This is a genomic window from Citrobacter sp. Cpo103, assembly GCF_030332605.1.
In the GTDB taxonomy this organism is placed as follows: Bacteria; Pseudomonadota; Gammaproteobacteria; order Enterobacterales; family Enterobacteriaceae; genus Citrobacter; species Citrobacter portucalensis.
Genome location: NZ_JAOWHO010000029.1, coordinates 745,354 through 799,021, shown reverse-complemented (window position 1 = coordinate 799,021; position 53,668 = coordinate 745,354). Strand labels below are relative to the sequence as shown.

The following is a 53,668-nucleotide window of genomic DNA, read 5'->3' as shown; positions in this document are numbered from 1 at the left end:
CTTGTCCCATGCCCAGCGACCGCCAGTGTCTGACAGGAACTCCTTCATCACATTCAACGAGGTTGTATCGTCGTAAGGGTTGATGATGAAATCGAATGTCCGATCCTGCAGGTTTGCCAGCTCGCCGGTAATATCCGGAGCCCCGACTCCGTTAGACATAGCAGTAATCGTCAGTTCCAGGCCTGCAGGTGTGGACTCGCCTCCAGGTAAGCCGAGGAAGTTCAGGCGAATGTCGATCCCATTACCCGTAGCACCAAGATTCTTCGCGGTCAGGGTTACGGTATCCGTAGTCGCACTGGCGGTTACAGGTAGCGTGGTTTTTGCGTTAATCGCCGCGGCCAGAGAGGTGGCGATCGCTGCCACCGTATCTGTTGCTACAACGGTCAACTGAATGCGCTCACCAGCAATATAAAGGGAGATCACTCCGGTTGCCGTCGGTGCGCTGCTCACTTTAATGGTGCCGGTTGCAGCCACCATGGAATCGGAGTCTTCCTCCAGCGGCAGGATCCAGACTTCGGCTGCGGTATCATTTTTCTGATACGCCGCCATCATGGCCTGCAGAATTCCCCCTTTTCCTGTCAGCTCACCGACGGTATCCGAAGAGGAAACTCGCTGCGGAATACCAGGGGGGGTTGAGCCGGTACTGAGCATCCCACCGATAAGCAGGGTGCGCTGCGTGGCAGTGGCGTTATTCGCCATTGAGTTATCAAACTCAACGAAGAAAAGCCCTACCCGCAGGTTATCGGGAACACGAGCGAAAGGTACGGTCATTCATTTTCTCCCGCTTTTTTAGGTAATGATTGTTTCTCTGGCGCGCCCTCATCCTTTTTAGAGAGGATCACGTCCCCATCGCTCAGACGGCGACGCCAGAAAATATTGTCAGGTACTTCAGCACCCTCTTTAGGCAATGGGATGCCCTTGACGGGGCAGCGAACGCTGAGCCCGTTGTTCGGCTTAACAAACATGGATTACTCCTGAAGATTGAGGCTGATACCCGGTTTAACTGTGCCGTCTGGCATGTCGACCGCAATATCCATGCCCTCAAGGGGAACCGACTGGACAGGATAAAAATCTTCCGGCCCCTGGTAATGCTCTATGTCGATCTCGAAAAGAAGCTGCCCCATATGGGCCTCTCCTTCTGAATCAACATTGATGGTTGAACGAACTTCCGCGTATTTCTGAATATTCCGCGTCAGTTCGTAGCTGTTGATCACCGCGCGCTCCACCTGCTCGCGAAGGCTTTCAAGCGCCAGCTCTGCCCGCATGGCTCCATCATCCACTGTATTGCCGTCATACTCCTGAACGCGCCCAGTGATCCTGACAGTGGTGAGGGTGGTAAAAGCAGGGGTATTACGCCCCTGTGATTTTTTCTGTTCAAAAGGCGTCTGAACCAACAACACAGGATACATATCTGGTGAAGTTGACCAGTCGCGTGGAGAGAATACGCGGTCGCCCGCGCTGGTTGCCCCGGTTAGTGCAGTGACAACCATTTGCCGTATCGCTGCTGAATTCATCGCGGTTTTACCACATTGAGGACAAGACGAGATCCGCCATGACTGTCGGGTTCGACGTTTGACACAACAAATAACTGATTGATGATGTGACCACCGACCGTCTTTATAAATACCCGGTCAGATACAGCAGGTTGCGATTTACCCAGCTTGCGAAATTCAGCATCGCGCACACCCAACATCGGGCTGGAGGTGTTAATTTCTGAATCGCCATCAAGGTTTTCAGCAACCTGCGCATAACCACGGTCAAAAATCCCGTTAATTGTAAAAGGAGTACCGTTACGTGGACGGTACTCGTGCTCATCGCCAAAGACATCATGCAGCGGACTCAGAAGATGAGAATCCCAGTCCACGCCCATGTCATTACCCTGTCGTAACTGAAACTGATGGCTGAGAAGCAAGAACTCGCTTACGAAGCACATCAACATCAGCAATAACGCCGGACTGCAGAAGACGCTCAGCATCTTTGCCGGTTACAGGGATGCGCATATTTTCGCGGTACATCTCCCCGTCATGACGAATGCAATTCCCTTTCAACACCACATACTCCTGCGATTCAGTGTCTCCGGATTTTTCGTCACCACCATCGTCATCAACAGACAATTCGGCATCATCTGTTTTGCTCAAAGGCTGTTTTTCCTGGGTGTTATCGCCAGCATTCAGGTCGTCAACGCTCAGGCCGTCTTTGGCAGATCCTTCTGCATTCAGATCATCAGCCAACCCGGTATTAGGTTGTTTTGCCATATCAGACCACCGTTGCGCAGAGGGATGCATTTACCCGGCTCGGAATAACCAGCGGGGAGGATTGCATCAGGATAAGACGCTGGGCTGGATCTTCTTTCACCCAGGATTTTGGCGCATAAGCCAGCGGACCGTAGTTGAAAGCCGGGTCCAGGATAACGCCAAAGGCGCGGGTACCCATCAGATCGGCACCACTCATAATGACAGCGCCATCGGGGATCATAGGCTTCTCGACGTTATCCAGCGGGTCAATAAACCAGTCGTTATATAACCAGAGGTCAAAGTTACCCCAGCGCCCTTTATAAATTGCGCCCTTCATTACCTGTGGGCCGGCGTTAATCTGGTTACCAAACGGGCTCAGCGCCGGGAATGTAATGGCGTTATCCTTGATGGTGGTATCCAGTCGGAATGCACGCCATGACTTATTCGTAAAGACCAGATCCGTGGCGACAGAGCCGGACTCTTTCAGGAAAGTAGTCTGCCAGATTTCAATGTCATCTGATGGCTGGGTATTGGTAGCGCCAGCTGCAACGGTCAGTGGCCATTTATCCGAGCCGCTAAGAGTGATGGTCAGATCCGAAGCACGCCCGAAATCCACCACCTTAGTTTCATAGCCCTCCCCGGCGACGGTTACGGTCCCAGACACCAGCGCACTCGCCGCCATCCATTCCAGACGACGGTTGATCATGTCAATCTGGTCAGTCATTTCAAACTGAAGGTTCAGCATTTCGCGCTCGGCAGCGGTATATTCCCCGCCAATACGCTCACCAATCTGGCGGCGGATAGGTTTGCGCAGGTCCGGCGCGCGCTTATCTTTGATGTATGCCGGTTTGAAGGTATTGGTCTGGTATTTACGGGATTCGACCAGCTTACCTTCCACCAGCGGGGAGACGAACGGCGCCATACGACGCAGGCCGACATCAACATCAATCGCCACTTCTTCAGTCTCGTAAGTCACTACATTCGGGAAGAAGCGATCGAGCAGCCAGTTCTGACTGGTTTTCAGGTTAGGAACAACCTGCACCAGCACGCTGGTATCAAAAATATTTTCCATATTCAGTCTCTTGATAGTGCCAGCCGCAGCTGGCAAAAAATTTAAACGAGCCAGCCCCTGCCGGTTAAAGCATTCGTCAGGAGAGCCGTGGGGGAAATCAGGAGGTGGTTACAGGTGCCTGGTCACTGTCTTTCAGGAAGATAGCCAGCGGTCGGAGCGCTTTTTTCAGGTCAGCGGTCGTCCAGGAGTTATCAAAAATAATTCGGTGCTGGTTGAATTCCCCCATCAGATACAGGCCGCCGTTCTGATCGGAAGACGATGCATCAACATCATCAACCAGAATAGCAACGGGTAACTGACTGCCATCTTCAGCCGTTTTCACACATTGCGTGTATTTCCCGCTGGCAGCCACCAGGCCCAGGACAGTACCACGCTTAAAGGCACCGCCCGTAATGATCCCGGTGTCAGTCACCAGCTGGAGCGTGCCAGCGACAAGCTGATCCGGAACAAACAGCGCGCTCTTCATGCCAGGCGCAAACGCATTCTGACCAAACTGATCCATTATTTCTCTCCTCTTGTGGAGTTGTAGAGGCCGGTCATTTTACTTACCAGCGCAGACTTTCCGGTCTCTTTCTGTCCGCTATCCGGATTAAGCCGGACCTGGTGGCTTTCCTGCATACGCTGATCGAGAGAGCGTTTACGGGATGGCTGAGATGCGGCTGCGGCCGGAGCCGAAGAGGCTAGGACATTAATTGCTGCCGCAGAACTCATCCCGGTATTGAAAGCCAGTGACGCGGCCAGTGAAGGATTCGCAGCTGCATGCTTACTGCCGAAAATACGGGCGCAGCGTTTACGCTCAGCAGCGCGTGCATTTTTTACCGCCTTACTCTCTTTGCGATCGTCGTCGCCGTCGTCTTCAGAATCATCATCTTCTGACGCATCCGGATCATCGCCGTCATCTTCAGCATCATCGTCGCGTTCGTCTTCTTCCGCGTCGTCGTCGCGCTCATCATCATCGGCATCATCTTCGCGCTCGTCCTCTTCCGCGCGACGGGCTTTCGCTTTTTTGGCTTTTTTATCCTCTTCTTCCTCAGAAGCGGAAGGGCCAAGACCAATGAGGTGAGCAAAACTAAACGTCTTTTTCTTTGCCATTTCAGGCTCCTGTTTTTTCAAGTAAGTTTTTGAACGCAGCGTCAGGAGGACACACCTCATCAGCCAGTCCAATTTCAACGCCATCAGCAGCCATAAAACAGGCGGCCTGGGTACTTTTTATAACCTTTGCGCTAATCCCCCGGTTTCTGGCAACAGTGTTCACAAACAATTCGCCCATGGTGTTAATGTCCTGCTGGATGGCGGCCAGCGCTTCATCTGACAACTCTCTCAGCGGCGAACCTTCAGCCTTGCGGGATCCATAGGTGATGATCGTAACTTTAAGACCGTCATCTTTAATCCGCTGCGTCCAGTCAAGGTGCATGGTGATCACACCCACAGAACCCACTCCGCCGGTGCGCGGAACAGAAATCCGGTCCGCTGCACTGGCAATGGCATACGCAGCGGAATAAGCGCTTTCCGTCAGAATGGCATGGATAGGCTTTTTCCCCCGGGAGCCGTAAATGACATCAACCAGATCGAAGCATCCAGCGACCTCGCCGCCGGGTGAGTCGATATCCAGGCAAATGCCCGAAATGTCGGGATCTTCCATCGCAGTAAGAAACGCCTGACGAATGCCGTCATACCCAGTCATTCCACTGTACGGACGCAGACTGCCCAGTTTTTGCACCAGCGTTCCGCATATCGGGATGACGGCGACACCCAGCACATTGTCATAACCCGGATCACTACGGGATTCACGTCCCCGGTTATCGTCATATCCGTACCAGTCATCCTCCATGGCAAGAGAAGATTCGATTTTACTGATACCAAATCGGTCCATTACGGATGCCATGATGACTTCGGCTTTACTCGGGTGCAGCGCCAGCGGGGTGTTAAATAATCGCTGGGCCAGATGGGGTAGATTCACTTTTCCTCCGGATCGGTAATGGTCTGGCTCGCAAACTGGTCAGCCTGTGCCCAGCTCGGAAGCGGTAATCCGCGTTTAAGACATGACTCAATTTCTCTCTGGCGCTGATCAAGCACTTCTTCCCAGTCTTCACCGACGTTTTCACCCACCTCAATCTCGAGGGTGGAAAGTCCGGCATCCAGACCAAGAATGGCGCCTTTTTTCTCTGCAACCGGATCCACCCAGCCGCGCCCTGGCCCCATCCAGCGCGCGCGAGAATACGCGGCTCTGGCGTCAACAAAATCAGGTGCGCCTGCGGGCAGGGGTAAATCCTCATTGTCGTGAACTTCTTCAACAAAGGCGGTGAGAATGGGCTGAGCGAAGCCGGTAGAAAAATCGTCCCGGCGGCGAGTCAGTGTTTTCCATGCCTCCAGCAACGAGGAGCGTGCAGAGCTGTAGTTAACGTCAGACCAGTCCTGGGTGACCTGCTGTGGGGACAACCCTGTTCCTGAAGAAAAATTACGGAGAACAGCAGATTCGAAGACTTCAAAATTGCTGTAGGGCCGCGCCGCGTTAACCGTCGTGATTTTCTCACCAGGATAAAGAATGGGCATTCGGGCACCATTCTGAAGTGTCAGACGCCGATCGTTATGGAACTCAACACGCCCGTCCTGATAAGTGCCTAACTCCGACTCGTCATAGGTCTCGCCCAGGGCAGACTGAACCATCGCAGGGTCATAGGGTGACTCAATGTAAGCGGCGAATATGGCATTAAGAATTGCTGCCTCAAGCTCACTCTGGTCATACTTCACCAGCATTTTCAGACGCTGAATAACCGGAGTCAGGATGCCGTTACCGCGGTGCTGCGCGCCACGCTCATGATCAAAATCGTGAACCACATGCGGGCGGCCCCAGTCAGTTTCACGCGGGATACGCTGCCACGTCATGGTTTTAGCCCCGCTCCACCAGTCACCGATATGGGCCTCCCTGATGTGGTAAGCAACCGGCGCACCGTCCGCATCAATTTCAACGCCACCACGGACATTTGGCATATCGAAATTCTGCTGAGGATTACTGAGGCGGTCAGGATCGACAATCTGTACCGTGGTGGCGTAACGCCCTCTTCCGGGACCAAGCCTGTCAGTTCTGTACTGGAGAATGGCCAGAGCATCCCCGTCAATAAGCTTGTGACGAAATCCCAGGCGTAACATCTGCGACACGGTGAGTTTTCGTTCAACATCACAATACCGGCCAGGATCGTTACTCCAGGTCCGCCAGTGCCCGTCCAGTGCTTTTCCGTACTCTTCCGCCCAGGACGCATCAAACGCCTTGTTTCCGGTGATCATTCTGAGAACACGGTAATCGGGTTTCATGATGGGGCGGAAGTTGGCACCAACCGCATTATCCAGCAGACGTGTGACCGCACCGTTTGCCCAGCCGTCATTACGGACCAGATCGCGTGCGCGGGACACGATGCGATCCCGGTAAATGTTAATTTCATTGTCCGGGGACCACAGCGCGGGTTGCCAGTTCGCCAGTTGATCGCTGAAAGAGTCAGCTGCGTCATAAGGTACGCGGCTCCCCCCCACCAGCATAGAGGGACGCTGCTGTCGCAACGGCTGCCCATCAGAGCCCAGTATCTGTACTTTATTCATCAGAATCTAAACCTCGCTGGTTTCCGGGGACGAGAGATAATCCCCAGTTGCGCCTGCAGAAGTTGAATCAGGGCCAGCAGATCAGCCAGGGTGCTTTGCTGATAGGACACTGATCGCGTCCCGTCTCCCTGCGTATAGGAAAACGAAACACCGTGGCTCCCGGTTGCTAAATCAATGTACGCCTGCTGAGCTTTCGCAAGCGCATCCCTGAGCTGATCGTCAGTCATTGCGCCGGCAAGCAGGCTGGTGTTCCGGTTGAACATGATTTTCCTTATTTCGGCAGGAGTTGCGATATTCGCTTACGTTTGACCGGCGCTGGTTCTTCAATAACCGCACCCGGCAGCTCGTAATTGATTTTTTCTTCCTGTCCAACTAGCGCTGGCAGGAACTTATCCGGATCGGCTTCGAGGTTGGCGGCCCGGACGTTGAGTTTTAACCCCATATGTTTGAGACCGCACAGCGCGGCATAGCTGTAAACGAGGCAGTCAAGCGCTTCGTTAGCTCGTCCTGGTATTGCTTCCCAGATACTGTACCGCTGCCCGGAAATGACTTTGTAAACCAGTCGCTCCGCCAGCAGCTGATTGAAGTACCCGAGATCGCGATCGTCAGGAAAATGCATATAACCCGCAGCGGCGGCGCCAGGTTTGGGTGGCTCAAGATGCAGGCGACCGCGTATCACGTCTTTCGCTGAGTTAACCCCCAGAATGACAGGGCGGAAACTGGCTTTGCTTTTCGATGATGGTCGTTTGGTCGGCCAGACAGGATTGCGTTTGCCTCCCTGTGCAGACTCCCCCTTAATTGCCCAGACACGACGGCCAAGACGCTCTTTGGCGAATTCGTATACCTTCTGCGTATGGTGGCCGCCGGAGTCCATGCACGTTGCCATGATATTCAGGCCGCGCCCGTCACCACGTCGCCAGATCTGTTTCAGGTATGCATCCAGTCGCTTCCAGGGTTCTTCCGTCTCAAGGTCACCATAAATAACGTCATGCGCGACCGACCACGATTCTTCATCTCTCCCCCAGCCGGTGATCGTAATTTCGAAGCGATCGTCCTGGGTATCAACTCCAGCTGTTAACAATGCCACCCCGTCCGGAACGACGGCCGGAAATATTTCCCGGCGCGCCAGCAGAACATCAACAGGGAGCTGTTTCCCATGATTAGGTCGGTGCGGAAGCCCCATCTGGGTATTCCACCACGCCTGTTCCTTATCCGGATCGCCCTTCGCATCGATATATTTTTTCGCAATATCCGACGGCTTATCTTTTTGCCAGGGGCTGAAAAGCTTGGATGCCTGGTACCCCGCGTGGTGGTTATCGACTGCCTCCTTTCCACAGGAGGGGCAGATTGCGCGATAGACCGCATGCCGTTCCGACTCTGACCATTGCCAGACCTTTTCAACGCTGCCCTCGTCTGCCGCCCGCCAGGCAAGGTCATAATCCATCAGCGGTGAGTGCCGCTCCCCGCAGCACTCAAATGGGCGCGTCTGATGCCATCGAATAGTTTGCAGAGCTCTGAGGCGCTGTCCTTCGGACCAGCCACTACCACAGCATTCGCAATAGAGCATCGCCGATTTAGTCAGGTGTTTATCTCCCTCTTTCGGCCACTGAACGTGTTTGAAAAAGTCGGGGAACTGGCGGTGGCCACAGTGCGGGCAAACCACAGATGCCCGGCGCTGATCGGAGTCGGCGTAGCTGTCAGCAATGCGGCTCTCATCCTCCACCGTCGGCGAACAGGCGCGTACAGACAGCCAGGTCAGGCCAAATGTCGCTGTACGCTCTTCGGCCAGCGCAATTGGATCGCCTTCGCGGGTTATCGGGTACTTGTCCACTTCATCCGCCAGCAGGACACGAATCGGACGACGCGCAAGGTTATCAGGGCTACCAGCACCCGCCAGCGCCAGAAATCCGCCAGTGAACGCCTTGTAAAGAATGGTTTCTTTCGAGCTTTTCTGTTTCGAATCACCGATGATTTTACGCAGTACCGGCGTCACCCTTACCAGCGGGCTAATACGCTCTTTCGAAAACTGTTCAGCGGCTTCTTCTTTCGGCTGCAGCAGCAGTATCGGACAAGGATCGAGGTGGGCAAAATAGCCAAAAAGGTTTTCCAGCAGTGCTGTCTTCATCAACTGGGTACAGCACATTACAGTGATGATATGAACCCCGGACTCCGTCGCGGCAAGCATCGGTCCGCGGGCAATTTCTACCGTCGATGTTTCCCAGTTTCCCGAAGTGCTCCCAGCCTCTTTTGCCAGCTTACGATAGTCATCTGCCCACTGCGGCACACTGATACGCGGCGGGGGTGTCCAGCCTTTGCGGACGCTTAATTCAAGACGCTCAATCTTCTGCCGGGTTAAACTCTGGCTCTCCGAGGACTGAGATGTGTTTGTGGACATGTTCAATCAGCACCTCTGTCATCCTGTCCGCCGGTACATCCAGATCAGCAGCCATTAGCGGCGCCACCCTGGACGGCCAGTTAAGCCAGGCATCACGCTGTTGGCGAAAGGCGTTGAATAAAACCTCCTCGGCTGCTGTCAGCTCAATAAGCTGGCCGCTGTCTTTTTCATACTGCAGCTTTGCCTGCAGGGCCATGTAATTCTCGCGGATACGTCCCGCTTCCTCTCTCGAAAGATCTGCCCCTTCAGTGAGCATTATCTGGCGGACAGTTTTATTGATTTCATCACCGTCATCATCGTTATCGCTAACGACGGGAGTTTTCTTTTTCTTCGCGTTCGAGGCGCGCGGGTCTTTGCCATCGCGGTTTTTCTTCAATGCCGCATCGCTGGCCTCTACGTCAATCAGGTCTCCGTCCATCACAATGAAGCGCCCGGCTTTAATCCACCGACCAATTGTTTTGCGATCCACACCTGAATGTTGTGCGTACTGACTCTGGTTCATCGTGGTCATGGGACATCACCTGGGACATTTTCTGGGGTGGGACATTCGCCTGGGACATTTTTGCCATGTCCCACCAGAATGTCCCACTGGAATAAACTGGAATAGCCAGAGCTGGCGAGGTGTCCGTAATGATCGCCAGAGGTGGGACATGGGACACAAATCTGAAAGTTGTAGCTAGGAAAACACCGCGGCGCGCAATGCCCGTGCCTTACAAAAGTCTCAGGAAGGACCCATTTTTTTAATGGCTTCGACCATTCGCTCCGACTATGATTATTCCTATTCAATACAAGGAGAATGTAATGGGTAACAATATAATCAAAATAACTTTCGTAGCCGCAGTGCTGGCATCACCAATTGCTCATGCCCAGTGGGTAACTAATACTGAAGATGACCTTTTCTCTGGTGGTAAGAAAGCAATGATGCTTGGCGAGGTTTCATCCGACAATGGCGCCATTGTGTTTGACTGCACTAAAGAAAAGCTATCGGCGGCATACGTTGAAATGGATAAAAGCACCGAATCACTATCAGAGGTACCAATGGACCTGATAATGAAGGTCGACGGGAATACCGCAGTGAAGCTCGATGCTACCCTTTCAAGACGTAATGTTCAGAGCCTCCAGATTCAATCGGATGACACGGACCAACTGAAAACAGTGCTTAAGCAGCTTCAGGGGGCGAAATCCAAAGTGTTAGTTGGTGTGCAAACAAAGGATGGCGGAAACCAGCATTCCATGTCAGCCAATGTTTCTGGATCGACAACTGCAGTAAACAGCTTCATAAAAGCTTGCGAAATTAACTTATAAGTTACTGCTTTTATTTTGCCGTCCTGATGGCTTCTGCTATCGCCTGATTTAAAGCAGACGGTAGCAGTGCGTTCGCCATGGTACGGGCCCTATCCATATACCCCAGCACTGGAGTCACAGGTAGCGCATCACCAAACCGGATCAAAAGCTTTGGAGAACGCTGTTTGCGTTTCGGTCTTCGCGTCCCGTTAGCGGAACGTTTGGCCCGTCGCTTCTTAGCTTTCATCGGCTTCTTACGCTGCCAGACAGCGTTAACGCCATCAACCTCACCTACGAATACATTTTCCTTTGCTTTAAGCTGTGAGAGCTTATTACGCGGCATGTTGCCGTATTTGTTTAGCTTAACGTTCTTGGGATTTAATAGAGCCTGGCTATTGAGCTTGTGCTCTCCGCCAAACTCGAATGGTTCCAGATAACCAGCAGCGGTATCACGGACAAAAACCTTTGCGGTCAGATTGTTCTTTCTTGCCGCCACCGAACCAACTGATTTAACGGTAAACGGCGTGGGGCTCTCCAGATGTCGTTCGAATGCCGTCTTCTGAGCCAACTCAATCTGGCGTACAACTTTTGTCATCGCCTGAGCTGTGGCAAACGGGATTTGCTTTTGCAGTTGCTTTAACTGGTTTGATAAATCCTTCAGTGTTGCCATATCAGTCACCTGTATTTACTGCCTATTCTTCAGCATTATCGATTACAGTTACTGTCTGAATATCAGGATGTTACTTATCGTTGAGTCTGGGTAAGGTAATGGCTCAGCCCGTCAGCGGTGGGACGTTGGCGTACCAGCCTTGAGAGGAGTGCTGATTGCCTCTTGATAAGGAGACTTATGCAATTTCTTCACAAACGAATGCACCTGAATGCAGGTGATGTCGTTGTTGTTGACTGCTCGCACCAGTGCAACATCCTTCTCACTACCGACAGTAACTTCAATAGTTATAAAAATAACCGGGGTTTTCATCATCATGGTGGTGGTGGTTTCTTCGAGAGACTTCCGACCCGGTTGGTTGCGCCTCAGCCTGCAGGGCCAAGAGATATCTCAGATGAGATTAGGGACATGCTTCATTAATTATTTTAGTAATATCTGCGGCTAACTTATTCAGCCAACCTGAATTAATCCGAATGCCAGCCATCACATTTGCAGATGTGGTGGCTTTTTTATTTCGCTTATGTCTTTTCATTTTTTCCCTTTTTTGTATCGCCCCTTTCAGGCCGGCCTTCGGTGTGCGCGGTGGCATATTCACTCCGATAAAAATATTGAGCATTATCGCAGGCACTCAGTAATTCCTGCTGTAATACCCGTCGTGATGACCATTAAAAAAGCCACTCGAAAGTGGCCTTTGTGATGGCAATAAAAAACCGCCCGTAGGCGGTTATATTCAGCAGGTCGCATGTTATCTGTGAATGACAAACAGCGATTTACATTTAGGGCAAAGTAACGCCTGTTGTTGGCGTACTTTCGTGGTCGAGTGTGTGGATTTATGTCCGCATATCGGGCACATGACAGTCGTATTGGCTGCAAGCCCAACACGCTGCATTGCATAATCGAAAAATGACATGGTGGTTAACCTTTCAATGAATGGGGCTTATTATACCATGCATAGCTCAATTATTAATCAATCATCATCGCATGCTTGATGCCATTTAACTTTGTCGCAGGCACTCAGTGAATGTCTGCTGTAATGCCTGCTCAGCCAAGTTGAAGCACACCGTGTTCTTTTGAATCAGAGAATGCAACAAACCCAGTGTATTCGGGGATAGTGTTCCGTCATCAGCATCAAATGCTGAAATGGTTGCGTGAAGAATCAAAAATGCTCCAAATCCCGCGCCGCTGCTGCCCCTCGATGGTCAGAATCGTCAAGGAGGACCCGTTAAAAGGTAAGCAGAAAATCTGTGGTTAGAAGTGAAGGCTTTGACAACGTTCTAAATTTTATGACAGAAATAAAAAAGCATTACCTTTCAAGATAATGCTTTTTCACTCGAACTGAGTCTTATAACAATTAGATTAATGTGATTTTAATATCATAGCTTTCAAGCCCAGTCATTTTTTCACGAGCATTAAACTGGATATCGGAAACTTCTTTTCCTGTCTTTTTTTTGAGTTCAATAATTTTTTTTGTGATGAATTCAGAAATATCCGCTTCAGTTTTTCTTTTTAAATCTTCGACGTTCATTGTTTACCTCTCTTGATCTCTAACGTATCAACGCCAGGCATGTTACATTCCCCGTAGAGCACTTGTATAAGCGCTGATATGTTTAAAAGATAGAATAGAAAGACTCAATTATCAATAGTTTGCAGTACAATCTTCATGCAAAAGAGCTCGCGACCACACAAACCACTGTACTAAAATCCGGGTCGGTCACGAAACAACCAGATCTCATTTCAAAAGCTTCGAGGCTGCCTCGAGGATCTCTTCTGAACTGACATCACGATCAGAGGCTACATAAACTATTTTATGGTCTCCTGTCAGAGATGGAAATCCCGCTGACATCACGGGTAGGTGTGCTTTTTCCCCATTGGGAAACTCACGCATTATCGTAGTAATACCTTTCATTACGGTTACAACAACTGCTGGTTCTGCATTAAAAAAAACGATGACTTTTTTCATAATTTTACCGTGATGTCTCTTACAGAGATTGTCGGTTCAGCATACAAAAAAGGCTCCATAAGGAGCCTGAAATTTATTTTCTGAATTCTAACGAAGACTGACCAGAACGAATGTACAGTGCAATATTATCAAATGTAATCATTGTTGATTTGCAAAAAATACATTTTGCTCCGAAAGGATTTTTTTCAGTAACATCAAAGTTTGACGTTCGGTACTGAGATCCGTGGCAACACGGACATCTGAAGTGAATATTATTAGTAATAACAGTTACCTTATACAGCCACGACATTAACTGCCGTGGGGCCTTTAGGTCCCTGTTCAACACTAAATTCAACTTCCTGATTCTCATTCAACGTCTTGAAATCATTACTCTGGATAGCAGAGAAGTGAACAAACACATCTTTACTACCATCTTTTGGAGTGATAAAACCAAAACCTTTTTCAGGATTAAACCATTTAACTAAACCAGTCATTTTATTAGACATAAACATTACCTTTATTGAGTAAGCCCTTGGGCAGAATGGTCCGAAAAAAAATTATCAGAGAGAAAAGCTAACAAGGAAATCTCAACAGGAACAAGGAATAAAATTATTACAGCGACTGCTTCAGATAAATTCGTTACAAACCAGACATTCATTAACGCATGATTAACCAGACATAGCAAGGTTTAGTTTTGTAAGTAAATCTCAGTGGGTTTTGATCTTAAAAATTAATTTAAATAGCTTAAATCGAAAATTATGTCATGCTGCGTAAGACCTTTATCTATCACCCTAAGTTGTCAGGGATTTTGACTCAAGGAAGAGTCGTATTTCCTTCATAGTAAAAATTCACAAATTTATCCACGAAAACCGTCAACATCTTAATTTATAGAGCTATTATTTTTCCTCTACGGTTCATTGTTAGTATTTTTACGGACTCATAAATCCGCTCACATGTCATTCCTGCTCGGTAGTTTTCATCAGCGCGTTCAGCATGGTATCGAGCTTCTTCTGCCAGGCTTCCTGGCATGTCTACGAGCATTGTGGTGTCATGGCGGATGGAAAGTTATGTTGATTCGTTAGTTATCGAGCTGTAGAACGCTATGCTCTAGCGACTCGGAATAGGCAATCAGCCCGGTGTACTCAGGGATAACCTCGCCATCATCCGCTTCGAACTCAGGGATTGTTCCGGTAGTGATGGTATATTGTGGCTGGCCATCTTCTTTTGCGAAGGCAGCCAGGTCTTCAATCTGCTTAGCTGTAAGAACTACTGTAATGCTCATTCCTCAGTTGTTAAAAAGCCCCGCTATTGCGAGGCTTGATTGATTATGGCTAACGACTACATCGTAACGGTTATAAAAGAAGCTATTAGCCAACATGTGGTGTATGGTTGTTAACCGCCCACCAGGACAATCAACATGTCGATACTCAAAGATATCAAGATGCGTACTTTACGCCATGTGAAAAGTACTTGTCCTCATTGCTCCCGCCAGTCAAAGCACAGTCTGTCGAGAATAAAAAACAATATAACGTTAATTTGCCCCTTCTGTGGAAACATCTATCTTCCATCGGAAAGCAAACCAATAAAGTAACTGATTGACTACCAAATAAAACTCATACTCTCAGAATGTGGCAAAGCAGACATAACCTTTTATTGTTGTTCTCATTTAAGAGAATGTAACACCCAGAGTGGAGAGGTTTTTTTTCTTCTCCACAATACGGCGATCAAGTTCAGCCACTGCATGCGGGCGTATGGCATCAAGAAAGGCGTTATCCTGATAGGTAGACTGGATTGTCACACCAAGTCCGGCACCACTTTCCAGTATGCTTTTCTGAAGTTGTAGTTCTTTTATATCGTTATTGAGGTAATACGCTTCACTTAGGTTTTCTGCGTTCATCTTCTAACCCTGTTGTTGTTTGACTGCCTCACTGAGTCGTAAATGCGCTCACACGTCATTCCTGCCCGGTAGCTTTCGTCAGATCGCTCAGCATAATATCGAGCTTCTTCTGCAAGGCGTCCGAGCATGTCGGCGAGCACTGCGGCGTCGGCTCCGGCTGTTTTGCTTCTGACGGCAGTGGCAAGATCTGCGGTGTGCTTTGCGGCGTCCAGGCGAGTGGCAAGCTTTGTTGCTTCGGTACGCAGCTGGTTAACAGTGGCAGACAGGCCAGCAGCAGTGGCAGCGGATTTAGCGGCTTGTGCTTGTGCATCTTTTACAGCCTCATCACGGGCAATAATACGCCCTTGTTCAATCATGCGAGCGGCGGTCTGTGCGTTCGCTGTTTGCGATGATTCTACGCTGTCACGCTCGGCCCACTTCTTTTCCCAACCGCGGCTGCTCCATACACTACCCGCGAAGAATGCAACGGCCACCAGCAACAAAATAACAATGAACTGATAGCGCAGGCTCACTGGTCTATCCCCCAGCACGTCAACGCGCTTTCCTGGTCTCGCCGTTCAACCTGACCATAGCAACCGTTCTTCTGCCCTTTGGTCAGACGACAATCGCGACCACCGTCTTTTATCCACCAGCGGATCGCTTCACAGGCACCTTCACGGTCGCCAGCATTTATTCGCTTATAGAACGTAGATGGGAAACATTTTCCGGGACCGATGTTATATGGGCAGAAAGACGCGATCCCGGCTTTCTGTGGTTCGGTCAGTGGTACTTTGATATTTCGGTCAACCCACGCCAGTGCCTTATCACGCTCAATGGCGTTTACCTGATCGCATTTCTCAGCAGACAGCTTCATGCCCTGAACTACTGGCTTACCATCAACCATCGTGGCGCCACGGCAAATAGTCCAGATGCCGGAGCCATCCTTGTATGCGGTCAGACTGTTGCCTTCTTTCTCATCCAGAAACTGATCGAGAATCACGGGCGCGGAAGCCCCCGCAAGAATTAAACCAACGACCGCTGCACTCAGTTTATTCTTCAGCTTTGGTGGCATAGCCATTGCGCCGATCCTCCCGTTCTTTCCAGCGGAAATACCAGTTCACTGCACAGGTGATAACGGTGCATGCGATACCGACAATAATTGCCCAGTCGCTCAGGCTTAACCCTGCAATTCTGTCGGCCAACATCCAGGACACCTCTTTTGCTGTTTTAGCTGTTTCGGCATATGCCTTCGCTGATACACCGCAGCCGGCAAGCGTGGTTCCTGATCCATATGAAAGTCTGCTGTAAATGGTGCTCATTCTGGTCATAGCCTCACCTCCGATTTTTCGGATGGCGCTGTGTGTGATGAAAAGGTCAGGCTTCACGGGCTGGATTTATCAACAAAGCACGTAGCGGATGATTCCCGTGAGCCTGAAATAGAAAAGGCCACGCAAATGCGCAGCCTGTAACCAGAAATCAATATTGTCTTTACATCAATTTTTCTTAAGGTTAAATTCTTCTGACAAGTTGATGAAAGACAACTTGAATATTAGCTATTTGTTCTCTGTTATGCCCGCAACCCAATGCGGGCTTTTTTTCGCCCTGCTAAAAGTTCCACCGTTGTGAGCCTTTTTGCTATGCAATAATGGATGCGTGGTGCCGGGTGTCTCCCGGTGATCCTTTGGCTGACAACCCATGCCTCACGAACATTTCACAACGGGATATAGAAAAGGCCGTGCATTTGCATAGCCCTGAAAGATGTTTATGCTTTATTAATTCGCTGGAATATCTGGCATGGCGCGATCCATAGAAGAGCTAATTAACGCCTTAATAGCGTTGCATACCTGATAAAATCCACCCAGCTGAGATGAGACAGAAAAACGGGAGACGTCGTCTCCTGAGCCTACTTCAGCATAAAATGATGAGTTCTCATACCAGAGTGAGATGCTTACGCCCTGCCTGTAGCCACCTGTTAGCGGAGAATCATCAAGAGTGGTTGCAATCACGAAATTCAAGTGGTAACGGCTGTCCATATTGAGTTGGGGGATTAAGACAGGAAAGAACTTCCCCTCCTCCTCCCAAATACCAATGTCCACATAAGGCCATCTTGTTCCGTCAGAACCAGTCCACTCACGAGATGTAAGATCAAGAGAACCTGAATACTCTCGTAGTAGTTCGCTCGCCTTCTCCTGAAGTTTATCCTGTAACTTCCATTGCGCCTCGACCAGTTTAGTGCGTTTTTCTTTCAGATCCTTAAATGTTAATTCCATGCCACTCTCCAGACAACTTTTGAAAGGAATCTGCATAGTAACTCACCCTGAAAGCACATGGTTATATTTCACTTACACTGAGTGCGAAAAACAAAAACCCCACCATTTCTGGCAGGGCTTCGATTGTTAAGCTGTGTGTCGAAGTGACCACTCTTAACACGTTACATCACTTTTTGCGGACCGCGCTAATGATCTTCTCAATTATTTATAGTATTTTTCGTCCGTTTATCAGAAATTCTCATCGGATTGATAATGACTACAGAAGATAAGAAGAAAACTCGTCGCGTAAGAGTTGGCTTTTTCACTGGAAATGGAAGTAAAAAAGACGGTCTGTCTACAGCGAAACTTGCATTCGAGCAAATGACAAACACGACTCCGATTACATTCCCTTTAGTGGTGACAGCAGAAACCCAAAACCGCGGTTTAAAACTTGTCATTCTTGAAAAGGATGATAAGCAGCAGAGTTATTTTGGGTATGTCTCGTGGAGGCGTGATTGTCTCTTACCTTTTATCGAGGATGGCACCACAGGAAGCGAGCGAACGATACCGCTTAGCGATAAAGATTCAGTAGTAGAACGGACATATTTTATTTACTACTTTGAAACAGATTTACTAGCAATGACTCTCAACCATTTAGGCCCCAAAGTGAATGATTTATCTTTCATTTTGTACAACAAGACACAAATGAAAAATGTTACATTCGAGGCTATCTGGAAGCACGAGAGCATGAAGGAACTTCTTGAAGATGGGAACATCCTTCGCAGTTTTGACCTCACTGTCGCAGCGCCAAGAAATTTCAATAAAGCTAATTATCAGATTAAGAATGACCTTACTAATGACATCATTGATATGGTGGTTGGTATGGGCGGTTCACACCTGAGACTTAACATGCGCGGTCGCATTCGTCCCAAAAGAGCAGGCTTCAACTATCTTAAATCATCAGTTACTGATGCTATTAAAGAACTGCTTGAACTATTCCCCAAAGGCTCTGGCGGGCTAAACATCAAGAAAATTGATGTAACAGAACCATCAGATACAGCGCCAAAAAGCCTACTTGATCAAGTGCTCATAGGCTCGAAAACTATAGTAGTAAAAAGCGGCTATCCTTCTGATTCTGATATCAGGACGGCGATGATATCTGCTAAAATTGATAATGCAAATTACCTTGCACAGTATGAGCTTGCAAAAAAAAACCAGTAACGCAAAAGGGAGGACAAAATGAGAGAATTTCTAACTCTTTTTTGGAAAGTGGTCCTCTTAGTTCTGATTACTTATGCAGCGACAAAACTGTTTAAGCCTATGAAACATGCTGATGTGTTAACTACAGCAGGTGTGCTTTCGACAATTTCAGGAATTCTTTTTGGGTTTGTTCTCGCCGCTATATCTATATTCAGTAGCGCAGATAGTGACAAAGATGGGGCCATTAACGCCCTCAAAAGGAATAATATATTACCAACATTGATAAATCGCTTGCTATCAACAGGGTTGACGCTGATTTTGGCCTGCTTGTTTCCACTGATCGCTATGTTCTTACCAGAGGATGTTAAGGTCTTTGCTCAACCAATTGATTTTTTATTTCTCCTGTTAGGATTGTCTTCGCTGCTCCTTTCACTTTGCACATTTGGTAGGTGTTGGTTAGTGCTGCGTAGAATTTTCCCTCACTTGTAACATTAGGCCCCTACACGGGGCATAATGTTAACAATTAGTTATTCATCCATATCAAGCCTTACATCCAACATTGAAAGGCAGCCATCAATAAACCCCTCAGCCATCTGTATCTCGATCCGTATCAATTTCTCATCTTTTTTACGCACTTTTGCGATCTTCCTCTTGGATATTCCATACAGATAGTGAGCTACAAGCAGTGAATGCTCATATGGTTTCCGGCTTTTCAATCGCGCCAGGCAACCTTCGATGATCAGCGCATCATCGTCAGTACATGACGGTCGGGATCTACCTGTTTGCGGCAACAGCCCCTTAAATCCTGCAGCTATAGGAGAATAGTCCACGCCAGAACTATCACTGGCAGCCCACCCGCCCCATCTTTCAAGTAACATTTGAATATCACGCATCACTTTTCTCCATACACTTAAGCTTTCGCAATTACACCGATCGCCAGCGCCCGATCCATAAAACGCAGTAGCAGCTCAAGCTGCGTACCATGCTTCTGCTCGAATGCCGGTACATCGGCGTGTAACTCGTCGTGGCACTCTCTGCACAGAGGGATCACGAAGAGGTCATGGGCTTTTGTTGCTGTACCACCCATACCGTGCCCTACGATATGGTGCGGATCATCTGCTGGCCGTCGGCAACACTCACAGGGTTGTGTTTTAACCCAGCGGGTGTACGTCTCATTTATCCAGCGGCGACGTTTTGGCCTGAGCATAAAAGACTCTGGAGACTCCGGATCAACAGAGAGCGTGAGGATCTTCTTCGCCTTCTCCTGCACGAGTCTGGTTGCTGACGAGGAAGGCACTATGTCGCTTTCCCTCATGACAGAACGGATCTTCTCATCCGGAAGGCGCAGCCCTTTGTGCGCAACGCTTTCCGGAATAACATCAGCTAGGTCGTTTCTGACCATCCACCAGCACAGTTCCGGAAGCGTCAGGATATGCGACTCGGGAAAACCAGAATCACGCCGAATGACTTCCAGAATCCAGGATACCAGGTTTCCTGCCGCTATACCTGCAAGCTGTTCGGTATGCTGCCCCGACAAAGTGTGATCGCAATGCCAGCACAGGCGAATGCTTCCTGGTGGGTGCCGCATTGTTGTGAAGTTCTTGTCGTGCCATGATGAATGTGGCCACTGGCATTCAAACCGGGTACTCAACCATTGCTCAAGGGAAGGAAGCCCACCGGCACGCTGAATAACCCGCTCATTCCCGAAGACCTGCCGCATTACCGGATCATCAGCCAGCGGCTGAATGGCTGCCGGAACAGCCCCAGTACTGAATGACGACATTTCTTCTGGTTCAGGCTCGAGCAGAACGCGACCACGCATGAAGAGGTGCATCAGTTCCGCACCAGGACGGAACAGCACAATCCCCATACGATGGGCGATCTCGGGGGTAAGCAGAGCTCTCACGCGACCTGCCCCCTGGCAATGTGTTCTGCCCACAGTCCACCAATCCAGCGCACGCCTTTCGGCGTGAAACGTGCCTGGCTGAATGCATGGTTTGAGGTTACGGATGTGCCGGTTTTCACTTCAAAACGGCCCGCATCAATATGCTGATGCCGTGGGGTCATCGTTCCGCCAAGGCGATACATGATGTCGTTCTCAAGGAGGAATAACCGCAGATCGGGCTCTTTGGCCTTAAGCAGTTTTGCCACCTGGCGGAATGACATTGACCCACTGGCTGTACAGTACCGATCAACAAACGCTACCTTCGGCGCCGCGGCAGCCAGTTCGTTAGTCAACTGCTGTTTTTGTTCTGCAAGGTCAGCTGCAAGACGTAGGGCTTCAGAGAATGATTGAGGAATCGTCTGCTGCTGTGCCTGCTCAAGCTCCTGCCAGCGATCAACCAGACGCGCGGTAAACTCCGGCGACAGCTGCGCGACAACGATATAACTGTCCCGCTTCCCTATCAGATAAACCGATACCGACTGATTGAGGTGATTTTTAACTTCCCCCATTGGGGGGAGTTCAATAACACCGCGCTCTGCCAGGCGTTCAATGGACCGTTTAACATGGTCATGTCGTGATTCCACCAGCTCAGCAATATCGCTGCTGGACATGGTTAATGCTGTTGTTGCTAATTGGCTCATACTTTTCTCCATATCAGGCGGCTGCACCCGCCGGTTCATATCTGCTGATCGTTATCTCTACCCGACCTTTCGGCACTACGGGTCCCCATTCCACCAGCATGCGCTTAATCTGGCTGTCGTCTTCCCAGACACCCGCATGCGTCAGCGCGTCAAACAGGGCTTTGTTGTAATTATCGATATCCCGGCGGCGCGCATCCGGCGGGTACAGAGTGATTTCTACCGCTGCCAGTTCAGTCGATGGCTTCGGGAGACGTCGTAATTGCTCAATGATCGCCACGCAGGCAGCGCTCTGGTATTTACGGCCATCAGCGCTAATGAGGTGACGACCGGCCAGCGGCCCCTTGTTAGGGGCGCGCCAGTAAGTGTTCACGCTCGGAGGAAAAGGCAGGACCAGTTTCACGCAGCCTCTCCCCGCATAATGCGAACAAGTTCAGAAGCAGCAGTAATGATTTCGCTGGTGGCAGTCCGCTCCAGCCAGAGTTGATTGATATTGGCTTTCAGCTTGTGTTGCAGTGACTCATCCAGCATGTCAGCACCATCCACCTGGTCGAATACAATTCTAACCTCCAGCGGCCAGATACGGGACTCGGGAAGCGGATCCGATACTGGTTTAGCTTTCTCACGAATGTGCATGCGGATCTGGCGAATATTGGACCAACTGGAAACATCCAGGCTTCCCATGGCTGCAATGAAGTCAGTGCTGTTCATGCCATATTCACCGGATGCTTCAAGGGCAACAGTGCGAATACGTTCCGACATATCCAGGCGCACAGCAGCGTCATCGAATTCAATCGACAACAGCCACTCATCCACACCGAACAAAATACTCTCACGAATAAGCAGCTTCGCTTTGTCGATCGTTAAAGGTGATACCTGAGTGAATTCCGGTGCTTCGACAGAATCCGCCGCCCAGGTATGCCCAAACTTCGATTCACTGAATGTGTATTCTTCTTTATCGCCAAACGCAGCTCTAACGCATGCCCACGCCTCGACACCGCTGATAGCAAAAATATCTTTCTGGGTGAGTGGCAACTCTGCTTCTGGCTTATCAGCTGCAGGAGGTCTGGCAGTTACAGGTTGAGACTTGCTGGCAGCAAATTGTGCCAAAGCCATAAACGCCCGCCCTTTTGCCTCCAGTTCTGTGCGGTTGATATAGCTGAACCGCTCGCCACGCCATGACTTATCGAATACAGCTATGGCACCGGCAAAAAACGCGCTGGTGGGTTTCTGTTTTTCGTCAGCAGGTACAAACCACACAGGCAGATCGAACCCAATGCGCCCGCGAATGAATACAATGTGATCGGCATCTTCCGGCCACCACGTTTCACTCGGCGCGGCTTTTATCAGGAATACATAGCGACCGCCCTTCTCGCGCTGGGCTGCTGCGTAGTTCATGATGTGCGTCATGCCGGTGATCGCCTGCTTCTCGTGGTACTGCGAACGGCTATACGGTGGGTTGCCATAGCCAGCGCCACCCAGTTCAGCCAGACGTTCAGACCAGTCCTGCGTCAGCGCGTTATCTTCGGCGGTGTACCATGCCGGGCATTTCGCGTTGTCGTCGTCAGCAAACAAATCCAGAACTAATGGACCAAATAGCGCGTTGATCCCCCAAAAAAGCAGATCCGGTGTCCGCCACTGATCGCCAACTTCTTTCAATTCGTGGGCTGGTTGGCTACGCAGTGCCGACAGCGCTAGGCAATATTTATTTGTCATCATGAACGGAACCCCGAATTTTCTGGCAGTGAGTAATCAACACTCTGGAAGTTTGCGCGGCTGGCTGAGTTAGTCTCCCATTTGCCGTTAACTCGTTCAGGCCGCCCAGCACTGGACCATTTGGTCGCGCTTTGCAGGTAACCAGGGAAGTTTTTTGGAATAAACAGAGTTGCCGGGCGGAGATATTGCGCCTGCTCGCTATCACGCCAATCGGCATTTTTGTAATCCACCACAAGGCACAGATCATCAACCGTGAATTGTTCCCGAAGACGGGCGCGAATATTCTCCAGCGACGTGCTGCATACCTGGTAGCGTGAGCCAGTAGTCTGATTCAGGTAAGACAAAACCTGTCTGGCCTGATCAGTAATCACAACCTCAGGGTCGGGTTGCGCCGCAACCGGACAAGAGGGTTTTGAAGTTACTTGTGGATCTTGTTTTGATTTTACTGACGGATCCCCGCCAGATTCTGACGGGTCAAAACCTCCGTTTTTGCCAGATTTCGACGGGTCAGTTTTTGAGGCGTCAAATTTTGATGCGTCAGATTTTGACGTGTCAGAATCTGACAGTTGAGAAAATGCGGCAGCCTGAAGTTTCGCCACATTCAGTCGGTACACGTTCGAAGCATTACGGTTACCATTACGGCGCTGTGTACGCGTGAGCCAGCCATCTTTTTCAAGCTTTGCGATTGCAGTTCTGATCGTGCTCGGCCCTGCGCCAAGCTGGCGAGCAATAGTTTCAATGGACGGCCAGCACACGCCCTCATCGCTGCTGAAATCAGCGAGACGGGCCATGATCGCAACACTTGACAACTTCATGCCCGACGCCGCGCAACCATCCCATACGTAGCCGGTTAATTTAGTGCTCATGATCGTCCGTTATCTCCCTGAACTTTTGCCTGAAATGCTCAAGTGGGCTGAAGCATTCGTGTGGGTAGCCATCACGCAGATAGATAACGCGCTGTGTTTCTGGCTCCCAGCGGATAACACGGACTGGCACTCCGCGGTGGTCTTTGAACCTTCGGTTAAGTTCGCGCACAGGCTTTTTGTCCTCCGGTTGTAGACCCCCACAATTGAAACCGCCCTACTGTGGTTACACGGAACCCAGCGGTTTGATAATCTGCGTTCATACCGAAACAACGGAGTACCCGAAACCGGGATCATCCAGGGTTGCGGTAGACGGTTAAAAGCCGTTAAACTGCTCATGCGGATTATTTCTCCATACTCGAAGAGTTGTTCGCCAAGGCGCCCGGAGCTGCACACTCGCGGGCGTCACTCTTTTCAGCGACACAAAAAACTCGATAAAGAAGCGTTATGTGCTCCTGGAACTTCGCGATAACCTGATAGCTGTTTTCCTCAATCTGAGCACGCTCATCTGCGTCAATTACCCCATCAGCCGTGGCTTTACGTACAAAATTCGAATGACGGCCTATCCATTCGATGGACTCCATCAGGCGCTGATTTATATCGGCGTTATCCAGATCATCGACATCTGCCAGCGGTACAAATACGCCCTGAGAATGGCGCGCAACGGCATCAGCGATATGGGTTGAACCACCAGCACGTTGTAAAACCATTGCCCAGCCCAGCGGGAAGATCTGGTCGCCATCAATACGAAGGCGGTTAAACAATGCGTTCTCTGTCACGCCCAACCATTCCGCCGCCTCGGCATAACCGCCATGTAGATCGGTGATCGTTTTTTTTATCGCCGCAACCAGCCAGGCTGGCTGGCGTTCGACTTTCCAAATAGGTTCGTTACCCACAGCTACCCCCTTATTCCTGTGGTTTGAGTTTTACTGAAGCATCGCTACGCTTTTCGTAAAGGTCGGGATGAAAAACCAATTTCCCCCCGGTCCGATAGGCTGCTTCAGCTGCACGCCCTTTTGGGATAAGGCGACCAGTTCTATTACGCCACTGGTAAACAGCCTCGCTTGTGATTCCAAAAAATTCGGCAACCTTCTCAGTACTGCCGAAGTAGTTTTCAATATCATCGGTTGTCATAACGCCTCCTTAGCTAAGTTTGATTAGATATTAATAACCAATCTAACTTTGGTCAATAAAAACTAAGATTGCTTAGCCTTTTAATTTATTTATGGTGTTCAAATGGAAACTGTCGGTCAGCGCATCAAAGCTCTCAGGCGCATAACCAAAACCTCGCAGAAAGAACTGGGTAAGTTCTGCGGTGTTAGTGATGTGGCGGTTGGGTATTGGGAAAAAGACGTTAATGTGCCAGGCGGCGAGTCACTTGCGAAACTTGCGAAGTATTTCAACACATCAATTGATTACATACTTTATGGCACTGAATTTGAAGGCAATCTGATAACCAAGATGCGAAGGATTCCGGTGATATCCTGGGTTCAGGCTGGACAGTTTACAGAATGTAAAGCAGCAGAAGTTTTCAGCGAAGTAGATAAGTGGATAGAGACATCACTCCGGATAGGGGATAGCTCCTTTGCATTGGAGGTTAAAGGTGATTCGATGACAAACCCTAATGGCCTCCCAACAATCCCTGAAGGGGCAACAGTCATAGTAGATCCAGATGCAGAGCCAATTCATGGAAAGATAGTCGTAGCCAGGCTTGATGGGACAAACGAGGCTACTGTAAAAAAACTTGTCATCGATGGGCCTCAAAAGTTCTTAGTTCCCTTAAATCCACGCTATCCAAACATTTCGATTAACGGTAATTGCCTGATCATCGGCGTTGTCAAAGGCGTTCAGTACGAGCTTTAACCCACCTCTAACCCTCCTCTTAACATCAGGCTAAGAATAGTTTGGTGTTTTTTCTTGATCTAAAAGCTAAGTTAAGTTAGATTTTGTTCATCAACAGCGAACAGGCAGGACGCCCACGAAGTAGCCGCCGGTGGCATATGAATAACCGGATGATTCGCGGATGACTGGGAGACAAAAAATGAAGGTTGAATGCCTAGATGATAATGACCAACTGCTCTGGTCTTACGATACCACCAACCAGCAGAACATAACGGATATGTGTTTTTTAAAGGACGGTACACAACAAACAATCATTACCGCCCTTGAGAGTGCATGCACTCAGGCGAAAGGCCAAATACTGCTATCAGATGACGTTAATGGAGTATCTGATATTTGCACGATGACCGGCGGGAAGGGCTAGCACCACATTCCAGAAGCCTGAGTGCGGAACTGCAATATTGGCAGGAAATCGTTCATAGAAACCACCGTAATAGGTGCAACGACCACCACGTTTGTAAGAGCTGTAATTTGAATCGTCCATGAGTAAAACATTTATCTGATGTGAACATTGGACAGTAACAACATTTCCATCATCCATATGTTCTCGGCTATGTATATGTGACATGAATATTCCTTTTTGTTGTAGGGGCTTAAAGGATACCACCACGCCTGATGTGGTTAAAAGCAGGCCAAAGCAATAACAAGTAACTCCCTGTTCTGGCGGCCCGGTGTTTTCCCGTTTGTCCGGTAACCGCCAGCCTTTTTCAGGGCGCAACGACGAGAGCATTGACGAGCAAGGCATAAGTGCTGGTTCGATTCCAGACAGTCCCATTCGGTTGGGAGGGTTGGGCAGGGAAAAGGTTCGTTCGATTCGGACACCGGCAGTGCTCTCTTCGTTGTGGTGAAGTGCAACCCTTAGAGGTAACCAGAAGATAAGCATCTGGCGCCACAACCTTATTGCTGTGTGTAGTCTTGGCGGTACCAGGGTCTTCAACCTTATGCAAGGGGGACGAAGATAATGTTCTACCTCGGTACCGCCCTTTTTACGCAACAGAAAAGGGCATCACCGGGCGACGGGCTCATAACCCAATCCACCCGGGCAAGAGGATGGCGGTTGCAGTCGCCTACAAATGCAGGTGCCCTTCTCTGTTGTGTATGGAGAAAGTTCGGCGGTTGCAGCCGCCTTAACGAGGGTAAAACCATGAGTAATGACCGCATGACCGTAGTGCCAGATTTTCTTGGCGAACTGGATGCCGGCGTGTTCATGAACAAAATCGCGGCAGCACTTAATACCACCGCGCTTGGCGTTCTGAACAACGGCAACAAAGGCAAAGTAGTCCTCACATTTGATTTTGAGCGCATGGGTAATTCCGTTGAAGAGAAGCGCGTCAAGATCAAGCACAAGCTGAACTACAGCACCCCAACACCGCGTGGTAAAGCCTCAGAAGAGGACACAACCGAAACCCCGATGTGGGTCAACAAAGGCGGGAAGCTAACCATCCTGCAGGAAGATCAGGGTCAGCTGTTCGGGATCACTGGCGCGGTGGATGGAAAGCTTAAAGCGGCTCAGTGATCCGCAACAACAAACTCACTGATACCACTTTGATCATCAGTTAATAAGGAATTTTTATGTCTCAGTTAGACAGCGGTACCTTCAAGCAGGTCAAAGACCTGGTTCTTTCCGGTTATCACCTGAATGATATTCATGGCCTGGCTTGCCCGACCGCATTACTGCCAGAGGGTACTGGCGTTGAAAGCCTCGAGCGCTTTTCTCTGGAGCGTTTCCGCTTTCGTGGCGCCATGACCACAACCAGTATTGACGACTTCGCACGTTATTCTAAAGGTTACGCCAGCGACAGTGAGCCAGCTCGTTGCTTTATTGACGCTGACAACATGACCGCCCGTTCAGTGTTCAACATCGGCACCCTGGATAATCCCGGTCACGCCGATAACGTTGCTTCGATCACCCTGAAGAAAACCGCCCCGTTCCGCGCGCTACTGCAGATCGACGGTCAACGTCTGAAGCAAAAGCAAATCGCTGAATGGCTGGAAGACTGGAGCGATTACCTGCTGGCGTTTGATGCTGATGGCAATACGATGCAGATTTCCCAGGCCGCCCAGGCTGTACGCCGTATCACTATCCAGCAGGCAACCCAGCAGGATCATGAAACGGGTGACTTCGCAGGTAAACGTTCACTCATGCAAAGCGTCGAAGCCAGCAGCAAAGATGTCATGCCGGTGGCGTTCGAGTTCAAGTGTGTGCCGTATGAAGGGCTTGGCGAGCGCCGCTTTAGTCTGCGTAACAGCCTGCTGACTGGTGATGAGCCGTGCTTTGTTCTGCGTATCGTCCAACTGGAAGCCCAGGAAGAAGCGATCGCCAACGAATTCCGCGATTTGCTGATCAGCAAGTTCGAAGGTGAATCAGTGGAAACTTTCATCGGTAACTTTAAAGCCTAATTGCTCTGCATTAAATCCCCGGCGCCGCGGGGATTTATTGAAGCGTAATTCCATTAATTATCGCCATCCGGCGAGGAATTCGTGCAACCAAAATCTGCGCGGTGCAGCGTGACAATATGGAGAAAACCATGAGCTACATTCAGACATTATCCGGTAAAAAATTTAACTACCTGACCGCCACAATCGACGATATCGATGTTGAGGATATCGCGACTGCTCTTTCCAACATCTGTCGATTCGCTGGGCATCTGCCAGAGTTCTACAGCGTGGCCCAGCACTCTGTGCTTGTAAGCCAGATTGTGCCGCCAGAGTTCGCCTTTGAAGCGCTGATGCACGACGCTGCGGAGGCATATTGCCAGGATATTCCAGCCCCGCTCAAAGCCTTACTGCCTGACTACCAGCGCATGGAAACTTATATTGATGGTCTTATCCGCTTTAAATTCGGTATCTCTCTTGAACAAGCTGCTGTCGTGAAATATGCCGATCTAACCATGTTAGCCACCGAGCGCCGTGATCTGGAAATCGATGACGGTTCGAAGTGGGAAATTCTCGAAGGTATTCCCTGCTCTGATCTCGTTCAGGTTATCCCTCTCCGTCCTGGTCAAGCCTATGGCCTGTTCATGAACCGCTTTAACGAACTGGCGGAGCTGCGCCAATGCGCCGCATGAAGGTAAAAGAACTCGTTGCGGAGGCTTTTGCCTCCGTTGCTGAACTGCCACCAAAGCATGCACCGCTTATGCGCGAAGTCGCCACAAGACTGGACGCTACGTTCGCAGCATTAAAAGAGTCTCTGGTGCAACTGGAACAGGAACGTAAAGGTAAAACGCCATGACCGTATTTGAATATCTCCAGGCTCATCCGAATACCACCAGCGGTGAAATCGCCAAAGGTATGAACAAAAAGACACCCGCAGTCGCTGGCGCATTATCGCAACTCTATGGCACCGGCCGGATCATGAAGTCTGGTGTTCGCAAAGGCATTCCAACATACCGTGTTAACGATATGCCGTTTGGATGCAGTAACAGCCTAACCATGTTGTTTAATCAGCTATTGAATAGCGCAAGACAGGGAGCAGCCCAATGACAGCACTCAACAAACAGGCGCTGAACTATGACCCCGCTGACCCTGACAAGATGCGGCTACCTGCTGGCGCTACGTGCGGTAACTGCCATCACATCCGGCGCTGTAAAGCCATGTTCGGCCACACTGAATCTGACACATATTGCGATTGGTCACCATCGCGATTTATCGCGGGCATTGGCGTGAAGGGGGAGTGAGATGAAGATGGGTGATCATATGGAGCCGGTAATCGAGCTCCTGGAAGAACTGAACGGTAACGATACTGACGCAAAACTTAAACTTCTTGCTCTGGTTATCTCTGAGTACATGCTTAATGCGGATGTCACCGGTTTTGAAGTTTCTGCCGGGAAAATGAAAGTTTCCGTTGATATCAGCGTGGAGGACTAACCCATGACAACTAACCACCCGGCGAACGGTCCTGTATCACTCGATCGCCTGCACCACATAAGCGAAATACTCAGCAAAGCAGCAGAACAAAGCGATGGCGGTAATCTCGGCTACGCAATGGCTGATGCTGTGAAGGTGATTGATGGGGCTATAGCAGTGTTTGGTGCTGAGCCTGTGCTTTATGCCGCTGAGGAAACTCTGGCTTATGCCAAGATGGGTGAGCTTCATCTTAAGTGCCTGTCTCAGCCAATGGGAGATGCTGTGATTCCGCTTTACGTTCACCGCCAAGCGACTGACGAAATTGGCTCATGGAATAACCACATGAACACGCCTACTGCTCAGGCTGGCAACTCTCCGGTAACTCAGGATGGTTACGTGCTGGTCCCGAAGAAACTAACCGCTGAGAACGGCGCAAAAAGAGTGCTGTCCGGTGAGTTTTCAGAAACGAAATTTATAAACTGCCCAGAGTGTTTTGGTGATGATGATTGCGAAACCTGCGACGGAAGCGGAAGAATTGAAATCACCGTTCCTGTCACATGGACGACCATCAAAGCTATTTGGGCTAAAGGTGTCGAACATTTCGCAGCAGCACCGCAGCAGGAGAATGTATAACGTGAACAATTTAATGATCGACCTCGAATCCATGGGCAAAAAACCGAATGCCCCTATCGTCTCCATTGGTGCCGTGTTTTTCGATCCGCAAAGCGGTGAACTGGGTCAGGAGTTTTACACCGCTGTTAATCTTGAAAGCGCTATGGAGCAGGGAGCGGTGCCGGATGGTGACACTATTCTGTGGTGGTTAAGACAAAGCTCAGAAGCACGATCAGCAATCTGTGTTGATGATGCGATGCCGATATCATCTGCCCTATCTGAACTGAGCCATTTCATTAACCGGCATTCTGATAACCCAAAATATTTAAAGGTTTGGGGCAATGGAGCTACTTTCGACAACGTTATATTGCGCGGCGCATATGAGCGCGCCGGCCAGGTTTGCCCGTGGCAATTTTGGAACGATCACGACGTAAGAACCATCGTCACATTAGGCAGAGTTGTGGGTTTCGATCCTAAGCGAGATATGCCATTCGATGGGGTTGCACATAACGCACTGGCCGATGCCCGCCACCAGGCCAAATACGTTTCAGCAATTTGGCTACGTCTACTGCCCCACCAGCAATAATTTATAAATATGTAAGCCCGGGTGCAGCCGGGCTGTATGGAGAGATAACTATGAGCAATGTTCTACAGTTAGCCCCCAACGAGTGGGTTTGTGAAAGCGTTCTTATCGCGGTTACCGGGCTCAAACCCGGTACCATCCTCCGGGCCAGAAAAGAATGCTGGATGGTTGGGAGGGAGTATATCCACGTATCACCTGATGGGAATCCAAAACCTTCCAGTGAGTGCATGTATAACAGAAAGGCTGTAGATGCCTGGGTCGCCTCAATGAAAAGCAAGCAGCCAGGATGATTTGACGCCATGAAAAAGGTAAGCTCGTATCGCTCTTGGGCGTCTGGAGGTATTAATGGATAAAATCACATATCCAACAGGCGTCGAAAACCACGGTGGCAGTCTGCGCATCTGGTTTAATTTTAAAGGTAAGCGCGTCAGGGAAAACCTCGGTGTCCCTGACACCGCTAAGAACAGGAAGATCGCCGGGGAACTGCGGGTGTCGGTATGCTTTGCCATCCGCACGGGAAGCTTTGATTATGCTGAACGGTTTCCAGATTCACCTAACCTTAAAATTTTTGGGTTGGGCAAGAAAGAAATCACAGTGAAAGAACTCGAAGAGAAGTGGCTGGATCTGAAAAAGATGGAAATCAGCGCGAACGCGCACAAACGGTACGAGTCGGTCGTGGCAGTTGTTGTACCGCTGATCGGGGCTACCCGACTGGTGACAGCGATTGAGAAAGAAGAGTTGCTGTACATCAGGAAAGAGCTTTTGATGGGTTATCAGTGCGCGGCAAAGGGCAGGATCCCTGTTAAGGGCCGGAGCGCGGTCACCGTCAATTACTACATGACGACTATCGCCGGAATGTTCCAGTTCGCCGCCGATAATGGGTACATAAAGGCAAATCCCTTTGATGGAATAAAGCCATTAAAAAGGGCCAGGGTGGAGCCAGATCCGCTCAGCCGTGATGAATTCATCCGTCTGATAGATGCGTGCCGGCATCAGCAGACGAAAAACATGTGGTCACTGGCGGTGTACACAGGTGTTCGTCACGGAGAACTGGTTTCCCTGGCATGGGAAGATATAGACCTTGAAGCGGGTACAATAACAATTCGCCGTAATTATACAAAACTGGGCGAGTTCACACTACCGAAAACGGACGCCAGTACGGATAGATTGATACACCTCATTCAGCCAGCCATCGATGCGTTAAGGAATCAGATGGAAATGACTAGACTCGGGCAGCAGTATCACATCAACGTGCAATTGCGTGAATATGGTCGAACAACGCAGCACAGCTGTACATTTGTCTTTAACCCTAAGATAGTCCGTCGAAGTAAGGATGTGGGGATTATCTACAAGGTGGATTCGTTTGGTGACTCATGGGACGCAGGGCTAAAAAAGGCGGGGATCAGGCATCGAAAAGCTTACCAGTCGCGCCACACTTACGCGTGCTGGTCATTATCTGCTGGTGCAAACCCAAGTTTTATTGCCAGTCAGATGGGGCATGCGAGCGCACAAATGGTGTTCAATGTTTACGGTGCATGGATGGCTGACAGCAGCGCAGAGCAGATCGCAATGCTGAATCAGAAGCTGGCAGATTTTGCCCCATTGATGCCCCATAGGCCACAAACAAACAGCAGAGGACTATTAAAATCAGTCAGTTAACCCAACATACCCGACATGTTAACTGCGTGGAGGGCAATACCACGCTGTATGCGCTGCCTAAAGCCGATATTGTTGCCCGCTGGCAGGCACAGACCACCGATGCGTTTCGATTTTGTTTTAAGTTTCCGGCGACCATCTCGCACCAGGCCGCGCTGCGTAATTGTGATGACCTGGTACAGGAATTTTTTACGCGTATGTCGCCGCTGGAATCGCGCATTGGACAATACTGGCTGCAATTACCCGCGACCTTTAGCCCACGCGACCTGCCTGCCCTGTGGCAGTTTCTCGATGCGCTCCCGAACCCCTTTACCTACGGTGTGGAAGTTCGCCATCCAGACTTCTTTGCCAAAGGCGAAGCCGAACAGCTATTTAATCGCGGTTTACACGAGCGTGGAGTAAACCGGGTGATTCTGGACAGCCGCCCGGTGCATGCCGCAATCCCACATACTGAAGCAATACGTGACGCTCAGCGCAAAAAACCGAAGGTTCCGGTGCATGTTGTGGTGACGGCAAACCATCCGATGGTACGCTTTATCGGTAGCGATGATATGGCACAAAACAGCGCCCTTTTTGCCGTCTGGCTGACCAAGCTGCCGCTATGGCAACGCAACACGACGCCGTATCTGTTTTTGCATACGCCGGACATCGCGCAAGCCCCGGAGCTTGTTGATACGCTATGGGCAGATTTACACAGTGCTCTGCCAGAGATCGGATCAGCCCCCTCTATTCCACAGCAATCTTCTCTTTTCTGAAAATGCCACCTATCATAGTCAATGCCAGCAGCCATTTAAAAAGGGAGTTTGTATGGTAAGCGCGCTTTATGCCGTATTGGGTGCGTTATTGTTAATAAAGTTCTCCTTTGACGTCGTTCGCCTGCGCATGCAATACCGCGTTGCCTATGGCGATGGAGGTTTTAGCGAGCTGCAAAGCGCTATCCGCATTCACGGTAATGCAGTGGAATATATTCCCGTCGCATTAGTGCTGCTGTTATTTATGGAAATGAACGGCGCAGAGACGTGGATGGTGCATATTTGCGGGCTGATGTTGATTGCCGGACGTCTGATGCATTATTACGGATTCCACCACCGACTATTCCGCTGGCGCCGTTCGGGCATGAGCGCAACCTGGTGTTCGCTGTTGCTAATGGTGCTGGCGAATCTTTGGTATATGCCCTGGGAGTTGGTTTTCTCCCTGCATTAGCGCACAATACGCCACTTTATTTTTCCCGGATTTTTACGTTATGTCTCACCGCGACACGCTTTTTTCTGCGCCTATCGCCAGTCTGGGTGACTGGACCTTTGATGAACGGGTAGCTGAAGTCTTCCCGGATATGATCCAGCGTTCCGTTCCTGGCTATTCCAATATCATATCTATGATTGGCATGCTGGCCGAACGTTTCGTACAACCCAACACGCAGGTCTACGATCTGGGCTGTTCTCTGGGCGCGGCGACGCTCTCGGTGCGTCGCAATATTCATCACGAGAATTGCAAAATTATTGCCGTCGATAACTCCCCGGCGATGGTTGAGCGCTGCCGTCGTCATATTGATGCCTATAAGGCACCGACCCCGGTTGAGGTTGTCGAAGGCGATATTCGCAACATTACTATCGAAAACGCCTCGATGGTGGTGCTGAATTTTACCCTGCAATTCCTTGAGCCACCTGAGCGCCAGGCATTGTTGGATAAGATTTATCAAGGGTTGAATCCCGGCGGCGCGCTGGTGCTGTCTGAAAAATTCAGTTTCGAAGACGCTAACGTTGGCGAGTTGCTGTTCAACATGCACCACGACTTTAAACGGGCCAATGGCTACAGCGAACTGGAAATTAGCCAGAAACGCAGCATGCTGGAAAACGTGATGCTGACCGACTCGGTAGAAACGCACAAAGCGCGACTGCATCAGGCCGGCTTTGAGCACAGCGAATTGTGGTTCCAGTGCTTCAACTTTGGCTCTCTGGTGGCGTTGAAAGCTGAGGTTAGCGCATGATCGATTTTGGTAACTTTTATCAGTTGATTGCCAAAAATCATCTGTCCCATTGGCTGGAAACGCTTCCGGCGCAAATCGCTGCCTGGCAGCGCGATCAGCACGGTCTTTTTAAGCAATGGTCAAACGCCGTCGAGTTTCTGCCCGAGCTGATGCCGCATCGTCTGGACTTACTACACAGCGTTACCGCAGAAAGTAAAGAACCGCTCAGCGAAGGCCAGCTTAAACGCATCGACACCCTGATGCGGAACCTGATGCCATGGCGTAAAGGACCGTACTCGCTGTACGGCGTCAACATCGATACCGAATGGCGTTCCGACTGGAAATGGGATCGTGTCCTGCCGCACTTGTCTGATCTCACCGGGCGGACCATTCTTGACGTCGGCTGCGGCAGTGGCTATCACATGTGGCGCATGATTGGCGCGGGGGCGCATCTGGCGGTTGGCATCGATCCTACGCAACTGTTCCTGTGCCAGTTTGAGGCGGTGCGTAAACTGCTGGGCAATGACCAGCGTGCTCACCTGCTGCCGCTGGGTATTGAGCAACTTCCAGCGCTCAACGCCTTTGACACTGTGTTCTCCATGGGCGTGCTTTATCACCGCCGCTCGCCGCTGGAACACCTGTGGCAGTTAAAAGATCAGTTGGTTAAAGATGGCGAACTGGTGCTGGAAACGCTGGTCGTCGAAGGTGATGAAAATACCGTACTGGTGCCGGGCGATCGCTACGCGCAGATGCGTAACGTCTACTTTATTCCGTCTGCGCTGGCGCTAAAAAACTGGCTGGAAAAATGTGGTTTTGTTGATGTGCGCATCGCCGATGTCTGCGTCACCACCACCGAAGAGCAACGCCGCACCGAGTGGATGGTAACCGAGTCGCTGGCCGACTTCCTCGATCCGAACGACCACAGCAAAACGGTGGAAGGCTACCCCGCCCCATTACGTGCAGTATTGATTGCGCGTAAGCCGTAATAGATTGCCGAATGACCGTTACGTATAGCACCGTTTCTCCAAAATAGTTCAAGTTGCAGCAAGGCGGCAACGCAGAAAATCCCCGGGAGCGTAGATAACTACGTGACCGGGGTGCGCGAGGCGGCCAACGCTGCTGCGGCTTGAAATATGAAGGATAAAAAAAGGCCCCTGTTGAAATTGCAGGGGCCTGGTACGAGCAAGCATCATATTGGGCGACATGATGCAACGGTAAAATCAGCTGGCCTGATGGTGTGCAATGATTGCTTTCATTTCAGCAACCGCCGTCCCGTCTACCGCATAGCGCGAATACTCATCCGCCTGCGCATCCGAAGACATCGACAACCCCGAATTGCGATAACGCATTGGTGAAGCCAGCCATACTCCGGCAGAACTGTGGACTTCCTGCACTCCAGCATCAAGGAGCAGGGACAAATTCGAGGCGCGAACCCCCGCTCCGGCCATAATGATTGGAGCACCGGGCTGCGCAATAAGTTCCATTATTTTTGTTAAACCTTGCGCCGCATCTGATTTTTGCCCTGAAGTGAGTACTCTGGCGATGCCCAGCTCAGCTAATTTTTTAAGCGCATTGAGTGGGTTAGCACACATATCAAAGGCCCGATGAAAAGTGACTTGCAGCGAACCGGCGGCGATCATTATTTTCTCCATGCGCGGCATATCGACATTGCCATCCACATCTAAAATGCCGGTCACCAGCCCTGAGAATCCCAGTTCCCTGACCATCGCAATATCATCCAGCATTGCAGCAAATTCACCTTCGGTGTAGTAAAAGTCGCCTCCACGTGGGCGAATAATGGGATTGACGGGAATCGAAATGTGCTGGCGAACGGAACGCAAGACGCCCAGTGACGGCGTTAAGCCCCCTTCTTTGGGTGCCGAGCATAGTTCAATACGATCCGCGCCTTTTTGCTGCGCCGTGCGCGCGCACTCCATGCTGTAACAGCAGATTTCCAGTATAGCCATGCTCACTCCTGACGTTCGCTTGCCACAATGGTTTCAATCGACCACGGATGGAATTTTATCGTCACGCTGCCATCGCTAACCGCCAGCGTCGGATTCGGTAAACGCTCACGCTCTCCTTTTGGCGAGCTGGTTTTCACAAATATGCCCGGTTGACTCAGACCGTGATCGGAAAGCAGCGCCAGCGCGCGCGCATTCAGCGTTTCCGCCTCTCCCGGCAGAACAATTTCAATATGTTCCCAGCCTTCATGTGGGTAGCGTTTTTCGCCCGGCCACGGCAGTTCGACGATGGAAAATTGCCAATGTTGCACACAAACCGGCTCATGCAGTTTAAAAAGACAAATTGGTCTGCCGTTAATGATGTTTTCTGACAACAATTCACCGCACTGTTCAAACCCACGACGCCAGCGCTCTGCGGTGGTATTTTGATGGCAACGCAAGGAAATGTGATCGGCTTCCAGGCCTGTGATATCCAGCCCAAGACGGGTAGAAAGTTCCGTTAATGCCTGCGTGAAATGCGGTAAATCTGCAGAAATATCCTGTAGTTCTGCAACGGTTTGCCAGTTCGCCATATTAAAAGCTCATATCCATGTTCAAAGTCGCTAATTTACTCTGTTGCGCTGCGCCATCCAACCGCTGTTTTCTCCGAACACATCATGAATAAATTTACGCCATTGCATTGTTTATATTTCAGGCTACTGGCGGTACACACAATGCTGACGGCAACGGGCATTTGCAGTATACTCCCGCCCTTAATTCTTAAACTGGTGCGGTGAATTTTAGGCCGCTTCATAAATGTAAGGTATTCCGGTGAATATTCAGGCTCTTCTCTCAGAAAAAGTCAGTCAGGCCATGATTGCTGCAGGTGCGCCTGCAGATTGCGAACCGCAGGTTCGTCAGTCAGCAAAAGTACAGTTCGGCGACTATCAAGCTAACGGCATGATGGCTGTCGCTAAAAAACTGGGTATGGCGCCGCGACAACTGGCTGAGCAGGTGCTGACTCATCTGGATCTCAACGGGATTGCCAGCAAAGTTGAAATTGCAGGCCCGGGCTTTATCAATATTTTTCTCGATCCGGCATTTCTGGCGCAGCACGTTCAGCAGGCGCTGGCTTCCGATCGTCTGGGCGTCACTCAACCGGCTAAACAAACCGTCGTGGTTGACTACTCCGCGCCTAACGTAGCGAAAGAGATGCACGTTGGTCACCTGCGTTCCACCATCATCGGTGACGCGGCGGTGCGTACGCTGGAGTTCCTCGGTCACAACGTTATTCGCGCTAACCACGTCGGCGACTGGGGTACTCAGTTCGGTATGCTCATCGCATGGCTGGAAAAACAGCAGCAGGAAAATGCCGGAGAGATGGCGCTGGCTGACCTGGAAGGTTTCTACCGTGATGCGAAAAAACATTACGACGAAGATGAAGCCTTCGCGGAACGCGCCCGTAGTTATGTTGTGAAACTGCAAGGCGGTGACGAATACTTCCGCGAGATGTGGCGCAAACTGGTCGACATTACCATGTCGCAGAACCAGTTAACCTACGATCGCCTCAACGTTACCCTGACCCGTGACGACGTCATGGGCGAGAGCCTGTACAACCCGATGCTGCCTGGCATCGTCGCCGATCTGAAGGCGAAAGGCCTGGCTGTTGAAAGCGAAGGCGCTACCGTCGTATTCCTTGATGAGTATAAGAACAAGGAAGGCGAACCGATGGGCGTTATCATTCAGAAGAAAGATGGCGGCTATCTCTACACCACAACCGACATCGCCTGCGCCAAGTATCGTTACGAAACCCTGCATGCCGATCGCGTTCTTTATTACATCGACTCCCGTCAGCATCAGCACTTAATGCAGGCCTGGACCATCGTACGTAAAGCCGGGTATGTGCCGGATTCAGTGCCGCTGGAACACCACATGTTCGGTATGATGCTGGGCAAAGATGGTAAACCGTTCAAAACCCGCGCGGGCGGCACGGTTAAACTGGCCGATCTGCTGGATGAAGCGCTGGAGCGCGCACGTCGTCTGGTCGCGGAGAAGAACCCAGACATGCCTGCCGACGAACTGGAAAAACTGGCAAATGCGGTCGGTATCGGCGCAGTGAAATACGCGGATCTGTCCAAAAACCGTACTACCGACTACATCTTCGACTGGGACAACATGCTGGCGTTCGAAGGTAACACCGCGCCATATATGCAGTACGCTTATACCCGCGTACTGTCCGTGTTCCGTAAAGCAGATATCGACGAAAGCGCGCTGGCAAATGCGCAGGTCGTCATCAGCGAAGATCGCGAGGCTCAACTGGCGGCACGTCTGCTGCAGTTTGAAGAAACGCTGACCGTCGTTGCACGTGAAGGTACGCCACACGTGATGTGTGCTTACCTGTACGACGTTGCTGGTCTGTTCTCCGGCTTCTACGAGCACTGCCCTATTCTCAGCGCTGAAAACGAAGAGATTCGTAACAGCCGACTGAAACTGGCACAGCTGACGGCGAAAACGCTGAAGCTGGGTCTGGATACACTGGGTATCGAAACAGTAGAACGTATGTAATCACCTCAAGTAATATGAAAGCCCGCGCTATGTCGCGGGTTTTTTTATTTCCCCGAATTACCGCCCTCGTAGGCAGCACTATCAGGCCGACGAGAAACGGCTACGTTCACTGTAATTTGTAACAACCCACAAGGAATGACACATTTCCCTAGAGATATGGAACATCTTTTGCCTGTCATCCCGTCTAAGCCTCCGTATCATTAGGCGGCGAATTAATCGGGTACGGGTCAATGACATTCAGAGATTTTGAGGCGGAAGAAAAGCTCTTCCAGCGGCGTGTATTGGTGGCCTTTGGCCTGGTAGTCATCTGTTTTGGCATCCTGATTTACAATCTGTATAACTTACAAATCTGTCAGCACCAGTATTACACCACCCGGTCGAATGCAAACGACATCAAAATGCTGCCCGTCGCCCCAACGCGCGGCATGATTTACGATCGCAACGGCATCCCGCTGGTGCGCAACGTTACCTGGTACGATATTTCTGTTACGCCGTATAAAATCAGCGATATGAATGCGTTACTCCAGCAGCTCACGCCGATCGTTGACCTCACTCCTGATGACATAGACCAGTTTCGCCATGAGCTGAAAACCAGCAGCCGCTATCGTCCTGTGGTGCTAAAAAATGCGCTAACCGATGTCGAAATCGCCCGTTTCTCGGTAAACCAGTTTCATTTTAGCGGCGTCAACATCAATAGTTACGAAGACCGCCAGTATCCCTATGGCGCGGCGCTGGCGCATGTCCTGGGTTATGTTTCAAAAATCAATGACAACGACCTGAAAGCACTGGATCAAAAAGGTCTGGCGGAGAACTACGCCGCCGATCACAACATCGGTAAGCAAGGTATTGAGCGCTATTACGAAAACGAACTGCATGGAAAGACCGGTTATCAGGAGGTGGAAGTAGATAACCACGGACGCATCGTACGCCTGATCAAAGATGTGCCGCCCGTTGCCGGAAAAGATATCCATCTGACGCTGGATTTACATTTACAGCAATACATTGAGAGCTTGTTGGCTGGCCAGCGTGCCGCCGTTTTGGTTGAAGATCCACACGACGGTTCCGTACTGGCGATGGTCTCAAACCCCAGCTACGACCCTAATCCATTTGTCAAAGGCATCAGCTATCAGGACTATAACAAGCTACTCCAGGATAAAGACCTGCCATTAATCAACCGCGTCACGCAGGGATTGTACCCTCCCGCTTCAACGGTCAAACCGTATATGGCGATGTCGGCATTACTGAACGGTGTGATCACGCCGCAGACCAGTTTCTTCGGTGCCCCTACCTGGACGCTACCCGGCACCGAGCGACATTACCGTGACTGGAAAAAAACGGGCCACGGTATGTTGGATGTCACCAAAGCGATAGAAGAGTCTGCCGATACGTTCTTCTATCAGGTAGCGTATATGATGGGGATCGACCGGATTAACAGCATGCTCAGCCAGTTTGGTTACGGTAAACCGACCGGCATCGATCTTGATGAGGAGTATAACGGCCTGCTCCCGAGCCGTGAATGGAAGCAAAAAGTACACAAAAAAGCCTGGTATCAGGGGGACACTATTTCAGTTGGCATCGGTCAGGGCTACTGGATTGCCACGCCTATCCAGATGGTAAAAGCCATGGTCGCACTGATTAACAACGGCAAGGTTATCGTCCCTCACCTGCTGCTCGATGAAGAGAGCGGCAAAACCATCACGCCGTATCAGGCTCCAGAAGCACCTTCACAAATCGCCTCGGCCTCATCGCCCTACTGGGGACTGGTGCGTCAGGCGATGTTCGGCATGGCGAATGAACCAAATGGTACAGGTTATAAGTTCTTTCACACCGCGCCTTACGGCATTGCGGCAAAAAGCGGCACCTCGCAGGTCTTTAGCCTGAAAGAAAATCAGACCTACAATGCGAAGATGATCCCTGTCCGCTTGCGCGACCACGTGTTCTATACCGCATTTGCACCCTATAAGAACCCGAAGGTCGCGGTGGCGTTAATTCTGGAAAACGGCGGCAGTGATGGTGTCACCGCCGCGCCGGTTATGCGTCAAATCATGGATCATCTGTTTGCCCCGCAGGACAACACGGTACAAACAGTGACGACTGAACAATCAGGTCCGATAGCGGTATCGCCATTGAATACCGATATCAAAAATACTTTCGCAAGTATTCGGTAAGGCACAGCATCGCCATCGCCTGTCCGTAAGGCATGGAGGTCCGAGGGATGTTGCGGTAGAAATCAAGATTATGTCCCATCCCGGTACCAAACGAGGTGTGCAGCAGTTCACCTTCCGGTGAAATATGCTGCACAATGCCGCGAATGGCTTTTTCGGCCACCAGCGCATACTCTTGCCCAACATAGCGTTTACGTACTGCTTTGAGGATCCCATAGGCAAATCCGGCAGTTGCCGATGCTTCCAGATACGACTGAGGGTCGTCCAGCAAGGTATGCCACAACCCACTTTCATCCTGGCATTTCGCCAGCGCCGCGATTTGCGCGTTCAGGACCTGTACCAGATAGCGGTGAACAGCATTGTTTTCCGGTAAATCAAGTAATTCGAGGAAGTCCGGGATCACGATAGTTAACCAACTGTTGCCACGCGCCCAGCGGGCATTAGCAAAGTTATGATTTCCTTCATAGCTCCAGCCGTGGAACCACAGCCCCGTTTCTTTATCCATCAGGTTTTGCACGTGCAGCAGGAACTGATACGTTGCCTCTTCGATGTAGTCCGGGCGATTGAGTAGCTTGCCAATCTTCGCCAGCGGTAAAACCGTCATCATCAGCGTGTCATCCCACATCTGTTGATGGTTTTCTTCCGCCAGCGTGATGTGTTGCATACCACCAAATTCGGTACGCGGCATCTCATGCATTGCCCACTCAGCCCAGCTGTCGAGCCACGGCAGAAACGCTGGGTTACGCGTCTCTTCATAGCGATACGCCAACGTTAAAAATGGCGCCATGGTGTTCACGTTTTTGGTGGTCGCACCTTCAGCAAAACGCTCGGCAAACCAGCTATCGATGATATCGCGCATCGTTTCATCGCCGGTTTGCAGATAGTACTGATACATCCCGTACAGGCCGACGCCGTGTGTCCACTCCCATCCCGCCCAGCCTTTAGTATCAATTACGCGTCCATCGTCCAGACGCAGCAAGAACTCGCCGGTTTCGTCATGAATATTGACCAGGTTATGCGTCACCTTTTTGATCAGCGTTTTTAATTCATCCCTGGCAATAAAATGTTCTGGCTGGCGCAATAACGGGCTATGTTTAACCGGGTAAACAATCATTTACTTAACCTCTGTCAATGTCGGATTCAATGCTGAGACTTGCCCCTGTTACGGCGCAGCAGCTTTTTTGGAGGCCCCGCAATCCTCGCTTTGACAATGGGCATCCTTATAGGGTCACAGTAAAAGCTAACAGGAAGTGAAACCTTTCTATTTCTGCCAGAAGGATTCGTGAAATGGCAAGAATACAAAGAGTCCGGCAACGTACGTCACTTATTTTATAAAATGGCGTTTCTATTTAATTGAGTGAGAGACTGAAATGTTGAAACAACCAGCAGTTTCAACTGCTGGTCTGAATGACGGAGGGTGTTAACGGTAGTTCACAATCACCTGATTGCTCTGAATGCGTAACGCGGGGATCAGGCGACCACCGCCGGGGACCTCCCAGACAAAATGCATCGGTTCAATGGCCGGAACGTTATTGAACCCGTTGGTGGTCCCACTTTGCCCGTCCAGCTCGACACAACGGGACTGAGAACATAAACGCACCCGCAAACCTGCGGGCGTGGGGCCATTCAGCTCATAGCGCCAGGCCACCAGCGTCATCAAGCCTGAGACCGGCTGGCTGGGAACCAAAGGATCAGACGAGGCTGACTGGCCACGGTGATTTAAGGTGATCCCCATACCACTTGCCTGCCAGGCCCCTTCTCCAGCGGCCTGCGCCACCAGAGGAAAAAACAACAACCACAGTAACTTACGCATTATTTACCTCCAATGGTCGCCGTCATGCGGATATGGCGGTTATCGGAAAGCTCCATATTCGATAACACCACCAACTGCGGGATGCTGCGACGTAAAAACCGCGCCAGTAACGGACGTAACGCGTGATTAACCAGCAAGACTGGCGGCGCGCCCAACATTTCCTGCCGGGACAGCGCTTCCTGAGTCTGGGCCAGCAGTCGGTCTGCAAGCCCAGGCTCCAGGCCGCCGCCCCCCTGCAGCGCTTGCAGCAGCAAACGCTCGAGCGGAGTATCAAGACCGATAACCTGAACCTCTTCATTACCCGGGAACCACTGCTGAGTGATGGCGCGTCCTAACGCAACACGGACGACCGCGGTAAGCTCATGCGGATCGTTTTGCAGCGGCGCATGTTCCGCCAGTGTTTCAAGGATGGTGCGCATATCGCGAATCGGTACTTTCTCGTCCAGTAAGTTCTGCAGCACTTTATGCAGCGTGGTGAGCGTCACAACGCCCGGCACCAGATCTTCCGTCAGCTTTGGCATCTCCTGCGACACTCGATCCAGTAACTGCTGCGCTTCCTGACGGCCAAACAGCTCAGCGGCGAACTGCCCAATCAGGTGGTTTAGATGCGTAGCGACAACAGTACTGGCTTCAACCACCGTAAAACCCTGAATCTGCGCCTGTTCCTTCAATGCGCTTTCAATCCAGATAGCGTCCAGTCCGAAAGCCGGATCGACCGTTTTCTCACCCGGTAGCGACCCGGCGGCAGTACCCGGGTTAATGGCCAGCCAGCGTCCCGGATAGGCGTCACCGCTGCCAATCTCTACCCCTTTCATCAAAATTCGATAGCGGGCCGGCTGCAGATCCATATTGTCTCGAATGTGTACCACCGGCGGCAGGAAGCCCATATCCTGGGCAAATTTCTTACGAATACTGCGAATTCGCCCCAGCAACTCACCATCTTGTTGAAAATCCACCATTGGGATCAGGCGGTAACCAACCTCCATGCCCAGCGAATCTTCCAGCTGCACGTCGTTCCATGTGGCTTCCACCACGGAGTTGTTTTCCGGCATTTTCACCGGCTGCGGTTCATCTGGCGCTTTTTGCTCACGACCGCGCATCCACCATGCCAGAGCCAACAATGCGGCAGTAAACATCAGAAACACCAGGTTCGGCATGCCCGGAACCAGACCCAAAAGTCCAAGTACCGCCGCACTGAGCAACATGACGCTGGGGTTACTGAACAGTTGGGTCACCATCTGTTCGCCTACGTCCTGGTCGGTACTCACGCGGGTCACGATAACGCCCGCCGCGGTAGAGATAACCAGCGCAGGAATTTGTGCCACCAGCCCGTCACCGATGGTCAGCAGGGTATAACTTTCCGCAGCGCTGCCCATGCTCATACCATGCTGCAACACCCCAACTAACAGACCGCCGACCACGTTGATCACCATGATCAAAATACCGGCGATGGCGTCTCCACGGACGAATTTACTCGCACCGTCCATTGAGCCGTAAAAATCCGCTTCCTGGGTCACTTCCGAGCGTCGTTTTTTAGCTTCATCTTCGCCAATCAGACCGGCATTCAAATCTGCATCAATCGCCATCTGCTTGCCGGGCATTCCGTCCAGTACAAAGCGCGCGCCTACCTCGGCGATACGTCCTGCACCTTTAGTGATTACCATAAAGTTAATGATGACGAGAATCACGAAGACCACGATACCGATCGCGAAGTTACCGCCCACTAGGAAGTGACCAAAGGCTTCAACTACCTTCCCCGCCGCCGCTGCGCCGGTGTGTCCTTCCATCAAAATGATACGGGTCGACGCGACGTTCAGCGCCAGGCGTAATAATGTGGTAAACAGCAAAATCGTCGGGAATGCGGCAAACTCCAGCGTACGCTGGGTGAACATCGCCACCAGCAGCACCATGATCGACAGCGCAATGTTAAATGTGAACAGCAAATCGAGGACGAAAGCCGGCAGCGGCAGCACCATCATCGACAGGATCAGCAGGATGAGGATCGGTCCGGCAAGGATTTGCCATTGCGTGGATTTCAGGTTGCTGGGCAGACGCAGCATCGCGACCAGATTAGCCATCAGTATTCTTCTCGTTCATGAAATCCAGTGCTTCAGGCACCGGAAGGTTTTCAGGTTGTGGTGGACGCTTGCCGCCAGCCAGACGCCAGCGTTTTAGCTGCCATACCCATGCCAGTACTTCAGCAACGGCGGCATACAATTGACCCGGTATTTGCTGACCAATTTCAGCATGGCGATAGAGCGCACGCGCCAGTGGCGGCGCTTCTAATGTCGGGACACGGTGCTCTGCGCCAATTTCACGGATGCGCAGCGCAACCAGCCCGGCCCCTTTCGCAACAACTTTCGGCGCGCTCATTTTGTTCTCGTCATACTTCAACGCCACTGAGTAGTGCGTAGGGTTAGTGACAATAACGTCTGCTTTCGGCACATCCGCCATCATGCGACGCTGAGCGGCCGCGCGCTGCATTTGACGAATTTTGCCCTTAACGTGCGGGTCACCTTCGCTTTGCTTAAATTCATCGCGGATATCCTGACGCGACATACGTAGCTTTTTCACATGGCTATAGATCTGGAAAAAGACGTCGAACCCCACCATCGGAATAACGCCAAGTACCACCAGTAGTGCACACATACCGACTAAATCCAGGGCGTTGCCCATCGCCGTAATCGGTGACTCCGCCATCAGACGCATCATCGCCGGCCAGTTATGCCAGAGATAAAATCCGGCCACGCTTCCCACTAAAGTGGACTTCAGTATCGCTTTGAGCAGTTCTGCGCCGGTTTGCGCGGAAAACATGCGCTTAATGCCCGGCAGCGGATTCAGCTTCGAGAATTTGGGTTGCAGGGATTTACCGCTGAAAATCAAGCCGCCAAGCATCACCGGGGAGATTAAAGCCACCAAAACGACGCCGGTAATCAACGGCAACAGCGCAATCATCGCGTCTTTAATCAGCAGGATGATTTGGCTGAGGATCAGATTCGGGTCGTTAACCATGCTATGGTCAAAACGTAATCCGGCCGACAGCATGCCAGCCAGTCTGCGGGCAAGCGACTCCCCACCTATCCAGATAATGCACACACCCACCAGCAAAATGAGCAGTGAGGTTAGCTCTTTGGATCGGGGGATCTGCCCTTCTTCCCGCGCTTTTTCAAGTCGGTGGGGTGTGGGGGCTTCTGTTTTGTCGTCGTCGCTTTCTTCTGCCACGCATCAGACCCTGGATAGAGATATAGGCGAGAATGATGCCAGAACAGCTATCCAGCAATGGGAAGAGTAAGCGGTAAAAAAGACGGGATTTATGGCTTTAAGCAGAATTGCGCGTAAGCCGGATGAGAGGCCCACGCCTCACATCCGGCAAATACTCATCAGAACCCGAGGCTATCCAGCAGGTCGTCAACCTGATCCTGACTTGCCACTACACCGGCTTTCGAGGCGTCAACCTGCGGGCCGTTAAGCAAGCTTTCGTTTTCACGTTTTGGACGTGCGCCCTGTTCCGGAATGTTTTCCAACAGAACCATCAGCAGCTGACGTTCAATTTCCTGGATAACATCCATCATGCGCTTGATGACCTGTCCGGTGAGATCCTGGAAATCCTGCGCCATCATGATGTCCAGCAACTGGGCATTGGTAAAGCTGGTATGTCCAGGCACATCACCAAGGAACTGACGGGTATCGGTGACCAGTTCACGAGCATCGGACAGTTCGATCGGATTTTCGAACCATTCATCCCAGCGTTTGGTCAGGTCTTTGGCCCCTTTTTCCATCGCGTCCTGATGCGGCTGCGAAGCTTCTACGCTGTTTAGCGCACGCTCCGCCGCCTGCGCGGTCATCTGCACAACATAATCGAGACGATCGCGGGCATCAGGAATCGCTTCTGCCGCTTCGGCAATGGCCTGATCCAGCCCCAGTTCACGCAAGCTGTCGCGCAGCATTCGGGTCAAACTGCCGATGCGCGCGATGATGTCCCCGGCAGAGTGTTCGTCAGCAGGTTTAATTTGTGGTTGCATCATCATCACACCCTCACATGCCCAGTTTCTCAAAGATTTTATTCAGTTTTTCTTCCAGCGTCGCCGCCGTGAACGGTTTCACGACATAGCCACTGGCACCTGCCTGTGCTGCCGCAATGATGTTCTCTTTTTTCGCTTCTGCCGTGACCATCAGCACCGGCAGAGAAGCCATCCCGCCATCGGCACGGATGGTTTTCAGCAGTTCCAGTCCATCCATGTTCGGCATGTTCCAGTCAGAAATAACAAAGCCGAATCCCCCAGCCTGCAGCTTGTTCAGCGCATCCACGCCATCTTCAGCCTCTTCAACATTGTTGAATCCCAGCTCTTTAAGCAGGTTACGCACGATGCGACGCATGGTGGAAAAGTCATCCACAACCAAAAACTTAAGCTCTTTATCCGCCATAAAAATAAACTCCTGATTCAAATACGTATTGCCTGTCCGGCACTAATTTTCACCAGCATTTGCTGGCTCACCTGGCTAAGATCGACCACTTCGCTTACGCCACCCATATTGATGGCCTCGCGCGGCATGCCGAACACCACACAACTTGCTTCGTTTTGCGCAATGGTCCAGGCTCCCGCCTGATTCATCGCTAACATTCCGGCTGCGCCATCGTTGCCCATACCGGTCAGGATCACCCCGACGGCATTGCGCCCCGCATGTTTCGCCACCGAATGGAACAGCACATCCACTGAAGGCCGATGCCGATTAACCGGCGGACCGTCATGAATTTTGATTTGATAGTTCGCGCCACTGCGCGCCAGTTCCATATGCTTGTCGCCCGGCGCGATATACGCATGCCCTGGAAGTACGCGCTCTCCGTCCTCTGCCTCTTTCACGGTTATCTGGCACAGTTTGTTCAGACGTTCTGCGAACGAACGGGTAAATCCTGGCGGCATATGCTGGGTAATAAGAATACCCGGACTTGAAAGCGGCAATGGCTGGAGTACATGGCGAATTGCCTCTGTTCCTCCGGTTGACGCCCCAATCACCAGCAATTTTTCCGAACTGAGTAATGGCCCTGCCTTCAAGGTCGTCGGTGCAGCCATGGGCTTATGGGCCGCCAGTTTTGCCCGCGATGCGGTGCGGATTTTCTCCGCAATCATCTCGCTATACGCCAGCATTCCTTCGCGGATCCCCAGTTGCGGTTTGGTGACAAAATCAATCGCCCCCAGCTCCAGCGCCCGCAGCGTGACCTCTGAACCTTTACCGGTCAGCGAAGAAACCATGACTACCGGCATCGGACGCAGACGCATCAACTTCTCAAGAAAGTCGAGGCCGTCCATGCGCGGCATTTCCACGTCCAGCGTCAGGACGTCGGGATTGTATTTTTTGATTAAATCCCGGGCGACCAACGGATCCGGCGCCGTCGCCACCATTTCCATATCACTGTGACTGTTAATAATTTCGGTCATGATTTGACGCATCAATGCAGAATCATCTACCGACAACACCCTGATTTTACTCATGCTTTATCCTTACCTGGCGCATGCGCATACACGGTCTGTCCACGCAGGCTAAACTCGCGCACAAGGTTGCTAAAGTTTTCTGAATGACCTGCAAACAGCAGCCCGTCAGGTTTAAGAAGTGGAACAAAACGGTGCAAAATGTCCTGTTGAGTCGTTTTATCGAAATAGATCATAACGTTACGACAAAATATGGCGTCGAACGGTCCTGGCACGTTGTACTGCTTATCCAGTAAGTTCACGCTGGAAAATTCAACATGCCCTGCCAGTTCCTGCCGAACGCGTACCAGCCCTTCATGCGGCCCGGTGCCGCGCATGAAATAACGCTGCAACTGCTGGGGTGACAGCGTCTTTAGCTCATCGAGGCGGTAAATGCCGTTTCTGGCCTTTTCCAGCACTTCGGTATCAATGTCGCTGGCAAAAACACGCCAGCGGCCCGGTGCCATACCTAAGGTATCGGCAAGCGTAATCGCAATGCTGTAGGGTTCTTCTCCGGTTGACGCCGCCGCGCTCCAGACGCGGTATTCACCGTTGCGCCGACGAGCATGATCTGACAGCACCGGAAAATGATGCCCTTCGCGAAAAAAAGCGGTCAGGTTGGTAGTCAGGGAGTTAATAAAAGCCTGCCACTCAGCACTGTTCTGGTTAGCTTCCAGCATGCTGAGATAGCGACCAAAGTCATCCAGCCCCAGGGTACGCAGACGACGAACCAGGCGGTTATAAACCATGTCCCGCTTATGGTCGGCCAGTACGATCCCCGCACGCTGGTAGATTAATTGACATATCCGACGAAAATGCGCGTCAGACAGCGCGAGGCGCTGTGTCATCTGTAACAATAATGACGTTTGCCCGGAGGGCAGAGATGATGTCATAGCGCCTTCTCAATCACATTCAGGATACAACGGGCGCAACCTGAGGCTGCGCCAACTCTTGTTTTGCTACGGTTTGCTCTTCAAGTTTAAAAAATGCGACACAAGCAGAAAGATGATCGGCCTGCGTCGCAAGTTGTCCGGCGGCGGATGCGGCTTCTTCCACCAGACCGGCGTTTTGCTGCGTCACGGAGTCCATCTGGCTGACGGCCTGCGCCACCTGCTCAATGCCTCTGCGCTGTTCATCGGATGCCGAGGCAATCTCGCCCATGATGTCGTTAACCCGGGTCACCGAACTGACAATTTCCGTCATCGTGCGCGACGCCATATCCACCAGTTGCGATCCCTGATGCACCCGGGTGACGGATTCCTCAATCAGTCCCTTAATTTCTTTCGCCGCCTGTGCGCTACGGCTTGCCAGATTGCGCACTTCTCCGGCGACGACGGCAAAACCACGCCCTTGCTCCCCCGCTCTGGCGGCCTCTACCGCGGCATTCAACGCCAGGATATTGGTCTGGAAGGCAATGCTGTCAATCACCCCGATAATGTCGCCAATTTTCTGCGAGCTGGCAGAAATCTCATGCATGGTGCTGGCGACCCGGGACGTCTGCTCGCCACCTTTGTGCGCTGTGTCTGCCGCACTTTTGGCGATTCCTGACGCCTGGCGTGCGTTATCAGCGTTCTGGCCGACGGTGGCGGTCAGTTGTTCCATGCTGGCCGCCGTTTGCGCCAGCGCAGCCGCCTGCTGTTCAGTCCGTGAAGACAAATCGTTATTGCCCATCGCGATTTCTGAAATACCGCTATGCATGGCTGAGCTGCCCTGACGAACGTCACTTACCGTTTCGCGTAACGCCTGTTGCATCTTCTGCAGGCTGGCAAAAATAGCCGAGATCTCATTGCGCCCATAAACCGCTACCGGTCGTGCCAGGTTCCCCGCGGCAATACTGTCGAAATGGCTGCCAATAATCGCCAGCGGCTGAACGATCATCTTGCGTGACCAGAACAGCGCACCGCTGGTGAGCAGTGCCGCCAGTACCACCATGGTGGCGAAAATCACCCCCGACATATGGTAATTACGCTGACTCTGCTCCCCCGCCGTTTGCAACACGCTGTCAATGTTGCTCTGCCACGCATTCACATTCGCATCAAAAGCATCCTGAGCCGCCTGCACCGGCGCGGTCAGAAAATCTGACAACTGATTGTTTTCAAGCCAGGTTGCCTGATGCGCGAGAGCGCTGTGCCACTGGCTGAAGCTATTCTCCGTTGCGCCAAACAGCGCCTTGCCTTGCTCCGTCGAATCCGACGTCGCCATAAAGCGTTTAAACATCAATTCAGACTGCGTCAGGCTATCGCGCGCGAGGGTCATCAGCGTTTTGATGTCCTCTGGCGGATAGCTCAGGGCGGTCAGCGTCCCTGCCTTATTAAGGGCCGTACTGGCCTGTAATAACACAGCGCGGGTTTGGGCCAGCGCAGCGCGTTGCTGATTACTCAGTTCGACCTGATTCAGGTTCTGAAAACCGTCCCGAAATGCCCAGAAGGACAAGCCATTACTGCCAATCTGCAAAACTCCGCAGAGGATCAAAATCAAAAACAGCGTGGTCGAAATTCGAATACGATTAAACATCAACGCTCCCATCGGGCGGCACTGGCCGCGGTTTAACTATCAGTCAAAATGTTTCCCAATTCGTATCTTGTTCAATGCTCTGGCGCGGATAGGATGCGCTCGGGGCTGCAGGTAATCGTGTATCGCGCGGTTTTGTCGAGGCCGGACGTGACGCAAGACGGAAAGTCGATACCGACTGCGTTAAGCGACTGGCCTGTTCTTCAAGAGCGGCCGCTGCGGCAGCTGACTCCTGTACCAATGAGGCGTTTTGCTGCGTAACACGATCCATTTCAGAGACCGCGAGCGCAACCTGATCAATCCCCCGGCTTTGCTCGTCAGATGCCGAGGCAATCTCGCCCATAATGTCTGTCACCCGCGTCACGGCATTGACGATATCGTTCATTGTTTCGCCGGCGCTTTCTACCAGTACGGAACCGGTATCAACCCGGGAAACGGAATCTTCAATCAATGCCTTAATCTCTTTCGCCGCCTGCGCACTGCGGCTTGCCAGATTACGCACTTCACCCGCCACCACAGCAAAGCCGCGGCCTTGCTCACCGGCACGCGCTGCTTCAACCGCCGCGTTCAGTGCGAGAATGTTGGTCTGAAAGGCAATGCCATCGATGACGCTGATGATGTCGGCGATTTTCTTCGAGCTATCGGCGATTTCGTGCATGGTGTTCACCACGCTATCAACCACTTTGCCGCCATGCTGCGCGGTATCGGACGCGCTTTTCGCCAGTTGCGAGGCCTGACGCGCGTTGTCCGCGTTTTGCTTCACGGTTGCGGTCAACTGTTCCATGCTGGCTGCGGTCTCTTCCAGTGCAGACGCCTGCTGTTCCGTACGAGATGAAAGGTCAGTGTTTCCGCTGGCAATTTCGCTGGTACCGGAATAAATCGCATCAGAGCCTTCACGCACCAGGGTGACGGTTTCCGTCAAGGAGCGCTGCATATGATCAACCGTACTGGCCAGCTCGCCGATTTCGTTACGACCGCTAACAGCGAGAGTTGCGGTTAGGTTGCCGCTGGCGATTTCCCGGATATGGGCAATGACACGGGACAGAGGATTAAGCAGGGTATGACGGATGCCGTACCAGACCACCACCAGAATCAGCACCAGCACGACGGCCAACACGCCAAGCTGCCATTGGGCGAAATGGTAATCCCGCGCGCTTTGATCAAATGCCTGGACGTAAAGCTTTTCGCTAACGCTGGCGTACTTGCCCAGCGCCTCGCCGAGCGCGTTTTGCATTCCCTGCGTAGGCTGCGCGAAGTAGGCATCCATATTGCCGCTTTCCAGAAACTGAACCAGTTCTGCCAGGGCAGCATGGTACTGCTGATATTTTTCCTCGACGTTGCCGCTGGCTTCTGCCATTTCCGGCAACGGTGTGATGTTTTTAAATTTTGCGTAATGCGTTTCGGCCTGCGCCAGCGATGCTTTCGCATTCTTCAGCAGATCGTTTTTAGCGCTGCTTTGCTGGTTAGACGCATCCATCATCATGCGCGCAGAAGAACGGCTTAAATTGATTCGTGTCTGCAGCATCAGATCCCATGTTGAGGTGAGTTCACTTTGCTGCTGTCGAAGATCGTTAGAAATAACAAAACTTTGCTGATTCTGCTGCAATGAAGAAAACAACAGACCACCGGAAACAAGCTGTAGCAGTGCGAAAACCCCCAGCACCATCATCAGCATTGTGACAACGCGGATACGGTTAAACATAAGGCACCTTCCTGAAAACAAGTTATCAACGTTATCGGCACTCGCTGAGATAACTTTACGTTTGCGAAAAGGAAATCCTGAAGGGATGTGAAGCCTGGCGAGGGGAAAATAAAACGGGTGCGCAGCAACCACAAATCATTCACATAAAAACACCATAATTATCATGTAAATAACATTTATTTTCATCGATGAGCACGGCCAGAATGGCCGAAGTACGCATTTTTATGTGATTGAGATCACACATACGCATCGTAAATACCACAACAAAATGGATAAAAAATTAAAAAAAGTTGTATCCGCTTACGCTTTAATCCAATTTATATGATGAATACCTCGTTACCACTTAATAAGTATAAAAAATGAGTAACCGATCAATAAATGTTAAATCCTTACTGAGGGCTTTTTAGTGGCAAATGCAAACAAACTCACGTTGTTTATCGTGATCTTCATGCTGGCGGGGATCCTGTCGGGTGCGGTGATCCACTCTTATGCCTCCCCCGGCGTTGTGACCGCCTGGGCCGATAACATTACGCTTCTTACCGACATCTTTTTACGCCTGATTAAAATGGTGATCGCGCCTTTAGTATTCAGCACCCTGACAGTTGGTATTATGCGCCTGGGAGAAACGTCCACCATCGGACGCGTGGGCGGCAAAGCGATGATCTGGTTTATCAGCTCTTCTATATTGTCTATCCTGGTCGGTCTGTTTGTGGTTTCCCTTGAGCAACCTGGCAGCGGGCTGAACCTGGCGATCCCGCTGGAAGCCACCGACACCGGCCTGGCCGTGGGCGGCATGAGCCTGAAAGGTTTTCTGACGCATACCATTCCAACCAGCATCGCCGAAGCGATGGCTAACAATGAGATCCTGCAAATTGTGGTGTTCTCAATGTTCTTCGGTATTGGTGGCGCATCGCTCGGAGAGAAATTTAACGCTCCACTGGTTGCCGCGCTGGATGTGGTTTCCCACATTATGCTGAAAGTGACTGGCTACGTGATGTACGTTGCACCGCTGGCTATTTTTGCCGCCATCTCTTCCGTAATCTCCACCCAGGGGCTGGGGATCCTGCTTAACTATGCGTCGTTTATCGGCGGCTACTATGTGGCGATTTTACTGACCTGCCTGGTTCTGCTGGCTGTGGGTTATGTCATGCTGAAAAAAGAGGTATTTCGCCTGGTAAGCATGCTGAAAGACCCGGTTCTGGTCGCATTCACTACCAGCAGCTCTGAGGCCGCTTATCCGAAAACGCTGGAGCAATTAACTAAATTT

General features: G+C 51.1%; 72 protein-coding genes and 1 pseudogene (2 of these 73 running past the window's edge). 24 read left to right on the top strand and 49 right to left on the bottom strand.

From position 1 onward, the window contains the following. From OGX89_RS12610 to OGX89_RS12550, 13 genes are all read right to left on the bottom strand, one after another. On the bottom strand, positions 1-771 hold the 5' portion of the coding sequence (locus OGX89_RS12610) for a phage tail sheath subtilisin-like domain-containing protein (protein WP_001472192.1). Its footprint begins 732 nt before the window's first position; 771 of the gene's 1,503 nt are visible here — the first part of the coding sequence; the start codon lies at positions 769-771; its stop codon lies off the left edge, out of view. Then, positions 768-965 (bottom strand): DUF2635 domain-containing protein, encoded by a 198-nt coding sequence (locus OGX89_RS12605; protein WP_000497745.1) that lies wholly within the window; start codon positions 963-965, stop codon positions 768-770. The genes OGX89_RS12610 and OGX89_RS12605 overlap by 4 nt, the downstream gene beginning before the upstream one ends. Before the next feature lie 3 nt (positions 966-968). Beyond that, positions 969-1,514, bottom strand: a complete 546-nt coding sequence (locus OGX89_RS12600; protein ID WP_142710261.1) for an ATP-binding protein — start codon at positions 1,512-1,514, stop codon at positions 969-971. Next, positions 1,511-1,870: a head-tail joining protein gene (locus OGX89_RS12595; RefSeq protein WP_000537794.1), complete on the bottom strand. Its 360-nt coding sequence runs from the start codon at positions 1,868-1,870 to the stop codon at positions 1,511-1,513. Before OGX89_RS12595 ends, OGX89_RS12600 begins: the two co-directional genes overlap by 4 nt. Positions 1,871-1,874: 4 nt before the next feature. Then, on the bottom strand, positions 1,875-2,255 hold the full coding sequence (locus OGX89_RS12590) for a hypothetical protein (protein WP_001118869.1): 381 nt from the start codon (positions 2,253-2,255) through the stop codon (positions 1,875-1,877). Position 2,256: 1 nt separating this feature from the next. Continuing rightward, a complete protein-coding gene (locus tag OGX89_RS12585) occupies positions 2,257-3,306 on the bottom strand; it encodes a major capsid protein (RefSeq protein ID WP_001472190.1) in 1,050 nt (349 codons plus the stop codon). 97 nt (positions 3,307-3,403) lie between these two features. Continuing rightward, positions 3,404-3,808: a head decoration protein gene (locus tag OGX89_RS12580; RefSeq protein WP_001472189.1), complete on the bottom strand. Its 405-nt coding sequence runs from the start codon at positions 3,806-3,808 to the stop codon at positions 3,404-3,406. Then, positions 3,808-4,398 (bottom strand): hypothetical protein, encoded by a 591-nt coding sequence (locus tag OGX89_RS12575; protein ID WP_001472856.1) that lies wholly within the window; start codon positions 4,396-4,398, stop codon positions 3,808-3,810. Before OGX89_RS12575 ends, OGX89_RS12580 begins: the two co-directional genes overlap by 1 nt. Position 4,399: 1 nt before the next feature. Next, complete coding sequence (locus tag OGX89_RS12570) at positions 4,400-5,266, bottom strand: S49 family peptidase (protein WP_001052909.1); 867 nt, start codon at positions 5,264-5,266, stop codon at positions 4,400-4,402. Further along, positions 5,263-6,900, bottom strand: a complete 1,638-nt coding sequence (locus OGX89_RS12565; protein WP_001045359.1) for a phage portal protein — start codon at positions 6,898-6,900, stop codon at positions 5,263-5,265. The genes OGX89_RS12570 and OGX89_RS12565 overlap by 4 nt, the downstream gene beginning before the upstream one ends. Continuing rightward, positions 6,900-7,163, bottom strand: a complete 264-nt coding sequence (gene gpW / locus OGX89_RS12560; protein WP_000483309.1) for a gpW family head-tail joining protein — start codon at positions 7,161-7,163, stop codon at positions 6,900-6,902. The genes OGX89_RS12565 and gpW overlap by 1 nt, the downstream gene beginning before the upstream one ends. An 8-nt stretch (positions 7,164-7,171) precedes the next feature. Beyond that, positions 7,172-9,295 carry a phage terminase large subunit family protein gene (locus OGX89_RS12555; RefSeq protein ID WP_286560032.1) on the bottom strand — a complete coding sequence of 708 codons (2,124 nt, stop codon included), beginning with the start codon at positions 9,293-9,295 and terminating at the stop codon, positions 7,172-7,174. Next, on the bottom strand, positions 9,237-9,806 hold the full coding sequence (locus OGX89_RS12550) for a hypothetical protein (RefSeq protein ID WP_000210383.1): 570 nt from the start codon (positions 9,804-9,806) through the stop codon (positions 9,237-9,239). The genes OGX89_RS12555 and OGX89_RS12550 overlap by 59 nt, the downstream gene beginning before the upstream one ends. Positions 9,807-10,096: 290 nt before the next feature. On the opposite strand from OGX89_RS12550, the gene OGX89_RS12545 reads away from it, so the two are divergent. After that, complete coding sequence (locus OGX89_RS12545) at positions 10,097-10,600, top strand: hypothetical protein (RefSeq protein WP_032652440.1); 504 nt, start codon at positions 10,097-10,099, stop codon at positions 10,598-10,600. 10 nt (positions 10,601-10,610) lie between these two features. Here OGX89_RS12545 and OGX89_RS12540 read toward each other — a convergent pair whose 3' ends face one another. Beyond that, positions 10,611-11,249, bottom strand: a complete 639-nt coding sequence (locus OGX89_RS12540; protein ID WP_072667361.1) for a hypothetical protein — start codon at positions 11,247-11,249, stop codon at positions 10,611-10,613. A 177-nt stretch (positions 11,250-11,426) separates the two neighbouring features. Between OGX89_RS12540 and OGX89_RS12535 the strand changes: the two genes are divergently transcribed. Further along, complete coding sequence (locus OGX89_RS12535) at positions 11,427-11,666, top strand: DUF1883 domain-containing protein (protein ID WP_088902173.1); 240 nt, start codon at positions 11,427-11,429, stop codon at positions 11,664-11,666. Here OGX89_RS12535 and OGX89_RS12530 read toward each other — a convergent pair. The 8 genes and pseudogenes from OGX89_RS12530 to OGX89_RS12500 form a co-directional block, all read right to left on the bottom strand. Further along, positions 11,647-11,874: a hypothetical protein gene (locus OGX89_RS12530; protein WP_088902172.1), complete on the bottom strand. Its 228-nt coding sequence runs from the start codon at positions 11,872-11,874 to the stop codon at positions 11,647-11,649. The two genes, OGX89_RS12535 and OGX89_RS12530, sit on opposite strands and share 20 nt — an antisense overlap. Positions 11,875-11,991: 117 nt before the next feature. Next, positions 11,992-12,156, bottom strand: a complete 165-nt coding sequence (locus OGX89_RS23785) for a YnfU family zinc-binding protein (protein ID WP_213090494.1) — start codon at positions 12,154-12,156, stop codon at positions 11,992-11,994. A gap of 441 nt (positions 12,157-12,597) precedes the next feature. Continuing rightward, positions 12,598-12,771: a GnsA/GnsB family addiction module toxin gene (locus OGX89_RS12525; protein WP_001100119.1), complete on the bottom strand. Its 174-nt coding sequence runs from the start codon at positions 12,769-12,771 to the stop codon at positions 12,598-12,600. Between the two features lie 204 nt (positions 12,772-12,975). Further along, a complete protein-coding gene (locus OGX89_RS12520; protein ID WP_000756041.1) occupies positions 12,976-13,206 on the bottom strand; it encodes a hypothetical protein in 231 nt (76 codons plus the stop codon). A gap of 73 nt (positions 13,207-13,279) precedes the next feature. Further along, positions 13,280-13,468, bottom strand: coding sequence for a cold shock small protein YmcF (gene ymcF / locus OGX89_RS12515; RefSeq protein WP_057069020.1), 189 nt, complete (start codon positions 13,466-13,468; stop codon positions 13,280-13,282). Between the two features lie 10 nt (positions 13,469-13,478). After that, positions 13,479-13,691, bottom strand: a complete 213-nt coding sequence (gene cspG / locus OGX89_RS12510) for a cold shock protein CspG (protein WP_000066494.1) — start codon at positions 13,689-13,691, stop codon at positions 13,479-13,481. A gap of 379 nt (positions 13,692-14,070) precedes the next feature. Continuing rightward, positions 14,071-14,235, bottom strand: a pseudogene (locus OGX89_RS12505) (DUF2514 family protein); the annotation flags it as partial. 28 nt (positions 14,236-14,263) lie between these two features. Then, positions 14,264-14,461, bottom strand: a complete 198-nt coding sequence (locus tag OGX89_RS12500; protein ID WP_024174517.1) for a hypothetical protein — start codon at positions 14,459-14,461, stop codon at positions 14,264-14,266. A gap of 141 nt (positions 14,462-14,602) precedes the next feature. Here OGX89_RS12500 and OGX89_RS12495 point away from each other — a divergent pair, with 141 nt between their 5' ends. After that, a complete protein-coding gene (locus OGX89_RS12495; protein WP_213083834.1) occupies positions 14,603-14,776 on the top strand; it encodes a YnfU family zinc-binding protein in 174 nt (57 codons plus the stop codon). 75 nt (positions 14,777-14,851) lie between these two features. Here the strand turns inward: OGX89_RS12495 and OGX89_RS12490 are convergent, their stop codons facing one another. From OGX89_RS12490 to OGX89_RS12470, 5 genes are all read right to left on the bottom strand, one after another. After that, a complete protein-coding gene (locus tag OGX89_RS12490) occupies positions 14,852-15,082 on the bottom strand; it encodes a hypothetical protein (protein WP_000990801.1) in 231 nt (76 codons plus the stop codon). Beyond that, positions 15,079-15,594: a DUF2514 domain-containing protein gene (locus tag OGX89_RS12485; protein ID WP_142710296.1), complete on the bottom strand. Its 516-nt coding sequence runs from the start codon at positions 15,592-15,594 to the stop codon at positions 15,079-15,081. Before OGX89_RS12485 ends, OGX89_RS12490 begins: the two co-directional genes overlap by 4 nt. Next, on the bottom strand, positions 15,591-16,139 hold the full coding sequence (locus tag OGX89_RS12480) for a lysozyme (protein ID WP_115601849.1): 549 nt from the start codon (positions 16,137-16,139) through the stop codon (positions 15,591-15,593). The genes OGX89_RS12485 and OGX89_RS12480 overlap by 4 nt, the downstream gene beginning before the upstream one ends. Next, positions 16,111-16,389, bottom strand: coding sequence for a phage holin (locus tag OGX89_RS12475; RefSeq protein WP_016150433.1), 279 nt, complete (start codon positions 16,387-16,389; stop codon positions 16,111-16,113). The genes OGX89_RS12480 and OGX89_RS12475 overlap by 29 nt, the downstream gene beginning before the upstream one ends. A gap of 444 nt (positions 16,390-16,833) precedes the next feature. Next, positions 16,834-17,331, bottom strand: a complete 498-nt coding sequence (locus tag OGX89_RS12470) for a hypothetical protein (protein ID WP_000423994.1) — start codon at positions 17,329-17,331, stop codon at positions 16,834-16,836. Between the two features lie 252 nt (positions 17,332-17,583). On the opposite strand from OGX89_RS12470, the gene OGX89_RS12465 reads away from it, so the two are divergent. Then, complete coding sequence (locus tag OGX89_RS12465; protein ID WP_125112475.1) at positions 17,584-18,531, top strand: hypothetical protein; 948 nt, start codon at positions 17,584-17,586, stop codon at positions 18,529-18,531. Positions 18,532-18,549: 18 nt separating this feature from the next. Continuing rightward, entirely contained in the window at positions 18,550-18,999 is a 450-nt protein-coding gene (locus OGX89_RS12460) for a hypothetical protein (protein WP_125112476.1), read from the top strand. A 38-nt stretch (positions 19,000-19,037) separates the two neighbouring features. Here the strand turns inward: OGX89_RS12460 and OGX89_RS12455 are convergent, their stop codons facing one another. The 9 genes from OGX89_RS12455 to OGX89_RS12415 all read right to left on the bottom strand — a co-directional run bounded on the left by OGX89_RS12455 (position 19,038) and on the right by OGX89_RS12415 (position 24,806). Further along, positions 19,038-19,406, bottom strand: a complete 369-nt coding sequence (locus tag OGX89_RS12455; RefSeq protein ID WP_198579279.1) for an antiterminator Q family protein — start codon at positions 19,404-19,406, stop codon at positions 19,038-19,040. 14 nt (positions 19,407-19,420) lie between these two features. Continuing rightward, on the bottom strand, positions 19,421-20,416 hold the full coding sequence (locus OGX89_RS12450) for a DUF968 domain-containing protein (RefSeq protein WP_142710226.1): 996 nt from the start codon (positions 20,414-20,416) through the stop codon (positions 19,421-19,423). Continuing rightward, on the bottom strand, positions 20,413-21,096 hold the full coding sequence (locus OGX89_RS12445) for a phage antirepressor KilAC domain-containing protein (RefSeq protein WP_142710227.1): 684 nt from the start codon (positions 21,094-21,096) through the stop codon (positions 20,413-20,415). Before OGX89_RS12445 ends, OGX89_RS12450 begins: the two co-directional genes overlap by 4 nt. A 13-nt stretch (positions 21,097-21,109) precedes the next feature. Next, positions 21,110-21,496, bottom strand: a complete 387-nt coding sequence (locus OGX89_RS12440) for a RusA family crossover junction endodeoxyribonuclease (RefSeq protein ID WP_003034741.1) — start codon at positions 21,494-21,496, stop codon at positions 21,110-21,112. Further along, the gene (locus OGX89_RS12435) at positions 21,493-22,812 is read right to left on the bottom strand and encodes a phage N-6-adenine-methyltransferase (protein ID WP_166465548.1); all 1,320 of its coding nucleotides are present in this window, start codon (positions 22,810-22,812) and stop codon (positions 21,493-21,495) included. Before OGX89_RS12435 ends, OGX89_RS12440 begins: the two co-directional genes overlap by 4 nt. After that, positions 22,809-23,675, bottom strand: coding sequence for a conserved phage C-terminal domain-containing protein (locus OGX89_RS12430; RefSeq protein ID WP_166465549.1), 867 nt, complete (start codon positions 23,673-23,675; stop codon positions 22,809-22,811). Before OGX89_RS12430 ends, OGX89_RS12435 begins: the two co-directional genes overlap by 4 nt. Then, complete coding sequence (locus OGX89_RS12425; protein ID WP_003034732.1) at positions 23,665-23,844, bottom strand: DUF4222 domain-containing protein; 180 nt, start codon at positions 23,842-23,844, stop codon at positions 23,665-23,667. The genes OGX89_RS12430 and OGX89_RS12425 overlap by 11 nt, the downstream gene beginning before the upstream one ends. A gap of 172 nt (positions 23,845-24,016) precedes the next feature. Beyond that, entirely contained in the window at positions 24,017-24,568 is a 552-nt protein-coding gene (locus OGX89_RS12420) for a YmfL family putative regulatory protein (protein ID WP_286560038.1), read from the bottom strand. Positions 24,569-24,578: 10 nt separating this feature from the next. Next, complete coding sequence (locus OGX89_RS12415) at positions 24,579-24,806, bottom strand: Cro/CI family transcriptional regulator (RefSeq protein WP_003826141.1); 228 nt, start codon at positions 24,804-24,806, stop codon at positions 24,579-24,581. 102 nt (positions 24,807-24,908) lie between these two features. Between OGX89_RS12415 and OGX89_RS12410 the strand changes: the two genes are divergently transcribed. Further along, positions 24,909-25,535: a LexA family protein gene (locus OGX89_RS12410; protein ID WP_003826139.1), complete on the top strand. Its 627-nt coding sequence runs from the start codon at positions 24,909-24,911 to the stop codon at positions 25,533-25,535. Between the two features lie 343 nt (positions 25,536-25,878). Here the strand turns inward: OGX89_RS12410 and OGX89_RS23885 are convergent, their stop codons facing one another. Then, entirely contained in the window at positions 25,879-26,139 is a 261-nt protein-coding gene (locus tag OGX89_RS23885; protein ID WP_003826136.1) for a DUF1883 domain-containing protein, read from the bottom strand. A 576-nt stretch (positions 26,140-26,715) separates the two neighbouring features. Between OGX89_RS23885 and OGX89_RS12400 the strand changes: the two genes are divergently transcribed. From OGX89_RS12400 to cmoB, 15 genes are all read left to right on the top strand, one after another. Further along, positions 26,716-27,087 (top strand): YfdP family phage-associated protein, encoded by a 372-nt coding sequence (locus tag OGX89_RS12400; protein ID WP_001515608.1) that lies wholly within the window; start codon positions 26,716-26,718, stop codon positions 27,085-27,087. A 56-nt stretch (positions 27,088-27,143) separates the two neighbouring features. Then, a complete protein-coding gene (locus OGX89_RS12395; protein ID WP_286560042.1) occupies positions 27,144-27,971 on the top strand; it encodes a YfdQ family protein in 828 nt (275 codons plus the stop codon). 128 nt (positions 27,972-28,099) lie between these two features. Continuing rightward, a complete protein-coding gene (locus tag OGX89_RS12390; RefSeq protein ID WP_200042800.1) occupies positions 28,100-28,639 on the top strand; it encodes an HD family hydrolase in 540 nt (179 codons plus the stop codon). Further along, positions 28,627-28,803 (top strand): hypothetical protein, encoded by a 177-nt coding sequence (locus OGX89_RS12385; protein ID WP_001253786.1) that lies wholly within the window; start codon positions 28,627-28,629, stop codon positions 28,801-28,803. The genes OGX89_RS12390 and OGX89_RS12385 overlap by 13 nt, the downstream gene beginning before the upstream one ends. Further along, positions 28,800-29,054, top strand: a complete 255-nt coding sequence (locus OGX89_RS12380; protein ID WP_159137289.1) for a hypothetical protein — start codon at positions 28,800-28,802, stop codon at positions 29,052-29,054. Before OGX89_RS12385 ends, OGX89_RS12380 begins: the two co-directional genes overlap by 4 nt. Further along, complete coding sequence (locus OGX89_RS12375) at positions 29,051-29,248, top strand: hypothetical protein (RefSeq protein ID WP_094168743.1); 198 nt, start codon at positions 29,051-29,053, stop codon at positions 29,246-29,248. Before OGX89_RS12380 ends, OGX89_RS12375 begins: the two co-directional genes overlap by 4 nt. Before the next feature lies 1 nt (position 29,249). Then, positions 29,250-29,438, top strand: a complete 189-nt coding sequence (locus OGX89_RS12370; protein ID WP_275145831.1) for a diguanylate phosphodiesterase — start codon at positions 29,250-29,252, stop codon at positions 29,436-29,438. A gap of 3 nt (positions 29,439-29,441) precedes the next feature. Beyond that, positions 29,442-30,050 carry a hypothetical protein gene (locus OGX89_RS12365; protein ID WP_286560045.1) on the top strand — a complete coding sequence of 203 codons (609 nt, stop codon included), beginning with the start codon at positions 29,442-29,444 and terminating at the stop codon, positions 30,048-30,050. Between the two features lies 1 nt (position 30,051). Then, positions 30,052-30,615, top strand: coding sequence for a 3'-5' exonuclease (locus OGX89_RS12360; protein WP_286560047.1), 564 nt, complete (start codon positions 30,052-30,054; stop codon positions 30,613-30,615). A 50-nt stretch (positions 30,616-30,665) separates the two neighbouring features. Continuing rightward, positions 30,666-30,902 carry an excisionase family protein gene (locus tag OGX89_RS12355; RefSeq protein ID WP_110497661.1) on the top strand — a complete coding sequence of 79 codons (237 nt, stop codon included), beginning with the start codon at positions 30,666-30,668 and terminating at the stop codon, positions 30,900-30,902. A gap of 55 nt (positions 30,903-30,957) precedes the next feature. Then, a complete protein-coding gene (locus tag OGX89_RS12350) occupies positions 30,958-32,271 on the top strand; it encodes a tyrosine-type recombinase/integrase (RefSeq protein ID WP_286560050.1) in 1,314 nt (437 codons plus the stop codon). Continuing rightward, complete coding sequence (locus tag OGX89_RS12345) at positions 32,253-33,023, top strand: DUF72 domain-containing protein (protein ID WP_286560573.1); 771 nt, start codon at positions 32,253-32,255, stop codon at positions 33,021-33,023. The genes OGX89_RS12350 and OGX89_RS12345 overlap by 19 nt, the downstream gene beginning before the upstream one ends. A gap of 52 nt (positions 33,024-33,075) precedes the next feature. After that, on the top strand, positions 33,076-33,471 hold the full coding sequence (locus OGX89_RS12340; RefSeq protein WP_003833847.1) for an MAPEG family protein: 396 nt from the start codon (positions 33,076-33,078) through the stop codon (positions 33,469-33,471). Positions 33,472-33,511: 40 nt separating this feature from the next. Beyond that, positions 33,512-34,255, top strand: coding sequence for a carboxy-S-adenosyl-L-methionine synthase CmoA (cmoA, locus tag OGX89_RS12335; protein WP_003034686.1), 744 nt, complete (start codon positions 33,512-33,514; stop codon positions 34,253-34,255). Further along, positions 34,252-35,220 carry a tRNA 5-methoxyuridine(34)/uridine 5-oxyacetic acid(34) synthase CmoB gene (gene cmoB / locus OGX89_RS12330; RefSeq protein WP_125112494.1) on the top strand — a complete coding sequence of 323 codons (969 nt, stop codon included), beginning with the start codon at positions 34,252-34,254 and terminating at the stop codon, positions 35,218-35,220. The genes cmoA and cmoB overlap by 4 nt, the downstream gene beginning before the upstream one ends. Before the next feature lie 234 nt (positions 35,221-35,454). Here the strand turns inward: cmoB and cutC are convergent, their stop codons facing one another. Continuing rightward, positions 35,455-36,201, bottom strand: coding sequence for a copper homeostasis protein CutC (gene cutC, locus OGX89_RS12325; protein ID WP_125112495.1), 747 nt, complete (start codon positions 36,199-36,201; stop codon positions 35,455-35,457). A gap of 2 nt (positions 36,202-36,203) precedes the next feature. Then, positions 36,204-36,770: a VOC family protein gene (locus OGX89_RS12320; RefSeq protein WP_003833855.1), complete on the bottom strand. Its 567-nt coding sequence runs from the start codon at positions 36,768-36,770 to the stop codon at positions 36,204-36,206. A gap of 238 nt (positions 36,771-37,008) precedes the next feature. On the opposite strand from OGX89_RS12320, the gene argS reads away from it, so the two are divergent. Both argS and mrdA2 read left to right on the top strand, forming a co-directional pair. Continuing rightward, positions 37,009-38,742: an arginine--tRNA ligase gene (gene argS, locus OGX89_RS12315; RefSeq protein WP_003833857.1), complete on the top strand. Its 1,734-nt coding sequence runs from the start codon at positions 37,009-37,011 to the stop codon at positions 38,740-38,742. A 230-nt stretch (positions 38,743-38,972) separates the two neighbouring features. Then, positions 38,973-40,910, top strand: coding sequence for a peptidoglycan DD-transpeptidase MrdA2 (gene mrdA2, locus OGX89_RS12310; RefSeq protein WP_003833859.1), 1,938 nt, complete (start codon positions 38,973-38,975; stop codon positions 40,908-40,910). Here mrdA2 and bglB read toward each other — a convergent pair. The 10 genes from bglB to tar all read right to left on the bottom strand — a co-directional run bounded on the left by bglB (position 40,882) and on the right by tar (position 52,401). Then, a complete protein-coding gene (gene bglB, locus OGX89_RS12305; protein ID WP_125112496.1) occupies positions 40,882-42,021 on the bottom strand; it encodes a beta-galactosidase BglB in 1,140 nt (379 codons plus the stop codon). The two genes, mrdA2 and bglB, sit on opposite strands and share 29 nt — an antisense overlap. A 306-nt stretch (positions 42,022-42,327) precedes the next feature. After that, positions 42,328-42,720 (bottom strand): flagellar protein FlhE, encoded by a 393-nt coding sequence (gene flhE, locus OGX89_RS12300; protein ID WP_003833862.1) that lies wholly within the window; start codon positions 42,718-42,720, stop codon positions 42,328-42,330. Continuing rightward, positions 42,720-44,798, bottom strand: coding sequence for a flagellar biosynthesis protein FlhA (gene flhA, locus OGX89_RS12295; protein WP_003833865.1), 2,079 nt, complete (start codon positions 44,796-44,798; stop codon positions 42,720-42,722). Before flhA ends, flhE begins: the two co-directional genes overlap by 1 nt. Continuing rightward, positions 44,791-45,942, bottom strand: a complete 1,152-nt coding sequence (flhB, locus tag OGX89_RS12290; protein ID WP_003833866.1) for a flagellar biosynthesis protein FlhB — start codon at positions 45,940-45,942, stop codon at positions 44,791-44,793. Before flhB ends, flhA begins: the two co-directional genes overlap by 8 nt. Before the next feature lie 158 nt (positions 45,943-46,100). After that, positions 46,101-46,745, bottom strand: coding sequence for a protein phosphatase CheZ (gene cheZ / locus OGX89_RS12285; RefSeq protein WP_003034659.1), 645 nt, complete (start codon positions 46,743-46,745; stop codon positions 46,101-46,103). 10 nt (positions 46,746-46,755) lie between these two features. Next, positions 46,756-47,145: a chemotaxis response regulator CheY gene (gene cheY, locus OGX89_RS12280; protein WP_003034656.1), complete on the bottom strand. Its 390-nt coding sequence runs from the start codon at positions 47,143-47,145 to the stop codon at positions 46,756-46,758. Positions 47,146-47,162: 17 nt separating this feature from the next. Next, on the bottom strand, positions 47,163-48,212 hold the full coding sequence (locus OGX89_RS12275; RefSeq protein ID WP_003833872.1) for a protein-glutamate methylesterase/protein-glutamine glutaminase: 1,050 nt from the start codon (positions 48,210-48,212) through the stop codon (positions 47,163-47,165). Then, complete coding sequence (gene cheR / locus OGX89_RS12270) at positions 48,209-49,081, bottom strand: protein-glutamate O-methyltransferase CheR (protein ID WP_003833874.1); 873 nt, start codon at positions 49,079-49,081, stop codon at positions 48,209-48,211. The genes OGX89_RS12275 and cheR overlap by 4 nt, the downstream gene beginning before the upstream one ends. A 19-nt stretch (positions 49,082-49,100) precedes the next feature. Continuing rightward, the gene (gene tap / locus OGX89_RS12265; protein WP_125112497.1) at positions 49,101-50,702 is read right to left on the bottom strand and encodes a methyl-accepting chemotaxis protein IV; all 1,602 of its coding nucleotides are present in this window, start codon (positions 50,700-50,702) and stop codon (positions 49,101-49,103) included. Between the two features lie 43 nt (positions 50,703-50,745). After that, complete coding sequence (gene tar, locus OGX89_RS12260) at positions 50,746-52,401, bottom strand: methyl-accepting chemotaxis protein II (RefSeq protein ID WP_003833879.1); 1,656 nt, start codon at positions 52,399-52,401, stop codon at positions 50,746-50,748. A gap of 406 nt (positions 52,402-52,807) precedes the next feature. Between tar and OGX89_RS12255 the strand changes: the two genes are divergently transcribed. Then, positions 52,808-53,668 carry the 5' portion of a dicarboxylate/amino acid:cation symporter gene (locus OGX89_RS12255; RefSeq protein ID WP_003833882.1) on the top strand. 399 nt of this gene lie beyond the right edge of the window, so the window shows 861 of its 1,260 coding nt (coding positions 1-861); its start codon is at positions 52,808-52,810; its stop codon lies beyond the right edge, outside the window.

What these genes read in the sequence shown, in the direction of transcription:
- OGX89_RS12605 (WP_000497745.1), bottom strand. Translation starts at nt 965, where the DNA reads ATGTTTGTTAAGCCGAACAACGGGCTCAGCGTTCGCTGCCCCGTCAAG.
- OGX89_RS12600 (WP_142710261.1), bottom strand. Translation starts at nt 1,514, where the DNA reads ATGAATTCAGCAGCGATACGGCAAATGGTTGTCACTGCACTAACCGGG.
- OGX89_RS12595 (WP_000537794.1), bottom strand. Translation starts at nt 1,870, where the DNA reads ATGGGCGTGGACTGGGATTCTCATCTTCTGAGTCCGCTGCATGATGTC.
- OGX89_RS12590 (WP_001118869.1), bottom strand. Translation starts at nt 2,255, where the DNA reads ATGGCAAAACAACCTAATACCGGGTTGGCTGATGATCTGAATGCAGAA.
- OGX89_RS12585 (WP_001472190.1), bottom strand. Translation starts at nt 3,306, where the DNA reads ATGGAAAATATTTTTGATACCAGCGTGCTGGTGCAGGTTGTTCCTAAC.
- OGX89_RS12580 (WP_001472189.1), bottom strand. Translation starts at nt 3,808, where the DNA reads ATGGATCAGTTTGGTCAGAATGCGTTTGCGCCTGGCATGAAGAGCGCG.
- OGX89_RS12575 (WP_001472856.1), bottom strand. Translation starts at nt 4,398, where the DNA reads ATGGCAAAGAAAAAGACGTTTAGTTTTGCTCACCTCATTGGTCTTGGC.
- OGX89_RS12565 (WP_001045359.1), bottom strand. Translation starts at nt 6,900, where the DNA reads ATGAATAAAGTACAGATACTGGGCTCTGATGGGCAGCCGTTGCGACAG.
- gpW (WP_000483309.1), bottom strand. Translation starts at nt 7,163, where the DNA reads ATGTTCAACCGGAACACCAGCCTGCTTGCCGGCGCAATGACTGACGAT.
- OGX89_RS12555 (WP_286560032.1), bottom strand. Translation starts at nt 9,295, where the DNA reads ATGTCCACAAACACATCTCAGTCCTCGGAGAGCCAGAGTTTAACCCGG.
- OGX89_RS12550 (WP_000210383.1), bottom strand. Translation starts at nt 9,806, where the DNA reads ATGACCACGATGAACCAGAGTCAGTACGCACAACATTCAGGTGTGGAT.
- OGX89_RS12545 (WP_032652440.1), top strand. Translation starts at nt 10,097, where the DNA reads ATGGGTAACAATATAATCAAAATAACTTTCGTAGCCGCAGTGCTGGCA.
- OGX89_RS12540 (WP_072667361.1), bottom strand. Translation starts at nt 11,249, where the DNA reads ATGGCAACACTGAAGGATTTATCAAACCAGTTAAAGCAACTGCAAAAG.
- OGX89_RS12535 (WP_088902173.1), top strand. Translation starts at nt 11,427, where the DNA reads ATGCAATTTCTTCACAAACGAATGCACCTGAATGCAGGTGATGTCGTT.
- OGX89_RS23785 (WP_213090494.1), bottom strand. Translation starts at nt 12,156, where the DNA reads ATGTCATTTTTCGATTATGCAATGCAGCGTGTTGGGCTTGCAGCCAAT.
- OGX89_RS12525 (WP_001100119.1), bottom strand. Translation starts at nt 12,771, where the DNA reads ATGAACGTCGAAGATTTAAAAAGAAAAACTGAAGCGGATATTTCTGAA.
- OGX89_RS12520 (WP_000756041.1), bottom strand. Translation starts at nt 13,206, where the DNA reads ATGAAAAAAGTCATCGTTTTTTTTAATGCAGAACCAGCAGTTGTTGTA.
- cspG (WP_000066494.1), bottom strand. Translation starts at nt 13,691, where the DNA reads ATGTCTAATAAAATGACTGGTTTAGTTAAATGGTTTAATCCTGAAAAA.
- OGX89_RS12495 (WP_213083834.1), top strand. Translation starts at nt 14,603, where the DNA reads ATGTCGATACTCAAAGATATCAAGATGCGTACTTTACGCCATGTGAAA.
- OGX89_RS12490 (WP_000990801.1), bottom strand. Translation starts at nt 15,082, where the DNA reads ATGAACGCAGAAAACCTAAGTGAAGCGTATTACCTCAATAACGATATA.
- OGX89_RS12480 (WP_115601849.1), bottom strand. Translation starts at nt 16,139, where the DNA reads ATGGCTATGCCACCAAAGCTGAAGAATAAACTGAGTGCAGCGGTCGTT.
- OGX89_RS12475 (WP_016150433.1), bottom strand. Translation starts at nt 16,389, where the DNA reads ATGACCAGAATGAGCACCATTTACAGCAGACTTTCATATGGATCAGGA.
- OGX89_RS12470 (WP_000423994.1), bottom strand. Translation starts at nt 17,331, where the DNA reads ATGGAATTAACATTTAAGGATCTGAAAGAAAAACGCACTAAACTGGTC.
- OGX89_RS12465 (WP_125112475.1), top strand. Translation starts at nt 17,584, where the DNA reads ATGACTACAGAAGATAAGAAGAAAACTCGTCGCGTAAGAGTTGGCTTT.
- OGX89_RS12460 (WP_125112476.1), top strand. Translation starts at nt 18,550, where the DNA reads ATGAGAGAATTTCTAACTCTTTTTTGGAAAGTGGTCCTCTTAGTTCTG.
- OGX89_RS12445 (WP_142710227.1), bottom strand. Translation starts at nt 21,096, where the DNA reads ATGAGCCAATTAGCAACAACAGCATTAACCATGTCCAGCAGCGATATT.
- OGX89_RS12435 (WP_166465548.1), bottom strand. Translation starts at nt 22,812, where the DNA reads ATGATGACAAATAAATATTGCCTAGCGCTGTCGGCACTGCGTAGCCAA.
- OGX89_RS12430 (WP_166465549.1), bottom strand. Translation starts at nt 23,675, where the DNA reads ATGAGCACTAAATTAACCGGCTACGTATGGGATGGTTGCGCGGCGTCG.
- OGX89_RS12415 (WP_003826141.1), bottom strand. Translation starts at nt 24,806, where the DNA reads ATGACAACCGATGATATTGAAAACTACTTCGGCAGTACTGAGAAGGTT.
- OGX89_RS12410 (WP_003826139.1), top strand. Translation starts at nt 24,909, where the DNA reads ATGGAAACTGTCGGTCAGCGCATCAAAGCTCTCAGGCGCATAACCAAA.
- OGX89_RS23885 (WP_003826136.1), bottom strand. Translation starts at nt 26,139, where the DNA reads ATGTCACATATACATAGCCGAGAACATATGGATGATGGAAATGTTGTT.
- OGX89_RS12400 (WP_001515608.1), top strand. Translation starts at nt 26,716, where the DNA reads ATGAGTAATGACCGCATGACCGTAGTGCCAGATTTTCTTGGCGAACTG.
- OGX89_RS12395 (WP_286560042.1), top strand. Translation starts at nt 27,144, where the DNA reads ATGTCTCAGTTAGACAGCGGTACCTTCAAGCAGGTCAAAGACCTGGTT.
- OGX89_RS12390 (WP_200042800.1), top strand. Translation starts at nt 28,100, where the DNA reads ATGAGCTACATTCAGACATTATCCGGTAAAAAATTTAACTACCTGACC.
- OGX89_RS12385 (WP_001253786.1), top strand. Translation starts at nt 28,627, where the DNA reads ATGCGCCGCATGAAGGTAAAAGAACTCGTTGCGGAGGCTTTTGCCTCC.
- OGX89_RS12380 (WP_159137289.1), top strand. Translation starts at nt 28,800, where the DNA reads ATGACCGTATTTGAATATCTCCAGGCTCATCCGAATACCACCAGCGGT.
- OGX89_RS12375 (WP_094168743.1), top strand. Translation starts at nt 29,051, where the DNA reads ATGACAGCACTCAACAAACAGGCGCTGAACTATGACCCCGCTGACCCT.
- OGX89_RS12370 (WP_275145831.1), top strand. Translation starts at nt 29,250, where the DNA reads ATGAAGATGGGTGATCATATGGAGCCGGTAATCGAGCTCCTGGAAGAA.
- OGX89_RS12365 (WP_286560045.1), top strand. Translation starts at nt 29,442, where the DNA reads ATGACAACTAACCACCCGGCGAACGGTCCTGTATCACTCGATCGCCTG.
- OGX89_RS12355 (WP_110497661.1), top strand. Translation starts at nt 30,666, where the DNA reads ATGAGCAATGTTCTACAGTTAGCCCCCAACGAGTGGGTTTGTGAAAGC.
- OGX89_RS12350 (WP_286560050.1), top strand. Translation starts at nt 30,958, where the DNA reads ATGGATAAAATCACATATCCAACAGGCGTCGAAAACCACGGTGGCAGT.
- OGX89_RS12340 (WP_003833847.1), top strand. Translation starts at nt 33,076, where the DNA reads ATGGTAAGCGCGCTTTATGCCGTATTGGGTGCGTTATTGTTAATAAAG.
- cmoA (WP_003034686.1), top strand. Translation starts at nt 33,512, where the DNA reads ATGTCTCACCGCGACACGCTTTTTTCTGCGCCTATCGCCAGTCTGGGT.
- cmoB (WP_125112494.1), top strand. Translation starts at nt 34,252, where the DNA reads ATGATCGATTTTGGTAACTTTTATCAGTTGATTGCCAAAAATCATCTG.
- cutC (WP_125112495.1), bottom strand. Translation starts at nt 36,201, where the DNA reads ATGGCTATACTGGAAATCTGCTGTTACAGCATGGAGTGCGCGCGCACG.
- OGX89_RS12320 (WP_003833855.1), bottom strand. Translation starts at nt 36,770, where the DNA reads ATGGCGAACTGGCAAACCGTTGCAGAACTACAGGATATTTCTGCAGAT.
- mrdA2 (WP_003833859.1), top strand. Translation starts at nt 38,973, where the DNA reads ATGACATTCAGAGATTTTGAGGCGGAAGAAAAGCTCTTCCAGCGGCGT.
- bglB (WP_125112496.1), bottom strand. Translation starts at nt 42,021, where the DNA reads ATGATTGTTTACCCGGTTAAACATAGCCCGTTATTGCGCCAGCCAGAA.
- flhE (WP_003833862.1), bottom strand. Translation starts at nt 42,720, where the DNA reads ATGCGTAAGTTACTGTGGTTGTTGTTTTTTCCTCTGGTGGCGCAGGCC.
- flhA (WP_003833865.1), bottom strand. Translation starts at nt 44,798, where the DNA reads ATGGCTAATCTGGTCGCGATGCTGCGTCTGCCCAGCAACCTGAAATCC.
- cheZ (WP_003034659.1), bottom strand. Translation starts at nt 46,745, where the DNA reads ATGATGCAACCACAAATTAAACCTGCTGACGAACACTCTGCCGGGGAC.
- cheY (WP_003034656.1), bottom strand. Translation starts at nt 47,145, where the DNA reads ATGGCGGATAAAGAGCTTAAGTTTTTGGTTGTGGATGACTTTTCCACC.
- OGX89_RS12275 (WP_003833872.1), bottom strand. Translation starts at nt 48,212, where the DNA reads ATGAGTAAAATCAGGGTGTTGTCGGTAGATGATTCTGCATTGATGCGT.
- cheR (WP_003833874.1), bottom strand. Translation starts at nt 49,081, where the DNA reads ATGACATCATCTCTGCCCTCCGGGCAAACGTCATTATTGTTACAGATG.
- tap (WP_125112497.1), bottom strand. Translation starts at nt 50,702, where the DNA reads ATGTTTAATCGTATTCGAATTTCGACCACGCTGTTTTTGATTTTGATC.
- tar (WP_003833879.1), bottom strand. Translation starts at nt 52,401, where the DNA reads ATGTTTAACCGTATCCGCGTTGTCACAATGCTGATGATGGTGCTGGGG.